Origin of the sequence: Catelliglobosispora koreensis DSM 44566, from assembly GCF_000379685.1 — a bacterium.
Classification (GTDB): Bacteria; Actinomycetota; Actinomycetes; order Mycobacteriales; family Micromonosporaceae; genus Catelliglobosispora; species Catelliglobosispora koreensis.
In genome coordinates, this window is the sequence record NZ_KB903289.1 from 1 (window position 1) to 57671 (window position 57671).

Annotated in this window: 42 protein-coding genes and 2 riboswitches (1 of these 44 running past the window's edge); of the genes, 26 read left to right on the top strand and 16 right to left on the bottom strand. The window is 64.6% G+C overall.

The window, feature by feature from the left end; translation table 11 throughout:
* On the bottom strand, positions 1 to 1700 hold a 1700-nt coding region (locus A3E1_RS0127965), incomplete at its 3' end, for a ThuA domain-containing protein (RefSeq protein ID WP_026208909.1).
* Positions 1701 to 2163: 463 nt separating this feature from the next.
* On the opposite strand from A3E1_RS0127965, the gene A3E1_RS0127975 reads away from it, so the two are divergent.
* Positions 2164 to 3336, top strand: a complete 1173-nt coding sequence (locus tag A3E1_RS0127975; RefSeq protein WP_245571423.1) for an ROK family transcriptional regulator — start codon at positions 2164 to 2166, stop codon at positions 3334 to 3336.
* A gap of 46 nt (positions 3337 to 3382) precedes the next feature.
* Here the strand turns inward: A3E1_RS0127975 and A3E1_RS0127980 are convergent, their stop codons facing one another.
* Together A3E1_RS0127980 and A3E1_RS0127985 are read right to left on the bottom strand one after the other, a co-directional pair.
* Positions 3383 to 4774, bottom strand: a complete 1392-nt coding sequence (locus tag A3E1_RS0127980) for an endo-1,4-beta-xylanase (RefSeq protein WP_020524106.1) — start codon at positions 4772 to 4774, stop codon at positions 3383 to 3385.
* A gap of 60 nt (positions 4775 to 4834) precedes the next feature.
* Positions 4835 to 5521 (bottom strand): FadR/GntR family transcriptional regulator, encoded by a 687-nt coding sequence (locus tag A3E1_RS0127985; RefSeq protein ID WP_020524107.1) that lies wholly within the window; start codon positions 5519 to 5521, stop codon positions 4835 to 4837.
* A 408-nt stretch (positions 5522 to 5929) separates the two neighbouring features.
* Here A3E1_RS0127985 and A3E1_RS0127990 point away from each other — a divergent pair, with 408 nt between their 5' ends.
* On the top strand, positions 5930 to 7276 hold the full coding sequence (locus tag A3E1_RS0127990) for an RICIN domain-containing protein (protein WP_020524108.1): 1347 nt from the start codon (positions 5930 to 5932) through the stop codon (positions 7274 to 7276).
* Positions 7273 to 8613, top strand: a complete 1341-nt coding sequence (locus tag A3E1_RS42450) for an extracellular catalytic domain type 1 short-chain-length polyhydroxyalkanoate depolymerase (RefSeq protein WP_245571424.1) — start codon at positions 7273 to 7275, stop codon at positions 8611 to 8613. Before A3E1_RS0127990 ends, A3E1_RS42450 begins: the two co-directional genes overlap by 4 nt.
* Before the next feature lie 57 nt (positions 8614 to 8670).
* On the opposite strand, the gene A3E1_RS0128000 is transcribed toward A3E1_RS42450, so the two are convergent.
* Both A3E1_RS0128000 and A3E1_RS0128005 read right to left on the bottom strand, forming a co-directional pair.
* Positions 8671 to 11064: a ricin-type beta-trefoil lectin domain protein gene (locus A3E1_RS0128000; protein ID WP_020524110.1), complete on the bottom strand. Its 2394-nt coding sequence runs from the start codon at positions 11062 to 11064 to the stop codon at positions 8671 to 8673.
* 110 nt (positions 11065 to 11174) lie between these two features.
* On the bottom strand, positions 11175 to 11918 hold the full coding sequence (locus A3E1_RS0128005) for a FadR/GntR family transcriptional regulator (protein WP_020524111.1): 744 nt from the start codon (positions 11916 to 11918) through the stop codon (positions 11175 to 11177).
* Between the two features lie 312 nt (positions 11919 to 12230).
* On the opposite strand from A3E1_RS0128005, the gene A3E1_RS42455 reads away from it, so the two are divergent.
* Positions 12231 to 14444, top strand: coding sequence for a glycoside hydrolase family 31 protein (locus A3E1_RS42455; protein WP_020524112.1), 2214 nt, complete (start codon positions 12231 to 12233; stop codon positions 14442 to 14444).
* A gap of 39 nt (positions 14445 to 14483) precedes the next feature.
* Here A3E1_RS42455 and A3E1_RS0128015 read toward each other — a convergent pair whose 3' ends face one another.
* From A3E1_RS0128015 to A3E1_RS0128030, 4 genes are all read right to left on the bottom strand, one after another.
* Positions 14484 to 15596: an RICIN domain-containing protein gene (locus tag A3E1_RS0128015; RefSeq protein WP_020524113.1), complete on the bottom strand. Its 1113-nt coding sequence runs from the start codon at positions 15594 to 15596 to the stop codon at positions 14484 to 14486.
* 111 nt (positions 15597 to 15707) lie between these two features.
* Positions 15708 to 18560, bottom strand: a complete 2853-nt coding sequence (locus tag A3E1_RS0128020; RefSeq protein ID WP_040392098.1) for a glycosyl hydrolase family 95 catalytic domain-containing protein — start codon at positions 18558 to 18560, stop codon at positions 15708 to 15710.
* Between the two features lie 9 nt (positions 18561 to 18569).
* Positions 18570 to 20219 carry a glycoside hydrolase family 27 protein gene (locus A3E1_RS0128025; RefSeq protein WP_020524115.1) on the bottom strand — a complete coding sequence of 550 codons (1650 nt, stop codon included), beginning with the start codon at positions 20217 to 20219 and terminating at the stop codon, positions 18570 to 18572.
* A 386-nt stretch (positions 20220 to 20605) separates the two neighbouring features.
* Positions 20606 to 21598, bottom strand: a complete 993-nt coding sequence (locus tag A3E1_RS0128030; protein ID WP_020524116.1) for a LacI family DNA-binding transcriptional regulator — start codon at positions 21596 to 21598, stop codon at positions 20606 to 20608.
* A gap of 284 nt (positions 21599 to 21882) precedes the next feature.
* Here A3E1_RS0128030 and araB point away from each other — a divergent pair, with 284 nt between their 5' ends.
* The 8 genes from araB to A3E1_RS0128070 all read left to right on the top strand — a co-directional run bounded on the left by araB (position 21883) and on the right by A3E1_RS0128070 (position 31493).
* Positions 21883 to 23517, top strand: coding sequence for a ribulokinase (gene araB, locus A3E1_RS0128035; RefSeq protein WP_020524117.1), 1635 nt, complete (start codon positions 21883 to 21885; stop codon positions 23515 to 23517).
* The gene (locus A3E1_RS0128040) at positions 23514 to 24185 is read left to right on the top strand and encodes an L-ribulose-5-phosphate 4-epimerase (protein WP_020524118.1); all 672 of its coding nucleotides are present in this window, start codon (positions 23514 to 23516) and stop codon (positions 24183 to 24185) included. Before araB ends, A3E1_RS0128040 begins: the two co-directional genes overlap by 4 nt.
* Positions 24186 to 24275: 90 nt before the next feature.
* A complete protein-coding gene (locus tag A3E1_RS0128045; RefSeq protein ID WP_020524119.1) occupies positions 24276 to 25277 on the top strand; it encodes an ABC transporter substrate-binding protein in 1002 nt (333 codons plus the stop codon).
* A 64-nt stretch (positions 25278 to 25341) separates the two neighbouring features.
* The gene (locus A3E1_RS0128050; RefSeq protein WP_020524120.1) at positions 25342 to 26868 is read left to right on the top strand and encodes a sugar ABC transporter ATP-binding protein; all 1527 of its coding nucleotides are present in this window, start codon (positions 25342 to 25344) and stop codon (positions 26866 to 26868) included.
* A complete protein-coding gene (locus tag A3E1_RS0128055; RefSeq protein ID WP_020524121.1) occupies positions 26865 to 27893 on the top strand; it encodes an ABC transporter permease in 1029 nt (342 codons plus the stop codon). The genes A3E1_RS0128050 and A3E1_RS0128055 overlap by 4 nt, the downstream gene beginning before the upstream one ends.
* On the top strand, positions 27890 to 28879 hold the full coding sequence (gene yjfF / locus A3E1_RS0128060; protein ID WP_020524122.1) for a galactofuranose ABC transporter, permease protein YjfF: 990 nt from the start codon (positions 27890 to 27892) through the stop codon (positions 28877 to 28879). The genes A3E1_RS0128055 and yjfF overlap by 4 nt, the downstream gene beginning before the upstream one ends.
* A 28-nt stretch (positions 28880 to 28907) precedes the next feature.
* Entirely contained in the window at positions 28908 to 30410 is a 1503-nt protein-coding gene (gene araA / locus A3E1_RS0128065) for an L-arabinose isomerase (protein WP_020524123.1), read from the top strand.
* A 66-nt stretch (positions 30411 to 30476) separates the two neighbouring features.
* Positions 30477 to 31493: a LacI family DNA-binding transcriptional regulator gene (locus tag A3E1_RS0128070; protein WP_020524124.1), complete on the top strand. Its 1017-nt coding sequence runs from the start codon at positions 30477 to 30479 to the stop codon at positions 31491 to 31493.
* A gap of 49 nt (positions 31494 to 31542) precedes the next feature.
* Here the strand turns inward: A3E1_RS0128070 and A3E1_RS0128075 are convergent, their stop codons facing one another.
* The 3 genes from A3E1_RS0128075 to A3E1_RS0128085 all read right to left on the bottom strand — a co-directional run bounded on the left by A3E1_RS0128075 (position 31543) and on the right by A3E1_RS0128085 (position 37120).
* A complete protein-coding gene (locus A3E1_RS0128075) occupies positions 31543 to 34272 on the bottom strand; it encodes a beta-L-arabinofuranosidase domain-containing protein (protein ID WP_020524125.1) in 2730 nt (909 codons plus the stop codon).
* A gap of 63 nt (positions 34273 to 34335) precedes the next feature.
* Positions 34336 to 35799: a non-reducing end alpha-L-arabinofuranosidase family hydrolase gene (locus A3E1_RS0128080; RefSeq protein ID WP_026208913.1), complete on the bottom strand. Its 1464-nt coding sequence runs from the start codon at positions 35797 to 35799 to the stop codon at positions 34336 to 34338.
* A gap of 283 nt (positions 35800 to 36082) precedes the next feature.
* Entirely contained in the window at positions 36083 to 37120 is a 1038-nt protein-coding gene (locus A3E1_RS0128085; protein ID WP_020524127.1) for a LacI family DNA-binding transcriptional regulator, read from the bottom strand.
* A gap of 148 nt (positions 37121 to 37268) precedes the next feature.
* Between A3E1_RS0128085 and A3E1_RS42460 the strand changes: the two genes are divergently transcribed.
* The 6 genes from A3E1_RS42460 (at position 37269) to A3E1_RS0128115 (ending at position 43712) form a co-directional block, all read left to right on the top strand.
* Positions 37269 to 38276, top strand: coding sequence for a LacI family DNA-binding transcriptional regulator (locus A3E1_RS42460; protein ID WP_020524128.1), 1008 nt, complete (start codon positions 37269 to 37271; stop codon positions 38274 to 38276).
* Positions 38277 to 38348: 72 nt separating this feature from the next.
* The gene (locus A3E1_RS42465; protein WP_020524129.1) at positions 38349 to 39302 is read left to right on the top strand and encodes a hypothetical protein; all 954 of its coding nucleotides are present in this window, start codon (positions 38349 to 38351) and stop codon (positions 39300 to 39302) included.
* A gap of 85 nt (positions 39303 to 39387) precedes the next feature.
* The gene (locus A3E1_RS47405) at positions 39388 to 39558 is read left to right on the top strand and encodes a hypothetical protein (RefSeq protein ID WP_020524130.1); all 171 of its coding nucleotides are present in this window, start codon (positions 39388 to 39390) and stop codon (positions 39556 to 39558) included.
* A gap of 247 nt (positions 39559 to 39805) precedes the next feature.
* A complete protein-coding gene (locus tag A3E1_RS42470) occupies positions 39806 to 41926 on the top strand; it encodes a transglycosylase domain-containing protein (protein WP_051105176.1) in 2121 nt (706 codons plus the stop codon).
* A gap of 65 nt (positions 41927 to 41991) precedes the next feature.
* Complete coding sequence (locus tag A3E1_RS0128110; RefSeq protein ID WP_157631783.1) at positions 41992 to 42597, top strand: hypothetical protein; 606 nt, start codon at positions 41992 to 41994, stop codon at positions 42595 to 42597.
* Between the two features lie 488 nt (positions 42598 to 43085).
* Complete coding sequence (locus A3E1_RS0128115; RefSeq protein ID WP_026208914.1) at positions 43086 to 43712, top strand: VOC family protein; 627 nt, start codon at positions 43086 to 43088, stop codon at positions 43710 to 43712.
* A 59-nt stretch (positions 43713 to 43771) separates the two neighbouring features.
* Here the strand turns inward: A3E1_RS0128115 and A3E1_RS0128120 are convergent, their stop codons facing one another.
* Positions 43772 to 44323, bottom strand: coding sequence for a DoxX family protein (locus tag A3E1_RS0128120; RefSeq protein WP_020524134.1), 552 nt, complete (start codon positions 44321 to 44323; stop codon positions 43772 to 43774).
* Positions 44320 to 44775: a carboxymuconolactone decarboxylase family protein gene (locus tag A3E1_RS0128125; protein ID WP_020524135.1), complete on the bottom strand. Its 456-nt coding sequence runs from the start codon at positions 44773 to 44775 to the stop codon at positions 44320 to 44322. The genes A3E1_RS0128120 and A3E1_RS0128125 overlap by 4 nt, the downstream gene beginning before the upstream one ends.
* A gap of 171 nt (positions 44776 to 44946) precedes the next feature.
* On the opposite strand from A3E1_RS0128125, the gene A3E1_RS42475 reads away from it, so the two are divergent.
* A complete protein-coding gene (locus tag A3E1_RS42475; protein WP_157631784.1) occupies positions 44947 to 45522 on the top strand; it encodes a GrpB family protein in 576 nt (191 codons plus the stop codon).
* Here the strand turns inward: A3E1_RS42475 and A3E1_RS0128135 are convergent.
* Positions 45446 to 46438 carry a hypothetical protein gene (locus tag A3E1_RS0128135; protein ID WP_020524137.1) on the bottom strand — a complete coding sequence of 331 codons (993 nt, stop codon included), beginning with the start codon at positions 46436 to 46438 and terminating at the stop codon, positions 45446 to 45448. The two genes, A3E1_RS42475 and A3E1_RS0128135, sit on opposite strands and share 77 nt — an antisense overlap.
* Positions 46435 to 46770 carry a PadR family transcriptional regulator gene (locus A3E1_RS0128140; protein WP_020524138.1) on the bottom strand — a complete coding sequence of 112 codons (336 nt, stop codon included), beginning with the start codon at positions 46768 to 46770 and terminating at the stop codon, positions 46435 to 46437. Before A3E1_RS0128140 ends, A3E1_RS0128135 begins: the two co-directional genes overlap by 4 nt.
* 97 nt (positions 46771 to 46867) lie before the next feature.
* Positions 46868 to 46989: riboswitch (cobalamin riboswitch) on the top strand.
* A gap of 39 nt (positions 46990 to 47028) precedes the next feature.
* Here A3E1_RS0128140 and A3E1_RS0128145 point away from each other — a divergent pair.
* From A3E1_RS0128145 to A3E1_RS0128175, 7 genes are all read left to right on the top strand, one after another.
* Positions 47029 to 50556 (top strand): cobaltochelatase subunit CobN, encoded by a 3528-nt coding sequence (locus A3E1_RS0128145; protein WP_020524139.1) that lies wholly within the window; start codon positions 47029 to 47031, stop codon positions 50554 to 50556.
* A gap of 28 nt (positions 50557 to 50584) precedes the next feature.
* Positions 50585 to 50715: riboswitch (cobalamin riboswitch) on the top strand.
* Positions 50716 to 50773: 58 nt separating this feature from the next.
* Positions 50774 to 52732: a putative cobaltochelatase gene (locus A3E1_RS0128150; RefSeq protein WP_020524140.1), complete on the top strand. Its 1959-nt coding sequence runs from the start codon at positions 50774 to 50776 to the stop codon at positions 52730 to 52732.
* A gap of 415 nt (positions 52733 to 53147) precedes the next feature.
* A complete protein-coding gene (cobO, locus tag A3E1_RS0128155; protein WP_020524141.1) occupies positions 53148 to 53750 on the top strand; it encodes a cob(I)yrinic acid a,c-diamide adenosyltransferase in 603 nt (200 codons plus the stop codon).
* Positions 53744 to 55072 carry a cobyrinate a,c-diamide synthase gene (locus A3E1_RS0128160; protein ID WP_020524142.1) on the top strand — a complete coding sequence of 443 codons (1329 nt, stop codon included), beginning with the start codon at positions 53744 to 53746 and terminating at the stop codon, positions 55070 to 55072. Before cobO ends, A3E1_RS0128160 begins: the two co-directional genes overlap by 7 nt.
* Entirely contained in the window at positions 55063 to 55788 is a 726-nt protein-coding gene (gene cobI, locus A3E1_RS0128165; RefSeq protein WP_020524143.1) for a precorrin-2 C(20)-methyltransferase, read from the top strand. Before A3E1_RS0128160 ends, cobI begins: the two co-directional genes overlap by 10 nt.
* Entirely contained in the window at positions 55785 to 56576 is a 792-nt protein-coding gene (cobM, locus tag A3E1_RS0128170; protein ID WP_020524144.1) for a precorrin-4 C(11)-methyltransferase, read from the top strand. The genes cobI and cobM overlap by 4 nt, the downstream gene beginning before the upstream one ends.
* Positions 56573 to 57671, top strand: partial view of a cobalt-precorrin-5B (C(1))-methyltransferase gene (locus tag A3E1_RS0128175; RefSeq protein ID WP_020524145.1) — the 5' portion only. Its footprint extends 35 nt past the window's final position; the window shows 1099 of its 1134 coding nt (coding positions 1-1099); its start codon is at positions 56573 to 56575; its stop codon lies beyond the right edge, outside the window. The genes cobM and A3E1_RS0128175 overlap by 4 nt, the downstream gene beginning before the upstream one ends.

A 57671-nucleotide genomic window follows, 5' to 3' on the forward strand; every position in this document is an offset into this window, starting at 1 on the left:
GGGGCGTTGCAGTTGAACTTCGCGCCCACCACACCGGTGTCGGGGTTGTACGGTGCGTACGGCTGGTTGTTGCCGTGGCAGAACGGCCAGCCGAAGTTGCCGGCTTGTTTGATGACGTTGAGCTCGACTAGGCCTTCGGGGCCGCGGTTGGTGGTGCAGCAGCCGCGGTCGGGGCCGTAGTCGGCGACGTTGAGCCATCCGGTCTGCTGGTCGACATCGAAGCGGAATGGGTTGCGGAAGCCCATCGCGTAGATCTCGGGCTTAGTCTGCGCGGTGCCCTGGGGGAACAGGTTCCCGGCCGGAATCGTGTAGGTGCCATTGGTTTCCGGGTGGATACGCAGGATCTTGCCACGCAGATCGTTGGTGTTACCGGCTGTTCTGGCGGAGTCGAGCATGCTCTGCCCTGGGCGCCAGTCCAGTGGCGCGTAGCCTTGCCAGTGCGTGGACAGGTTCGGCGGGACATCATCACCGGTCCCGAGATACAGATTCCCGCCTGGGCCGAACGCGAGATAACCGCCGGTGTGCCCGGGCTCGGGATAGGTGCGGTCCCGGTAAGCCGGAACGCTGAGCAGCGCCACTTCGCTGGCGAGGTTGAGGGTATCGCCGTTCATCGTGAACCGGGACAGCCGGTTGACATCGGTCGCTGAGTTACTAGGCGACCAGTAGAGGTACACCCAGTTGTTGGTGGCGAACCCTGGGTCTAAAGCAATACCGGTCAGGCCGTCCTCACCACCGGTGTAGACGCTGAGCTGGCCCGCTGTGACCGTGGATCCGTTGCTGGGCTTGTAGATTTTGACCGCCCCACCGCGCTGGACGTAGAACACGCGGCCGTCAGGAGCGATATCCAGCGCCATCGGGTCGACGGTGTTGGTGTCCAGACTGACCTTGTCGAAATTGCTCCACACGGTCCCGCCGCAGTCGCCGGGGACGCTGCCAGCGGCCCATTTCACGCCACCGAGGATATGGTTGCGGAAGTTCGTTTCGCTGTAGGACGCGGCTTCGTGTCCCATCGCGGTGGCCCATACGCGGCCGCCTTCGGCCTCGCGGCACCACGAGATCGGGTGATCGGACCCCATCGCGGAGCCACCCGGGGTGTAGGTGCGCTCGTCGACAGTCACTAGGACGTGTGCGTCGCCGCGAGGGTTCTTGTCGAAGTTGTACCACTCCTCGCCACGCACCCAGTTGTCCGGCAGTCCCGTGGTCGACGGATGCGTCTTGTCGGCAACCTTCGCCGTGGCTTGCTGGATGCCTGCCGAGTGGGCGGGCATATGCGCGCCACCGTTAATAGTGTTGTCCCACCACGGAAACTCGGTATCGATACCCATGTCCGTGGCGTTGTGGATGGCGACGATTCCCTTGCCGCTGTTGAGGAATCCCTGCACGGCTTGCCGTTCAGCGTTGTTGTTGAACACCATGCCGGAGGTCTGGAACATCACCAGGACGTCAAATGTCGCCAGGTTGGCCGGGGTGAATACGGCCGAGTCTTCCGAGGCGACAACTTCAAAGTTGTTGGCTGCGGCCAGCTGACTGAACATCGTCAGCCCCGCGGGTATCGAGTCATGGCGGTAGCCGGCTGTCTCGCTGAACACCAGCGCACGAAACGCTGGCGCCGCTTTTGCCGCAGACGTAGTAATGACAAAGCTGCTAACGAGCGCCAAGCACGCGCAAAGTCCACTTAGGACGGAACTGCGGCGGCCCATCGGTTGTCCTCCAACGGAAAAGGGACGGATCGGATTGGTGCGCCCGCCGCAGCGCGGCCAATCTTGTTTCCGAGCTTGGGCGTCTTCGTGACCGATGTCAATGGAACTTTTGAAGATTGTCACGAAAACTTTCGGAGTTTATCGACAAAACTGGAGTCGGCAGCCGCTGACCTACTCCAATGTGGATCATTAGAAACCGTGGTAGAAGCGTTTTATGAAAGTATCGGTCTTGTTAAACAGGTGCACCGTTGCTAACGTCTCCGCTCAGAAGTTTCTTCTCAAATATCAAAAGTGACCGCCTTCCGGACAACGTAGGAATCATGCCCGACAGCGACGACCCGAACATGGAACATGCCGGCGAGCTGACCGCCCTCGACGGGCGGGCCCAGCTGCGGCCGGCGCTGATCGCCCCTTGGCCAGCAGCGTGACACCACCCAGCAGGGCGCGGCGAGAGTCCATCGCGGTGCACGTGTTGAAGCTGTTGCGTGACAACGGCCCGCTGTCCCAAGTGGAACTAGGCGACCGGCTGGCGCTGCCCCGTGCCCGGCTCCTGCCGGAACTCGAAGACCTCCGTGCCTCTGGCTTGGTACAAGATGGGGGACGGGCACCATCTCGCGGAGGCCGCCCCTCGACCCTAATCGGCCTCGCTCCGGATATCCGTTACGGCGCCGTCCATGTGGGGGCGACCTCTTTGGATATCGAGATCACTGATGGGTACCTAGAACCGGTGGCCAGGATCAGCGACGAGGTCGACGTCAAAGCCGGCCCTTCGGTGGTCCTGAGCCAGATCGGCCTACTGTTCGGCAAATTGCGCAGCGGCCAGTCCTTCGACCGCCTCAGCGCGATGGGCGTCGGCGTGCCGGGCCCGGTGAGCGTTGGCGAGGGAATACCGGTTTCGCCGCCCAACATGCCAGGCTGGGACCGGTTCCCGCTGCGGGCGACACTCGGCATGGAATACGGCTGTCCCACCACAGTGGACACCGATGTCAACGTGATGTGCGCGGGCGAGGGACACCGTGGCATCGCCCGCGACGTCAAGGACTTCCTGTTCGTCAAGGTGGGCACCGGCGTCGGCTGTGGAATCCGCCTCGACGGCAGGACTTACCGAGGCGTCAAAGGATGCGCTGGCGACATCGGTCATATCCAGGTCAGCAGCCGTGGGCCCGAATGCGCGTGCGGGAAAACCGGATGCCTGGAGGCGGCCTTCAGCGGTGCCGCGCTAGCCCGTGACGCCGAAGCGGCCGCCGAGTCGGGTGCCTCACCCTTCCTCGCGGCACGGCTTGCCGCCTCGGGCACCGTGACCGCGAAAGACGTTGGCAGGGGAGCGATCCAGCGTGACCCGGTGTGCCTTCGCCTTGTTCGTGAAGGCGGCGCACGGCTGGGAGAGGTCCTCGCCACTATCGTCAGCTTCATCAACCCGGCGATGATCGTCGTCGGCGGTGGGCTTGCCGGGCTGGGAAATCAGCTGCTGGCCGAAATCCGGGTGGTTATCTACCAACGGTCACTGCCGCTGGCGACCGGCGACCTGCCCATCGTGCTTTCCGAACTCGGTCCGCGCGCCGGTGTGACAGGAGCGGCATTGCTCGCCAGCGAGCAACTCAGCTGGCAATTCCCGCCGGTGAGCCAACCTCGCTGACAGGTGCGGCACCGGTGTTCGCGTGCCGCACCCACGATCGCGCGAATCAGGGCCGGCGGGTCCAGATTTGGTTGGAACCGCCGTGGCAACTCCAGACAATGACGGCGGTGTTGTCGGCAGTGCCACCGCCATTCACGTCTAGGCACCGTCCTGATTGGGTGCTCGTGACCGTGCCGTTGCTGTTGAACACCCACTTCTGGCTGTTGCTCCCGTTACACGAGTTGATGGTGACTCGTGTTCCATCCTGGCTTGCGCCGGCATCCATACACTTGGAGTCGCTGTAGATGCGCAACTCGGCCGCAGTGGTCAGGGTCCAGCGCTGATTGGCGTTGGCGTGGCAACTCCAGATGATGAGCCCGGCACCGTTGGATTGCGACGCGCCAGATACGTCGACGCACTTACCTGAGCCGCTGCCGACCAGGTTGAAGGTCGAGCCGCCGCCCGGCCCATTCAACGTGGACAGCACGGCGTCGTAGGCCGCCTTCTTGTTGCCCGAGCGATCGAACAGCAAGGGATTCTCACTAGAGCGCCACGAGTCACTGTCCCGGATGCCCCACACCGTGATGCCCGTGCAACGCGGAACGTTCAGGCACGCGCGAGTGCTGTTCGCGTAAGCTGTGGCTGGTGCCTGGGCTATGTCGAGCTCGGTGATTTGCACGTCGACGCCCAGGGCGGCGAAGTTCGCCAGGGTGGTCTGGAAGGTGCTTGGCGGGCCGCCGGAGCCAAAGTGCGCCTGGAATCCGACGCAGTCGATGGGGACGTTGCGCGCCTTGAAGTCCAGCACCATCCGGTACACGCCCTGGGTCTTGGCGGCGTTCCAGTCCTCGATGCTGTAGTCGTTGTAGCAAAGCTTCGCGGCAGGGTCGGCAACGCGCGCCGTGCGGAACGCCTCTTCGATGAAGCCGGTGCCCAACACGTTGCGGAACACCGAACTGCGTAGCTGCCCGCTGCCGCCATCGGCGAACGCCTCGTTGACCACATCCCAGGCGTAGATCTTTCCCTTGAAGTGCGTCATGACGGTGGTGATGTGGTTGTTCATGACGCCGCGCAAGGTGTTGGCATCGCCGATGCCTGACACCCAGCCGGGCAACTGTGAGTGCCACACCAGGGTATGTCCCCGCAGGCGCTGGTTTCGTGCCAGCGAACGGTTGACGATCTGGTCGGAGGAGCCGAAGGTGAAATTGTTGCGGGACGGTTCCGTGGCGTCCCACTTCATCTCGTTCTCGGGAGTCACCATGTTGAACTCCCGATCCAGGATGGACGTGTAGGCCTGGTCGCCAAGCTTGAACGCCGCCACGGCCGCGCCATAATAACGGCCCGACTGTGCGGCCGCCGCGGCGCCAAGTGTGGTAGCGGCAGAGGCGGGTTGCGGTGCGAGCACCGCGATTCCAGCCGTGCCGAGTGCGATCGCGGTCAGCAACCGTAGATGATTGCGCATGTAAATCCTTTCCCTGTTTTAGGAATGGTTCACATGCCCCTGCCCGGAAGAGGCATTGTGCTACTGAGTGCCCTGGAGGTGGTTACGCAGCCACGTTTCCGTAGTCGTGACGTGAAGCAGTGTCGCGGCGTGAGCGCGGAAAGCGTCGCCGGCCACCAGCGCCAGATAAATCGCTTCGTGTTCGCGTAACGTCTGGCCGGCCGCGTCGGTGTCGACGAGACCGCGCCAAACGCGGGCCCTGACGGTCCGGCTCGCGATGCCTTCCAGCATCGTGGCCAGCGTCTGGTTTCCCGTTGCGCTTATGACAGCCTGGTGGAAAGCGGCATCGTGTTTGTTGAGCAACTCAACGTCGTCGGCCGCCGCACGCATCGCCTCAAGGTGCCGGCTGACTTCGGCCAGCTCGCGCGGTGAAATGCGGGTGGCCGACAGTGCGGCGGCGGCTGGCTCAAACAGGCGGCGCACTTCGGTTAGTTCCAGGATCGTGTCGCCCTGCAACAGCTCCACTGCCTGGCCGATACCTTCCAGAAGCAGCTGAGGCCGCAGGCTCGTGACGAAGGTTCCGTTGCCACGGCGCACTTCAAGCACGCGTGCGGCGACGAGAGCCCGAACCGCTTCGCGCATGATGTTTCGCCCCACGCCCAGTTCGGCGGCGAGCTGGGGCTCTGGCGGCAGTCTTGACCCTGGCAGAAGCTCTCCAGATTGGATGAGTTCCCGGATACGGGTCATTGCCTTGTCAGTCAGCGACATCTGCGTCCTCGCTCATTTCTTTTGCGGCCGAAGTCTAACAGCGTGATCCCATGTCTAGGAACCATGAGCGTAAATATTCTGAAACCTGCCGTTCACGGCAGGCGGTTTCGTCCTAATTGGTGGGCAGCCCTAGACGTGAAGGGTGTTACAGAGTTATAAAGACATCCCATGGCGGGTTTCGGGCTGTGTCCGATGTGGACACACTTCCTGTCAGGCAGCACCGCTGGGTGATCGGGCCACCCGCGGTGCCTTGGGCGCCGGCACGCTGATGCACCACGTCCCTTGCCCGCAATATGCCTGTGTCCGCTGCTTCCACCGGGCTGTCCCGCGGTGGGCTGCTTAGCGTGCCCTGGCAACAAATTCTGGACTCTCACCGCGGTTTAGTTCACCCCGAACGAAGGAGTAACTGTGATACCAAGACGACGGGCCTACGCCAGGTGGCTGGCGGCGGCGGTCGGTGCCAGTACCGCTTTCGCGATCGGCGCGCTGGCCCTGGTGACTAGCACGCCAGCTTCGGCCGCGAACACCGCTGGATGCGGCAAGAATCCCGGCCTGGCCAGTGGCACGCATACGATTCAGAGCAGTGGCAAGAGCCGCAGCTTCGTCCTGCGGATTCCGGCCAACTACAACAACAACCACGCCTACCGGCTCATCATTGGGTACCACTGGCGCGGCGGAACTATGAACGATGTGGCCACAGGCGGCTCCAGCGGGGCGGCCTGGGCCTACTACGGCATGCAGGAACAGTCGAACAACTCCGCGATCCTCGTCGCCCCACAGGGCCTGGGCAACGGCTGGGCCAATTCCGGTGGCGAGGACATTACGTTCACCGACAACATCCTGAGCCGGCTCGACAGCGAGTTGTGCATCGATACCACGCAACGTTTCGCCATGGGATTTAGCTATGGCGGCGGCATGAGCTACTCGATCGCGTGTTCTCGCGCCAACGTGTTCAGGGCCGTTGTCGTGTACGCCGGCGCGCAACTGTCCGGATGCAGCGGCGGCACCCAGCCGATCGCCTACTTCGGCATCCACGGCATCTCCGACAACGTGCTCAACATTTCGCAAGGCCGGTCGTTGCGGGACACCTTCGTTCGCAACAACGGTTGCGCGGCACAGAATCCCGCCGAGCCGGGGCCTGGCAGCGGCAGGCACATCACCACGACGTACTCCTGCCGGGCCGGGTATCCGGTGCAGTGGGCCGCGTTCGACGGCGGGCACGGGCCCGCACCGGTCGAGGGCTGCTCCGGCTGTGAAGACGGCGTTCGCACGTGGACGAAGGGGGAGGCCTGGCGATTCATCTCACAGTTCCAAACCGGACAACCGCCGAGCAGCAGCCCACCCCCGAGCAGCCCGCCGCCAGGTCCCGTGAGCGGAAGCATCGTGGGCCAGCCCTCGGGCCGTTGTGTCGACGTGGCGGCTGCCAGCACCGCCAATGGTGCACAGGTGCAGCTGTGGGATTGCCATGGTGGCACCAACCAGCGGTGGACCCACACCGCGACCAGGCAGTTGATGGTCTACGGCAACAAGTGCCTGGACGCCTATAACCAAGGCACGGCCAACGGCACCAGAGTCGTTATCTGGGACTGCAACGGCCAGGCCAACCAGCAATGGAACCTCAACGCCAACGGCACCATCACTGCCGCCAACTCCGGGCTGTGCCTGGACGCCAGCGGCTACGGCACCGCCAACGGCACACTGATCCACCTATGGTCCTGCCACGGTGGCACCAACCAGCAGTGGAAGCTTCAGTGACACGTTCAATGCGCGGACTCGCCGCCCTAGCGTTGCTGTTGTTAACGTTCGCCTTCGCACCAGCGCGGCCGGCTTCGGCCGCCGCGCTGGTGCAAGTCGGCGACTTCGGCAACAATCCCACGAACCTGCGGATGTACGTCTATGCGCCCGACGTTTTGCCAGCGCGCCCGGCACTGCTCGTCCTGGTGCACTACTGCGGCGGTTCAGCTGGCGCGGTATTTGGCGGCAACGGGCGTGATTTCGTGACCGCAGCCGACCGGCACGGATACGTCATCGTCTTGCCAGAGGCGACCCGCAGCGAAAAGTGCTTCGACGTGTCCACTGCGGCCGCACTGCGCCGTGACGGCGGCGGCGACTCGACGGGGATCGCCTCGATGGTGGGCTGGGCAAAACAGCGCTACAACGTGGATCCAGCGCGCGTCGTGGTCAGCGGGTTTTCTTCCGGGGCCATGATGACCAACGTGCTCGCGGCCCAATATCCCGACATCTTCGCGGCCGGGGCGGCGTTTTCCGGCGTACCCGCAGGATGCTTCGCCACCTCGAACGGCTCCCTGTGGAACAGCCAGTGCGCCGGCGGCAATCTGATCAAGAGTTCGCAACAGTGGGCAGATCAGGCACGCGGCATGTATCCCGGCTACACCGGCCGGTACCCACGAATGCAGTTCTGGCATGGCACCACTGACACCACCTTGGCGTATCCCAACTTCGCCGAGGAAATCAAGCAGTGGACCGGACTTCATGGCCTAACCCAGTCACCGTCGTTTACGGACTATCCGCAGCAGAGCTGGACGCGCACCCGATATGGTGACCCTGCCATGGTCGAGGGCGTCAGCGTCGCGGGCACCGGGCACACCCTGCCGCAGACCGGGATGCTGGCCTATGCCATCGCTTTCCTCGGCCTTGACGGGACAACGGTTCCGCCACCCACCTGGATGAAACTCACGAACGCGGCCACCGGCCTGGCACTGGACAGTGGTGGCAATGTCGGCCCAGGGTCAAACCTGAAACAGTGGCCCTACAACGGTTCGGCGAACTTGCAGTGGCAGCTGGTGGACCTCGGCGGCGGATGGTTGCGAATGGTCAACCGCACCAACGCGATGGTGGCCGACAGCTGGGGCAATAACACCAACGGCGCGCCAGCTCGCCAGGGCCCATGGAACGGTGGCAACAACCAGCAGTGGCGGCTCAACAGTATCGGCAACGGCCGCTATCAAATCATCAACCGCGGCACCGGCAAGGCGCTAGACGGCATGGGCAACTCCACCGCTGGCTCCACGGTGGGCATGTGGACTCCCAACAGCCACACCAACAATCAGTGGACGATCAGCCCGGCCTGACGCGGCTCGGTAAAACGGCCCGGTACCCCATGTGCGGGGTACCGGGCCCGTCCCTTGCTAGTTACGGGTTGTCCACTGCTGGTTCGTACCACCGTGGCACGCCCACAGATGAATCAACGTTCCATTGGCGGTGCCGTAGCCACTGGCGTCAAAACACAGCCCCGACTGAACACCGGTGATGGTGCCGTTGGCGTTGAGGTTCCACTGCTGGTTGGCCTGCCCGTTGCAGTCCCAGATAACAACACGGGTTCCGTTGCTGGTTCCCTGACCCGACGCGTCGAGGCACTTGTTGCCGTACACCATCAGCTGTTTGCTGGCTGTGTAGGTGAAGCGCTGGTTCGTGCCGCTGTGGCAGTCCCACAGCTGAATCCCACTGCCGTTGGCGGTATTGGCTCCGGCAACGTCGACACAGCGGCCGGATGGCGTGCCGACGATCTGGACGTTCTGCCGTGGGGGAGTAGTGGTGGACTGGATCCCGGCGTTCGCCTTGACGGTTTGCGCACCGCTGGGCCAGTTGCCGCCGGTGACCACGACAGTGCCGGTGTTGGTGTTGCCCCGTGAACCGGACGTGACGTTGGTGGCCGAACTAGTCGTCCAGTTGTTGGTCAGCGTGAGGTTGCCGGTGTTGTTGTTGGCCCAGTGCTGGCCGTATGCCCACGTGCCAACGTTTTCGAAGACGTTGTTGGTCGCCGACTGGTAGCGGGCACCTTCGTCGAAGTACAAGCCGAGCCAGCCGTTGGTGTTGCGGAAGTAGTTGCGGTCGATGGTCGTGCCCGGCAGGGACGAAAGGCTGTAGAAGCCGCCCGCGTCGGTCATCTGCTGGATGATGTCGTGCACGTAGTTGGCCTGCACCGTGTAGTTCTTCGCGATAGTGGCCGTCGTGTACTTCGGCTGGTAGTTGTACAGCCCGCGGTCGGTGTAGTCCTGGCTGCCACCCGCGTCGTTGGCACCCCAGCCGTACCCGATGTTGATACCCGAGTAGGGCAGGTTGTACAGCTCGTTGTTGGAGATGGCCGAGTCGGCGGTGTAGGTCATCAGGATTCCGGCGTGGCTGCGGTATTCGATGGCCACGTCGTGGATGAGGTTGTTGGTCAAACTGATGTTCTTGTTAATCATGCGGGTGTCGCCCGGGTGGTGGGAATCGGCCTGAACGCCCCCGACGATGATGGCACCGGCGGACAGCTGCTCGAAGACATTGCGGTCCACGCTGATGTTGCTGGTGCCCAGTCCCACACCGGTCGCGTGCGCGTTGGCGTCATTGCCGACGCCGATGCCGACCTGGCCGAGGCTGATGAACTTGTTGTCGCTAAACGTGATGTTGTTGGCCGCGGACACCTGGACCGCTCCTGGCATCTGCCGCCAATGCGGCCGCGCGGCTTCGAACGCCGGGCAACCTGACTGGCACGTCGACAGCCAGTCACCGGGCCGGTTCCAGGTCCCGTAGATGTACGCGCCGGTCTGCTGGTCGGCGTAACCCTGGTTGGTGTTGGGCAGGAGCCAGCTGGTGTGGGAGAACTGCAGTCCCTTGAACGTGATGTGGTGGGCCGGTGACGCCAGCGTCCCGCCGATGCGCAGCAGTGACTCGTGCCGGGGCAGCTGGATGTCCACGGTGGACATGTTTTCCCCGCTCAGCGGTTTGTAGTAAAGGACACCGGTGCCGGTGTTGAGGTACCACTCGCCTGCGGCGTCCAGGAATTCGCGCGCGTTGACCAGATAGAGCGGGCCGGCACGGAATGGTGCGGACAGGGTGTCGTAGCCGAAGGTGTTGTTATTCCAGGCGGGCTGGTCCATCGTCAGCTGGTTGTTGCTGATCGACGTCACACCGGCGTACCGGTCGGTGAAGGAGTTCACCGACTCAAGCTCGATGCGGTCTTCGGCCGCCAGATTGTTCAAATAGGACAGTGCGCCATTGGTGAAAGACATGCCGTTGGTGTTGAACGAGAAGTCACCGCGGTTGACCTGGGTCCTGGCCCGGGTGGCGATGCGGCCGTTGACGTAGAGCTGCCGGGTGTCAAAGCCGGTGCCGACACTGGCCTGCCAGATGTTTTGGCCGGAGTCGGCCACCGTCCAGCCGGTGACCTTCTGGCCGCCGGAGATAACGGGCCGGGTGCCTGCCGCCGCCTGCCATGAAACGGTGTAGCCGTTGCTGCCGGAGTCTTGAGCACCGAAAGTCAGCGGCGCGCTCAAGACATAGGTTCCGGCTGCGAGCTCGACGATGATGTCGCCAGTCATCGCCGGGGCGATCGCCCGTACCGAGGTTTGGGCCTGGGTCAGCGAACACGGCTGCGCCTGCGAGCAGGCGGTGCCGGATCCGTTCGTTGCCACGTATAGATTCGTGACAGCCGCGGCGGCGGGGGAAGCCTGGGCGAGAACCGCCGCGGCAGCCACTGCCGCCACCGCGAGGCCGGCGGCCGCCGACGATCGCTGGGCGCGTAGCGATAACGCTTTCACTAGATCTCCTAGGGATGAGCGGAAATCTATATCGACGGGCATCGATATAGTGAGACATGGCTAGGCCACCTGAGACCGCCATGTTGCCGGTGAGCTGTCCCCGCCGTGGATCAGCCGGCCCGGAAGAATATGCGCTGCTGGATTTCCTTGCGGTAGTCATCCAGGGTGTTGTCGATGTGTATGCCGGCGGCATGTGCCGCCGCGTCGGGCTCGCCTGCTCTGATCGCCTGGTAGATGGCGTCGTGTTCCTCGACCGCCTTGGCGCCGTGGCCACCGATGGACCCACCCAGGCCGATCAGGCTTGACTGAGCCTGTAGCCGCCGCGCCTCACGGACGGCGATTTCCAGGAACATGTTTTGGGATGCCGCGGCGATGCTCGCGTGAAAAGCATCGTCGCCCTCGTTGAACAGATCCCCGCGTTCGCTTTCAAAACCGTGCCGGCATAACTCGGCAGCCTGCTGGATGGCTTTGAGCTGTGCGGGGGTCGCGCGGCTAGCGGCCAGGCGGCTGGTTTCCATTTCCTGCGCCCGCCGGAATTCAAACAGCTTGTAGACGTGGTCGAGATCGGTGGGCAGGAAGAAGGCCGCCAACCGGCTGGTGCCCAGCATTCCCTCGTCGTCGGCGACGTAAAGCCCACGGCCCTTCTGCGCGCGCACGCGGCCGAGCGCGGAAAGTATTTTGACTGCCTCGCGAACGACAGTGCGGCTGGTTCCGAGCCGCTGAGCCAAGTCGATCTCGGTTGGCATCCGGTCGCCGGGGCGCAGCCGCATCTCGGCAATCAACTCAAGGACCTGTTCGGCGGCGACTTCGTAGCCCGGCCGGTACCCACTTGTGCCACGCTCGCTGTCGGCCACCTTCGGCCCCTTTCGCTGTTAAGAGTCTGACTTATTTAGCGCGATCATCAGACGTAGTCCCGCGTATCGCTATGGGTACCATCCAATGTGCCCGGAGGCAAGAGTTTGTTTGGCCCAATACTTGCCGTGCTGCGCTGACATCAGTTGCGTAGTAACGCCTGGCCAGGAACAGGCAGGGGAAGGTTCGAAAAATAAGCATGCTTATAAGTCTTGACTGGGCCTGACTGTGCCGGGATAACTAATACCTAGTTCTGCCGCCATCCTGAATCTCCCTGAGGAGAGACACATGTGCAATGCCGCGGCTTACCGCCGATGAGTTCGCTGGCATGGCAGCGCCGGCCAGACGGTCTGGTGTTGCGCGACAGCAAGTTTTGCGTTCGCCTGGCCTGGCAGGCACCGGGGATAGTGCGCGTTGCCGCCGTGCCGGTGAACGCTGGTGAACCGGGCTGTGCCTACGGGCCCATGCTGGATCCTCTGCGCCGCCCGCAGCGGGCGAACTTTGACATACGCGAGGCAGCCGGGGAGATCGTCACCACCGACGGTGTGCTCAGCGTGCACATCGACACCGGGACAGGCGTCCTGTCCTATCGCGACCGCAATGGTGAAGTGCTCCTGCGCGAAGGCGAACGAGTGCTTGAGCCGCGGCCCCTTGCTGGGGAAGGATTCCGGGCGAAACTGCCGCTTCGCTTCGGTGCGGGGGAGGCGCTCTACGGACTAGGGCAACACGAAGACGGCCGGCTCAACTACCGCGGCCGGACGCAAGAGCTGTACCAGCACAACCTCAAGGTGCCCGTGCCGCTGCTGGTTTCCTCACGGGGCTGGGGATTGCTGTGGCACGGCTATTCCGCGATGACTTTCGACGACAGAGCCGAAGTGGACTCTTACCTCGCGGCCGACTGCGTCGCGGAGATGGACTACTTCGTCATCGCCGGAGAAGACCTTGATGGTGTCATCTGTGGCTATCGCGACCTGACCGGTGGCGCGCCGTTGCCGCCTCGGTGGGCATTCGGTTACCTGCAGTCCAAAGAGCGGTACCAGACCCAGGAAGAGCTCCTGGAAACGGCTCATCGCTACGCGGAGCTAGGTCTGCCACTTGAGGCCATCGTCCTGGACTGGCAATACTGGCCCGACGATCTGTGGGGCCAGAAGTCCCTGGACCCCAAGCGTTTTCCCGATCCAGAGCAAATGTGCCAAGAGCTACACGACCTTGGTACCAGGCTCATCGTTTCGGTCTGGCCGGAGTTCGACAACGATGGCCCAGACCAGACCGAGTTCAGAGCCGGCCACAAGCTACTTGGCAACGGCCGCACCTATGACGCCTTCGACCCCGAAGCGCGTGCCATGTTCTGGCGGCAGGCACACGACGGCCTGTTTACCCACGGCGTCGACGGATGGTGGTCAGACTCGGCCGAGCCATTCCAGCCGGACTGGCACGGAGAACTGCCACCCGATCCCGACTCCCGCCGGCAGCTCAATGTCGCCACGGCCGAGCGTTACCTCGGGCCAGCGGTGTCCAACGCCTATCCACTCATGCACAACAGTGGATTCTGGGACGGCCAGCGCGCCTCGGGAAGCTCCAAACGTGTCTTCGTCCTAACGCGCTCGGCGTGGGCGGGACAGCAACGCTACGGAACCTGCGTCTGGTCAGGAGATATCACCGCGTCATGGGAAACTCTGCGCCGCCAGATCCCAGAAGGCCTTAACTTCTGCGCCTCCGGAATGCCCTACTGGAACTGCGACATCGGCGGGTTCTTCGTCGCGTCACGCGAGCAATGGTTCTGGCGAGGCGAATTCGATGATGGCGTCAGCGATCCCGCGTACCGCGAACTGTTCCTGCGCTGGTTCCAGTACGCGACGTTCCTTCCGGCGATGCGCGCTCACGGCACCGATACGCCGCGCGAGATCTGGCACTACGGCCGGCCGGGCACGCCCGTCTACGATGCGCTGGTTCGCCACATCAAGCTCCGCAAGGACTTGCTGCCCTACCTCTACTCGCTGGCCGCATCAGTCCACTTTGATGGGTACACGATGATGCGCGCACTGGCCTTCGACTTCCCCGGCGACGCCAACGTCCTCGACATCGAGGATCAGTTCATGCTGGGTCCGGCGCTGCTCGTCTGCCCCGTGACGCGACCGGGTAGCACCCACCGTGCGGTGTATCTGCCGGCGGGAACCGGGTGGGTCAACGTCTGGGACGGCTCTATCCACAAGGGAGGAAGGTGGATTGATGCCCCGGCGCCAGCCGAGACGATTCCGGTGTTCGCCCGGGCCGGCTCGATCGTCCCCATGAAAAGCGGCGTGCGTGTCTTCCCAGGCGCGGACGGCGCCTTCAAGCTCTACGAGGACGCTGGCGATGGCTGGGGTTACGAGTCAGGTGACTATGAACGCTTCACTCTTGAGTGGCGTGACGCCCAGCGGACCCTGGTGACCGGTGCCCGTTCCGGCAAGGTGCGTGCCGGGCTTGTCATTCCTGGTACCGGATGGCAGTCCCCGCTAACCGGCAAGGTGACCGTGCGATCTCAATGATGTTCCGGAGGCGCTGGCCTCCGGAACAGCTTGATGCCGCTAGTTTCTCAGCGCCCACTGCTGATTGGTGCCACCGTGACACGCCCACAGGTGGATCAGCGTTCCGTTAGCGGTGCCGTATCCGGCGGCGTCAACGCAGAGTCCAGATTGGACGCTGGAGACGGTGCCGTTAGCGTTGAGGTTCCACTGCTGGTTGGCCTGTCCGTTGCAGTCCCAGATGATGACTCTGGTGCCGTTGGCCGTGCCCTGGCCGTAGGCGTCCAGGCACTTGTTGCCGTAGACCGTCAACTGCTTGCTAGCGGTGTAGGTCCACCGCTGATTGGTGCCGCCGTGGCAGTCCCACAGCTGGATCTGCGTGCCGTTGGCGGTCGCCGCCCCGGCGACGTCGAGGCAACGGCCAGACTGGGCGCCAGCGATCAGCACGTTCTGCCGGCCGTTAGAGGGGCTGCCAATACTCCCCGGAACGGACTGCAGCGCGGAATACCACGTGGCGGCCATCTTGTCGTATCCCGTCGCGGTGGGGTGGACGCCATCGATGAGGTCGGCTGTGGTGAGCGCGTCGTGCATGTTGACCAGATGCACCTTCTTACCCGCGTTCACTTTGCTTTGCACGATGCCCGGAATCGCGGCGTTGAACGTGCGGACGGCCGCCTCCTGCCCGGAGTTGGATAGCGGGGTTATCTGGGCGACGAAGACGTCAGCGCCGGGGGAGGTGCTCGTGATCCGGTCGATCAGCGCCGACAGCCGGCTAGGTGCAGTGCTCACCGAATAGTTCTGCAGAATGTCGTTGGTGCCGATGTGAAGCAGAACCGTGCGTGGCTGATAGCTGTTGAGCCAGTTGATAACGCTGTTGTGGATCTGGTCGATGCGCCAGCCGGGATGACCTTCATGGTCATGGTCGCCGAGGCTGCCAGGCCCGTTGAATTGCGACCCGGTGAAATCCACAGTGTAGCGCCCGGCGGCGGCCCGCTGCCACAGGCCAATGCGGTAACCGCCGGGAACCTGCGTGCCCTCGGTGATGGAATCGCCTAGCGGCATCACCCGGGTGCCGCCATTGGACTCCGCGTGTGCCGTCCCGCCGCCGGCCACGAGACCAGCGGTGAGCACGGTGAGGGCGGCAAGCCAGGCAGGCCAGTGTTTTTTGCGGTACATGCGTAGCCTCCGATATAGACGGTAAGAGAGATGGGCTGCCGCCCCCGTAACGGCGGTTAAGGGGCGGCAGCCGGCTTTAAGGATCCGGGCCAAGGGCCAGGACGCGTTGTTTTAGATGGCCGTGATAGTCCAGTGATTGTTGGAGTTCGCGTTGGGAGTCCACATCGCCACCGTGGAGCCGGCTGTCGCGTTGCCCATGCCGTCCAAGGCGGTGCCGGTGCCGCGGTTGATGATCTGATAGCGGCCGTTGCCCACGCTGTTGAGCCGCCACTGCTGGTTGTTGCCACCGTTCCATGCTGTCTGCCGGGCCGGTGCGCCGTTGGCGGCATTGCCCCAGCTGTCGGCCACCATGCCGTTGGTGCGGTTGACAATGCGGTAGTAGCCACCGCCGGCGTCGACGAACTGCCACTGCAGATTCGTGCTCGTGCCGGCGGTCCACTGCTTCACGTTGGAACCGGAGGCGACGTTCCCTCCGCTGTCGAGCACCAAACCGGTGGTGGCGTTGGCGATGCGGGCCCAGCCTGCCGGAACCGGTGAAGTGCTCACCGAGCCCTGCACCCGGTAGGTGTGCCCGGCTTTGACCGTGACCTGGATGGCATCCGGCTCAAGCCGGACACTCACCGGCGTGGTGCCGTCGGTGATATCGGTCAAGGTAAAGGTTCCGGCGAATAACGGCGAACGCAGGTTGACCGTGCCATCGCGATCGGGCGTGATGAGAGCTTCGCGTGCCTGAGCGCTCCAGCTCAGTCCCACGGTGTAGCCGCCCCGCCCGCGAAGGCCGGTCACGCTACCGGTGGGCCAGGCCGCCGGCAGCGCGGGCAGCAGATGCAGTTCGCCATGGTGGCTGTGCAGCAACATTTCGGCGATGCCCGAGGTCGCCCCAAAGTTCCCGTCGATCTGGAACGGCGGATGCAGGTCAAACATGTTGGGCGCCAGCCGGGCCGGCGTGACGAGGTCACGAATCAGCTTGTGCGCGCGGTTGCCGTCTTCCAGGCGTGCCCAGTAGTTGATTTTCCAGGCAAGCGACCAGCCGGTCCCGGCATCGCCGCGAAGCTCAAGGGTGCGCCGGGCGGCATCGAACAGCTGAGGCGTGCCGCGCTTGGTGATCTGGTTGCTGGGATGCAGACCGTACAGGTGCGACACGTGCCGGTGGCCGGGCTCGGTCTCTACCCAGTCATAGAGCCACTCCATGATGTTCCCGCGCGAGCCGGTACGCGTTGGGGCAAGCCGTTGCCGTGCGGCCTGGACCTGCCCGCGGAAATCGGTGTCCACGCCCAGGACTTCGCTCGCCCGCGCACACCCGTCGAACAGATCGCGCAGGATCTGCATGTCCATCGTTGGGCCAGCGCACACGCTGGCGCCGGAGTGATGGGGAAGTTCCGGTGAGTTGGACGGATTGGTCACGAGCCAGCCGAGGCTTGGCTCGGGCACCAGTGTGTCGAGGAAGAACTGGGCGGCGCCTTTCATCGCTGGATAGTTCGTGCGCAGGAAGTCGACGTTTCCGGTGAACCGGTAGTGGTCCCAAACGAGCGTCGCCAGCCACGCGCCGCCGGTCTGCCACATCCCCCAAAGCGCCCCATCTACCACTGAAGAGCCACGCCACCCGTCAGTGTTGTGGTGCGTGACCCAGCCACGGGCGCCATATTGGACGCTCGCCGTGCGGGCGCCCGTGATCGTCAGGTCGTTCATCATCCGGAAGACCGGCTCGTGGCACTCGGCGAGGTTGGTCGAATCGGCGGGCCAGTAGTTCATCGGCAGATTCGCGTTGATGGTGTATTTCGAATCCCACGACGGGCTCATCTGGTCATTCCAGATGCCTTGCAGATTGGCTGGCTGAGTTCCCGGGCGCGACGAAGAGATCAGCAGGTACCGTCCAAATTGGAACAACAGAGCGGAAAACTGCGGATCGCTGACAGAGTTGTGCTGAGAGATCCGGACGTCGGTGGGCTGGTCTGCCGCTGGGGTCCGGCCGAGGTCAATGGTGGCGCGTCCATAGAGTTGCTGATAGTCGGCGGTGTGCCGGCTCAGCAGAGTGCTGTAGGCGGTGCCTTGTGCCGCGGTCAGGTGCCTGCGGGCGATGCCCTGGTAGTCGCCATTGACGGTGCGGAAGTCGACGTAACTGGTGCCGATGGAAATCAGCAGCGTCACACTGTCGGCATTGGACACCCGCAGCGTGCCACCGGAGCTGGTCGTGGTTCCACCCGTCGCGATCGCCTTGGCAAGCGTGAGAAAGCGGACCGCTCCAGCGATTCCCCGATGGTCACCTGACCGGCCGTCCAGCGAGATCGTGGTGCTATCTGGACTGCCCGCAGTCGCACGTTGCGGGGTTGAAAACGTGGCGGTAAAAGAGATCGCACCTGGCGCGCTCGCGGTCAGCCGGACCGCCATCACCTGGTCGGGAGCGCTGGCGATCACCTCCCGCCGGTACTGGATCCCGTTGGCGGTATAGGTGACAACTGTCGTTGCTGTGGTGAGATCAAGCCACCTTTGGTACCCGGAAACGGTTCCCGCGGCAGGCAGAGTAAGCCTGACTTCACCGATGGGCTGGTAGGCAAGTTGTCCGGCAGGGTTGCCGAGCATCGTCTGATTGATGCGGTCCTGTGCCTGGGTCCACTGGTTCTGAAACACCATCTGGCGGATCTGGGCTAGCGCCGCGGCGCCTTGCGGATTGCTGTAGTCGTGCGGGCCGCCCGCCCACAGCGTGTCCTCGTTGAGCTGTAGCCGTTCGGTGTCGGTATTGCCGAACACCATGGCCCCTAGCCGGCCGTTTCCCACGGGCAGCGCCCGCAGCCAGTCCGATCCGGCCGGCTCGTCATACCACAGGGCGAAGTCATTGATGGCACGCACTTCTGGCGGAGCGGCCGAGTTCGCGCGCGCGGGCGCGGACCACGGCGTGGCCAGCATCGCGGCACCGGTTCCGGTTACCCCGGCTTTGAGCACTTGCCTTCGCGACAGATCTGGCATCTGGTCCTCCTACGACCTTGTCCAGCGCTGGTTGGCGCCGGTGTGGCAGTTCCAGACAATGACCGCCGTGCCGTTGGCGGTCGCCGCGCCATTCACGTCCAGGCACAGGCCGGGGAAACGCACGCTGCTGACAGTTCCGTTGCCGTTGAGGGCCCATTGCTGGTTCGTCCCACCGTTGCAGTCCCAGATCTGCACGCGTGTGCCCGCGGTAGCGCTGGCCGGCACGTCAAGGCATTTGCCTAGCACCCGCAACGCTTGCCCGGCTTGGGTGAACTGCTGGTTGGAACCGGAATGACAGTCCCAGATCAGCATCTGGGTCCCGTTGGCACTGCCGCCATTGCTGACGTCCAGGCACCTTCCTGACGCCTCACCCCGGAGCCTGAAAGTGGGTGGCGGTGAAGTGGTTCCGCCGCCGCTGACCCGGTAGACGACCGTGCCGTGACCGGCAACCGAGGCTGTGATGGCACCGCTGGTTGTTGAGGTTGTGCCCGTCCACGCGTCTTGCAGCGTGAAGGAGTTTCCGGTCTTGCCGATCGCCAGTGCGGTGGTCGAGACAGTGGTGGTGGACGAGCCCTGATTGAACAGGGCTACCGCGACGTCCCCATTGGACAATCGCTTGGCGAGAACCCGGCGCGTGCCGTCATGGGAGATCTGCACCGCCTGTAGGCCAAGGGGATCCTGGTTGATGGCGATCAGGTGCTGGTTGCGCAGGATCGTCAGCGTGGCCGTGGATGCCGAGCGCAGGTCGTTGCCGGCGATCAGCGGCGAGGCCATCACGGCCCACAACGCGAAGTGCGAACGCATCTCCGTGTCGGTCATTCCGCCGTTGCCGACCTCCATCATGTCCGGGTCGGTGAAGCCACCGGGCCGGGTGTGCGACGCCAGCGGCACGTTGACGTTGACGATGTTCTGGATTCCCATCGGGTACCCATTGGTCTGCCCGGTGTCCCACGCGTTGGTGATGTCTTCGGTGGTGCGCCACATGTTGGCCACGTCGCCCCAGTTGCGCAGCGGCCCGGTCTTCTCGTGGATGCTGTTGGGGTTGATGCTGTAGACGATCGGGCGGCCGGTCGCCGCTAGCGCGTCGCGCATCCGGGCGAAGGCGGTGACCTGATCGTTGATGGTCCCGCTCGGTGAGCACCAGTCGTACTTGAGGAAATCAACGCCCCAGGCGGCGAATTGCCGTGCGTCTTGCGCTTCGTGGCCCATGCTGCCGGTCGCACCGGGATAGGCGTTGAAGTACTGCGCACAGGTTTCCGCCGCGGGCACTTGATAGATGCCGAACAGCAGGCCCCGGGCGTGGAGGTAATCGCCTAGCGCACGCATCCCAGACGGGAAACGTCCCGGGTCGCCTTGCAGATTGCCTTGCGCGTCGCGGTTGGGGTTGAACCAGCAATCGTCAACGACGACGTACTTGTAGCCGAGGTCGCGCATTCCATTGGCGACAATGGCATCGGCCATCTGCCGGATCAGCGCCTCATTGATGTTGCAGCCGAAGGTGTTCCACGTGTTCCACCCCATCGGCGGGGTTCGGGCGACACCATTTTCGAGGGCGTGCGCGGGCTGGGCGGTCCGCAACGTGGCGACCACTCCCAACGCGACAGTCAAAAGCATCGCCATGACGGTCGCTACCCACCGTGTGCGCAGCGTTCGTTGCATCCGGTCCTCCTCCGAACGGGCGTGCAGCGCACCTTCGGCGCGGGAGCTTTTGTGGCGCCGGTTTCGACGGCATGGCGGAGCCTGACGCCGGCTCGTGTGCATGCGTCCCTATTGGATTGCTGCGCGTTCGCGATGACACGCTCTGGGCGAGCGTGCGCATGTAGTTATCCACCCGGCTGGCGTGCCCGGAATCGTGCCGGGTGTCGTGATGCGCCCTTCGGTCATCGACTGTGAACGATAACATCGCCGTCGTCAAGACGTAACGAACGGGTTCGCGGAAGCGTCCACTGTGGAATATCGCTGCCGCATCACGGTTTAGCTGGGGTGGCGCAGATCTGCGCGACCGTCTGCCCGCCCGGAAACTCGCTAGAAATTGTTAACGTTAACTAGCGTCGCTTGCGTGGTGCGGACACGCTCTGGCGCGTGATGAGCGTGGGGGCGATAACGCGGCGCTGGCCCTCAGTGGTGCCCGAGACGATCTGGTCATGGAGTAGTTCCAGCGTGGCTGCCGCCACCGCCTCGAAATCTGGCCGGACTGTCGTGAGTGGAGGAATGTAGAACTCAGCTTCAGGAACGTCGTCGAAGCCCACGATGCTGATGTCTTCGGGCACGCGGCGGCCGTGTTCGTGAAAGGCGCGCAGGGCGCCCAGGGCCAGGTGGTCGTTAGCGGCGAAAACGGCGGTGATCTCCTTCATCCGCGCTATCACCTGGCCGGCGTGATAGCCGGCCGCGGCTGACCAATCTGCCGCCATCACCGGCGGGATCTCGGCGCCGGCCTCAGCGAGCGCGCGCTTCCAGCCGGCGACGCGGCCCCGGCTATCGAACCAGTCCTCCGGGCCTGACACGTGCCAAACCGTCTTGTGCCCCTTGTCGAGCAGGTGCCTGGTGGCCGCGTATCCGCCGGCTTCCTGGTCAACCGTGACCAGTTCAGTGGAGCGCTGCGGGTCGCCGTCGATGCAGACCAGCGGTATGTCGCTGGGGATCTGGTCGAGCACTTCGTTGGCCGAGTCCACTGGCGCGATGACGACCAGCCCGGCGACACGCTGATCGAGATGCCGGCTGACCGCCGCATGCATCGGCGCCCGTTCCAGCGTTCGCACGCTTTCGACGCTGATGGTGAATCCGCTTCCCGTTGCCGCCTGCGCGAGAGCCGCCAGCGTCGAGGCCGGGCCATACAAAGTGGAGTTTTGCGCGACTACACCGATCACTTGTGACTTCCCTGTCGCCAGAGCGCGGGCGGCACGGTTCGGGCGATAGCCGAGTTCGGCGATGGCCGCTCGCACCCGAAGCCGGGTCTGCTCCGTCACGTTTGGATGGTCATTAAGAACCCTCGATACGGTTTGGTGTGAGACGCCGGCGAGTTTCGCCACGTCCATCATTCCCGGATCGCCAGTGCCTCTGGCCAACGGATGCCCTCACTCCCGCGAAGAACGCTTTCCCCGAGTGTAGGCACCGGTGCTCTGGGCACGGACAGGGGCGCGACTCTCACCGCAAGTCATGCGCGCGCCCCTGCCGGCTAGCGGTCAGTGTTAACGCACACATCCGCCTCCGTCAAGCCTGCTCGCAAAGACCTGTGGTTTCCCCGATGTTGCCGGAACGTGTCTTGACGGGACGCAATGTGAACGCTAACACTATGGGCCAGCAGTCAGCAGGAGGTAAATCGATGGGCGAGCGGTACGTGATCGGCGTCGACTTTGGCACCCTCACCGGCAGGGCCCTTGTCGTCCGCGTGAGCGACGGTGCCGAGGTGGGTACGGCAGTCCACGAGTACAAGCACGGTGTCATGGACTCTGTGCTGGTCGCGACGGGACAGCAGCTGCCGCCAGACTGGGCGCTACAGGATCCGGATGACTACCGCGACGTGCTGCGGCACGCGGTTCCTGCCGCGGTCGCCGCCGCTGGCATCAACCCGGCCGACGTCATCGGCATCGGCACCGACTTCACGGCGTGCACGGTCCTTCCCGTGCTCGCCGATGGCACACCGCTGTGCGAGGTCGCTGACTTGCGCCACCGGCCGCACGCCTGGGTGAAACTGTGGAAGCACCACGCGGCCCAGCCGCACGCCGACCGGATCAACGCCGTCGCCCACGAGCGCGGCGAACCATGGATCGGCAGGTACGGCGGGAAGATCTCAGCCGAATGGCAGTTCGCCAAAGGGCTTCAGCTCGCCGAAGAAGATCCCGAGGTCTACCAGCGGGCCGACCGGTTCATCGAAGCGGCCGACTGGATCGTCTGGCAGCTGTGCGGGGCCGAAACCCGTAACGTTTGCACCGCTGGGTATAAGGGGATCCGGCAGGACGGCCAGTTCCCGTCGCCGGAATACCTCGCCGCGCTGAATCCAGCTTTCGCCGGATTCGTGTCCAAAGTGGACGGACCAGTGCACCCGCTAGGCGGCCGCGCCGGGAGCTTGACCGCACAAGCCGCCGCATGGACGGGCCTTCCCGAAGGCATCGCGGTCGCGGTCGGAAATGTAGACGCGCACGTGACCGCCGCGTCCGCGCAGGCGCTCAAGCCCGGCCGTCTTGTCGCCATCATGGGAACTTCCACCTGTCACGTCCTCAACGGCAGCTCTGTCGCGGAGGTGCCCGGGATGTGCGGTGTCGTCGACGGGGGCATCAGCGCCGGAGCCTGGGGCTACGAGGCAGGCCAGAGTGGGGTCGGCGACATCTTCGGCTGGTTCGTCGAGCACGCGGCCCCGGCCGGTTATGACTCGCACGCCACCCTGTCGGAGCTCGCCGCCGCTCAACCTGTTGGCGCACACGGGCTTGTGGCCCTCGACTGGTGGAACGGCAACCGTTCGCTGCTGGTCAACCACGACCTCAGCGGCCTGATCGTCGGGATGACCCTCGCCACGCGCCCGGCCGACATCTACCGGGCGTTACTTGAAGCGACCGCCTACGGCACCCGGATGATCATCGAGGCGTTCGCTGACGCCGGTGTCGATGTGCAAGACCTGGTGATCGCGGGCGGCCTGACGGGCAATGCGTTGCTGATGCAGATATACGCCGACGTGACGAACCGCCCACTGCACCTCATCCGGTCGGCGCAAGGGCCGGCGCTGGGTTCGGCGATCCATGCGGCCGTCGCGGCCGGTGCCTACACCGATGTATACGCCGCGTCGGAGGTCATGGGCCGCATCGACGAAGGTGTGTACCAGCCGGATCCGGTCCGTGCCAAGGCATATGACGCCCTGTACGGCCACTATCGCCGCTTGCATGACCACTTCGGGCGCGGGGGAGACGACATCATGCTGGAGCTGCGGTCGATCCGCAACGCGGCCCGGGCGGTGGCACTGTGAACACCGTCATCGCCCAGCTTCGCCAAGACGTCGCCACGCTTCATGCCGAACTAACCCGCTACGGACTGGTCGCCTGGACCGCAGGCAATATTTCGGCGCGCGTTCCCGGGTACCAGCTGATGGTTATCAAACCCAGTGGGGTCGGCTACGGCGAGCTGACCGCGGACCGCATGGTGGTCTGTGATCTGTATGGGAAAGTCGTCGAGGGCGACCTATCGCCGTCGAGTGACACCGAGGCACACGCCTACGTTTACCGGGCCATGCCGGAGGTCGGCGGTGTCGTGCACACCCACAGTCCCTACGCCACGGCGTGGGCGGCACGCGGTGAGGCGATCGCCTGTCACCTGACCGCTCAGGCCGACGAATTCGGCGGCGAGATTCCCGTCGGGCCGTTCGCATTGATCGGCGGCGACGACATCGGAAAGGCAATCGTGGCAACGCTCAGCGGCCACCGCTCGCCGGCGGTGCTGATGCGAAACCATGGCGTTTTCACCATAGGCAAGGACGCGAAAGCCGCGGTGAAAGCCGCCGTCATGTGCGAGGACGTCGCACGCACCGCACACCTGGCCCGCGCACTCGGGGACCCGGTGCCCATGGCCCCGGCCGATATCGACGCGCTGTATCAGCGTTATCAAAACGTATACGGGCAGGCGACCCCGGCCCGCTAACTCTCACCGCAACGCACCACCACTATGACCGCGCGCCACCGTCCCAAGGGCGTGCGCGGCGGGAAATTGCCACACATCCAAGGAGAATGCATGCTCACCACTGGCAAGGCCCTCACGCGGCGGCACGCCGTCGCGGTGCTGACAGCCACCCTTCTTACCGCGGGTTTGGCTGCGTGCGGCAACAGTGACACCGGCGACAAGCCGGCCGACGATGGAAAGCTCACGCTCGGCTTCTCACAGGTTGGCGCGGAAAGTGGCTGGCGCACCGCGAACACCAACTCGATCAAGGAAGCCGCCGCGGCGGCTGGCATCGAGCTGAAGTTCGATGACGCGCAGCAGAAGCAGGAAAACCAGATCAAGGCGATCCGCAACTACATCCAGCAGAAGGTTGATGTCATCGCCTTCTCGCCGGTCGTGGAGTCGGGATGGGACACCGTCCTGAAGGAAGCCAAGGACGCCGGGATCCCGGTCATCCTGACCGACCGTGCCGTTGACTCGCAGGACAAGACGCTCTACAAGACGTTCATCGGTTCCGACTTCGTCAAGGAAGGCAAGCTTTCTGGCGAGTGGCTCGTCAACGAAAGCAAGTCCGCGACCGGCACGGTGAACATCGTTGAGCTGCAAGGCACCACGGGCTCGGCGCCGGCCAACGACCGCAAGAAGGGTTTCGCCGCCGCCATCGCCGCCAACCCGAACCTGAAGGTCATCGCCTCGCAGACCGGTGATTTCACCCGCGCCGGTGGCAAGGCCGTCATGGAGCAGTTCCTCAAGGCTCACCCGAAGATTGACGTGCTGTTCGCCCACAACGACGACATGGGCCTGGGCGCGCTTGAGGCGATCACCGCGGCGGGCAAAGTGCCCGGCAAAGACATCAAGATCATCACGATCGACGCGGTGAAGGACGGCATGCAGGCACTCGCCGACGGCAAGTTCAACTTCATCGCCGAGTGCAGCCCGCTGCTTGGCCCTCAGCTGATGGAACTGGTCAAGAAGGTCAAGGCGGGCGAGACGGTGCCCGCACGTATCGAAACCCAGGAAACGACGTTCACGCCGGAACAGGCGAAGGCCGCGCTTCCGACCCGCAAGTACTGATCCATTCCGGGGACCGTCGTAATCGCCGACGGCGGTCCCCGCGTCCCTAGGAAGGCCCGGCCGCATGACGCACCCGGTCTTGACGATGACCTCAATAAGCAAAACCTTTCCCGGCGTGCGGGCACTCGATGGCGTCCAGTTCCGCCTGTTCCCGGGCGAGATCCACGCCCTCATGGGCGAGAACGGCGCTGGAAAATCCACGCTGATCAAAGTTCTGACCGGGGTGTACAGCCCGGACGAAGGCGCCATAGACCTTGCGGGGACACCGGTGTCGTTCGGCGGGCCGATGCAGGCCGCCGCAGCCGGAGTCAGCACGGTTTACCAGGAAGTCAACCTGTGCGCCAACCTTTCGGTCGCGGAGAACATCTTCATCGGCCGCGAACCCCGCCGACTCGGGTCCATTCACTGGGGCGAAATGCGGCGCAGAGCGCGGGCACTGCTGGCCCGCCTGGACCTCGACATCGACGTGACCGCACTATTGGGAACGTATTCCCTTGCGGTGCAGCAAATGGTCGCCATCGCCCGCGCCATCGATATCAAGGCCAGGATCCTCATCCTGGATGAGCCAACGTCCAGTCTGGACGCCCGCGAAGTCGAGCAGCTTTTTCGCATCATGCGCCAGCTGCGGGACACAGGCATCGCCATCCTTTTCGTCACACACTTTCTGGACCAGGTCTACAGCGTGGCCGACCGGATCACGGTGTTGCGCAACGGAAAGCTCGTCGGCGAATACCCGATCGCCGAGCTGCCCCAGCTCGCGCTGGTCGAAAAGATGATTGGCAAAGAGCTTGACGTGCTTGAGCGCCTTGAGGAACAGCCCAAGCGGGACCTGGCGGCGCTGGAAGCGAGCACTCCCTTCATTCAAGCCGATGGCGTTGGCCGAAAAGGGGTCGTGGCACCGTTTAGCCTGACCATCCACGGCGGAGAAGTCGTTGGGCTCGCCGGATTGCTTGGCTCAGGCCGCACCGAAGTGGCCCGGCTGCTCTTCGGCGCGGACCGGGCCGATAGCGGCCGCTTCGTCGTTAACGGCGCACAGACACCGATGCGCAACCCGGTCGCGGCCATCGGCCACGACATCGCGTTCTGTTCGGAAAACCGCCGCACCGAAGGGCTCGTCGGCGACCTCACCGTCCGCGAGAACATCATCCTCGCGATGCAGGCCGCACGCGGCTGGCTGCGGCCCCTGCCGCGCCGCCGGCAAGACGAGCTGGTAGCCAAATACGTCGAGGCGCTCAGCATCAGGCCTTCCGATCCAGAGATCCCGGTGCGCAACCTTTCCGGCGGAAACCAGCAAAAGGTGCTGCTGGCGCGCTGGCTCATCACAGAGCCACGGCTGCTGATCCTGGACGAGCCCACGCGCGGCATTGACATCGGCGCGAAGGCGGAGATCCAGAAGTTGGTCGTTCAGCTTTCCGACGGGGGAATGGCGGTGCTGTTCATCTCCGCCGAACTTGAAGAGGTTCTGCGGCTGAGCCACAAGATCGCCGTTATGCGCGACCGGAATCTCGTCAGCCAGCTGGCAAATGACGACACTGTCAGCGCTGAGCACATCATGCAAGCGATTGCCAGCGCTGGAGGGACAGGGCAATGAGCGCGTTAAAGAATCATCGCCTGTTCTGGCCGGTGCTGGTATTAGTAGCCCTGCTGACGGCCAACGCCATCTACCGGCCAAGCTTTCTGGCCGTCCAAATGCGAGACGGCCACCTTTACGGCAGCGTCATCGACATCGTGCGCTTGAGCGCGCCGCTGATTCTCGTGGCGCTGGGCATGACGCTCGTCATCGCGACCGGGGGCATCGACCTGTCGGTCGGCTCAATCTGCGCCATCAGCGGTGCGGTGGCTTGCTTTTACATCAGCCAGCAGCCCGATCAGAACAGCCTGGCTTCAGTGCTGACCGCACTGGTTCTTGGCCTCGGGCTGGCGCTCGTGCTCGGGGCGTGGAACGGCGTTCTCGTTGCCATCATTGGCATTCAGCCCATCATAGCCACGCTGATTCTCATGGTCGCGGGACGGGGCCTGGCGCAGCTGATCACCGAGGGCCAGATCATCACCATCAACTCCAGCCCTTATAAGACCATCGGCGTGGGGCACCTGCTCACCCTGCCGTTCGCGATCTTCGTCGCGCTCGCGGTCACCGTGTTGCTGGCGGCGCTGACCCGGCGTACCGCGCTGGGCATGATTATCGAATCGGTGGGCGGAAACGCCGAAGCCAGCCGGCTGGCCGGAATCCGGTCACGCCGGATCATCTTCCTCGCCTACGTGATCAGCGCCGTGTGCGCCGCTATCGCCGGCTTCATGCTGACCGCCAACGTGTCCAGTGCCGACGGCAACAGCGCGGGACTGTGGATCGAACTCGACGCGATCCTGGCTGTCGTGATTGGAGGGACGTCGCTCGCCGGGGGCCGGTTCTTCTTCAGCGGCACCATCCTCGGAGCGCTGATCATCCAAACCCTCACCACGACGGTGTACGCGATGGACATCTCACCGCAGACATCACTGCTATTCAAGGCAGTCGTGGTCATCGCCGTGTGCCTGATCCAAGCGCCAGCGTTCCGGGACAAATTCACCCGCCGTAAACCCACCGCCGTCAGCCAAAAGGAGCAGGTCCCGGCATGACTACGAACATCTTCACCGGGCGCACCTGGCCGCGTCTGTTACAGCAACGCCATCTGCCGCTGTTAGCGACGCTCGCTCTGCTGCTTGTCATGTATGGCGTTGGCGTGTCACAGTACCGGGCTTTCTCCAACGTTCAGGTCATCTTCAACGTCTTTATTGACAACGGGTTCCTGCTCGTGGTCGCGGTTGGCATGACCTTCGTCATCCTGACGGGTGGCATTGACCTGTCCGTTGGCTCCGTGGTCGCGATGACCGCGATGGTGTCCGCGTCGCTGTTACAGGACGGCAAACCGGCGCCGCTGGTGCTGCTGATCGCGTTGCTCATCGGGCCAGCCCTAGGTTTCGTCATGGGCTGCGTTATCCACTACTTCGAGATCCAGCCGTTCATCGTGACACTGGCGGGGATGTTCTTCGCCCGGGGGATGTGCACCTGGATCAGCGAAACGTCGATACCCATCACCGACCCGTTCTGGACAGCCGCGGCACAGGAACGCATCGGCGATCCGCGAGGCAACTTCGTTTCGGTCAGCGTGCTGATCGCCTTCGCCGTTGTCGCGATCGCGGCGTACACGCTGGCGTACACCCCGCTGGGCCGCAACGTTTACGCCATCGGCGGCAATCCGCAGTCGGCTCTGCTGATGGGATTGCCCGTGGCGCGTACGCGCATCGCCGTGTACACCATCAGCGGGCTGTGCTCAGCGGTCGGCGGGATCCTGCTGTCGTTCTACACCCTTTCCGGGGCACCGCTGATCGCGGTCGGCATGGAGCTAGACGTGATCGCCGCGGTCGTGATTGGTGGCACCGTCCTCACCGGAGGGTCCGGATACGTGTTCGGCACGGTCCTGGGAGTGCTTGTCCTCGGCGTGATCCAGACGCTGATCACCTTCGACGGCACCCTGAGTTCCTGGTGGACCAAGATCGTCATCGGTGGGCTGCTGTTCGTCTTCATCCTGCTACAGCGCCTTATCGGCATCCGCAAGAAGTGACCCCGTAACCCCGTGGAAGGTATGCGCAATGACACCTGAGCCCCTGCCAGAGATCTGGTTTCTCACGGGCAGCCAGAGCATGTATGGCGAAGAGACCCTGCGCCAGGTCGCTGGCCAGTCTCGGGAAATCGCCCGCCTGCTCGATGAGTCGCCTGACATTCCCGCCCGTGTGGTGTGGAAGCCGGTCCTGACCTCCAGCACGGAGATCCTGAAGGTTTGCCGCGACGCGGCGGTCGAGGGTGCGGCCGGGGTGATCGCCTGGATGCACACCTTCTCACCGGCGAAAATGTGGATCTCCGGGCTGGACGCGCTGTCGACGCCGTTGCTGCATCTGCATACCCAAGCCAATCTGCTCCTGCCATGGGGCGATATCGACATGGACTTCATGAATCTCAACCAGGCCGCTCACGGCGACCGGGAGTTCGGGTTCATCCAGACTCGGCTGGGAGTGGCCCGCAAGACCGTCGCCGGGCACGTCAGCGACCCGAGGGTGGTCGCCCGCGTCGGCGCCTGGGCCCGCGCGGCGACCGGCTGGTCGGCGATGCGAACACTGCGCCTGGCCCGATTCGGCGACAACATGCGCGACGTGGCGGTGACCGAAGGCGACAAAGTCGAAGCGGAACTTCACTTTGGCGTGTCGGTCAACACCTATGGTGTCAACGACCTGGTGGCAGTGGTCGACGAGGTTGGCGATGCCCAAATCGATTCCCTCGTAAAGGAATACGACGACCTCTACCGCCTGGCTCCCGAACTGCGCCCCGGCGGGGACCGGCACCAATCGCTGCGCTACGCCGCGCAGATCGAGGCCGGCCTGCGCCATTTCCTTGACGCTGGCGGGTTCCGGGCCTTCACGACGAACTTCGAAGACCTGGGCGGCCTGCGGCAACTGCCGGGCATCGCGGTACAGCGGCTGATGGCCGACGGGTACGGCTTCGGCGGCGAAGGCGACTGGAAAACCTCCGTCCTCGTGCGGACCCTAAAGGCCATGTCGGCGGGAATGCCGGGCGGAACGTCCTTTATGGAGGACTACACCTACGACCTGAGCCCCGGGCAGGAACTGGTCCTCGGCGCGCACATGCTTGAGGTGTGCCCGACAATCGCCGCCGCACCTCCCAACGTTGAGATTCATCCGCTCAGCATCGGTGGCCGCGAAGACCCCGTCCGGCTCGTGTTCGACGCCGCGCCCGGCCCGGCTGTCGTGCTTGGACTGGCCGACATGGGGGACCGGTTTCGCTTGGTGGCCAACGAAGTGGACGTGGTCGCGCCGCCGCACCCGTTGCCGAAGCTTCCGGTCGCCCGTGCCGTGTGGGCGCCGAGGCCCAGTCTCGCCACGTCCGCGGAGGCCTGGATCACCGCTGGCGCACCACATCACACCGTGCTATCACAGGCGATCGGCGTCGAGGAGCTCCACGACCTCGCCGAAATGACGCGTACCGAACTCATCGTCATTGACGCGGACACCACGACCCGCCGGCTGGCCGACGAGATCCGATGGAACCAGGCCTACTACAGGCTGGCCCGTGGGTTCTGACGCGGCTTGAACCACCATGCGCGCCCCGCGCCGCGGGGCGCGCAACTGTCTGCAAGGGAGTAAGAAATGAATGAGCACCCGGCCCGCCCCGCGGTGATGAACGACGTCGCGCGGCTTGCCGGGGTTTCACACCAAACAGTCTCCCGGGTACTCAACAACCACCCCAGCGTGCGGGACGAGACCCGCGAACGGGTGCTGCGTGCGGTCAGCCAACTGAACTACCGGCCCAACGCGCTAGCGCGCGGTCTGGCAGCACGCCGCTCCAGGGTCATCGGCGTGGTCAGTTTCGACACGATCCTCTACGGGCCAGCCGCGACCCTGCTCGGGGTAGAACGGGCCGCGCGGCAAGCCGACCACGGCATCAGCATTGTCACGCTGGAGAAGCTCGACCGGGCAGGAGTGGTCGAAGCCGTCAGCCGGCTCACGGAACAGTCCGTCGCCGGTGTCGTCATCATCGCGCCGCTCATGACCGCCGCCTCAGCCGCGCACAGTCTGCCCACCGGTGTCCCGGCGGTGGTCGTGGAATCCGACGCCGCCGGAGACGTGCCCACGATCTCGGTGGACCAAGTCAAAGGCGCACGCATCGCCGTCGATCATTTACTGTCCCTCGGCCACGAAACCGTTTGGCACGTCAGCGGTCCACGGGACTGGCTGGAGGCACGCGACCGTGCCGATGGCTGGAGACAAGCTCTCGAATCAGCCGGGCGCCGCGTTCCGCCGATCATCCACGGCGACTGGAGCCCCCGGTCCGGTTACGAAGCAGGGCAGGCGATCGCACACCGGCCCGACGTTACAGCTGTCTTCTGCGCCAACGACCAGCAGGCGCTGGGCATGCTGCGGGCATTGCATGAGCGCGGGGTCAAAGTGCCTGAAGACGTGAGCCTCATTGGGTTTGACGACATCCCGGAAGCCGAATACCTCTCACCACCGCTGACCACCATCCGGCAAGACTTCGACGAAGTCGGCCGCCGCTGCCTCGCGGCGCTGCTGGACATGCTCGACAGCGACACACTCGTCACTGCCGCCCGTCATCCGCGTGTGGAGCCGACCTTGGTCGTCCGTGCTAGCACAGGATGCCCCTGATCGCGACGGCGGCAAGGATCGATGCCAGGCCGCCGTCGCGACTCGCCGCTTACACGAAGCGCCAGAGGTGATCGCCGGTGCCGTTGTCATCCCAAAGCAGCACCTGAGCTCCCTGCGCGGTGGAAGCGCCGCTTACCCCCAGAACCCGGCCGCCATTGGCGGACTGGATCCGGAAATAACCGTTGGCGCCGTGGCGAAGCCGCCAGCGGCGGTCGTTCGCGCCGGTGTCAGCGAGCTGGACCGCACGGGTGCCGTTGGCGGTGCCGCTGCCCTCGACTCCAAGGACTTTGCCGCTATTGCCGTTACGCAGCCGCAGGTAGCCGCCGTCGACGACAGCCGTCCACAGGTGGTCGGTGGTCCCGTTATCAGCCCACTGGATAACGAGGGCGTTGTCGGCTGTGGACATGTTCTGCACGCCGAGCACCAAGCCACTGCGCAGATTCTGAATGCGCCGCGCACCGTCGGGCACGAAGCGCCACAGGTTGTCGGCCGTGCCGTTGTCAGACTCCTGCACCGCCTGCGCGCCCTGGGCGGTCGAGCCGTTCTGGATCGCCAATAGCTTGCCGCTGTGAACGTTGCGCAGCTTGTGGGTGCCATCGCCGTTGTCGACCAGCGTCCAGCGGTGATCGGCGGTCCCGTTGTCAGCCCACTGGATGACGAGGGCGTTGTCGGCTGTGGACATGTTCTGCACGCCAAGAACCTTGCCGCTGTTGATGTTTCGCAGGCGAACCGCGGTGCCATCGGTGATGAGCTCCCACAAATGATCGGCGGTGCCGTTGTCGCCCCATTGCAGGGCCTGGCCTCCGTCGGCTGTGGACATGTCCCTGATGCCGAGCACCAGTCCGCTGGCAGCGTTGGCTAATCTGAAACTGGCCATGCTGGGGCTCGTGCTGGAACTCCAGTAGACCGTGTAGTTGAAGCCATGCGCGTCGTAGAACGGGCCCAGGTTGACGGCTGCCCCATTGGCGGTGGCCGTGAACGTGAGCGCGGTGGTGCTGGTGCGGGTCACCGACGATGGGTTGAGGCTTGGCAGTGCCGACAGGGCCGTATTGCCGTAGTTTCCGGACAGGACCGCTGGGCCGTAGGTTAGCGCGATGACGCCCGCGTTGTCGTTGGCCTGGCGCGTGACCAGTTGCATGGGCAGCCTGACGGTGACCGTGTCCCCGGACGCCCAGGTGCGGGTCAGCACGGCGTAGGTCCCCGGTGCGGTGGCGATGTTCTGCACGGTGCCGTTGACACTGACGGTGGCGCCGCTAGCCCAGGCTGGGATACGGATACGCATCGACCACGAGCTGCCGGCGTTGCCGGTCACGGTCAGCGTTGTGGTGTCACTGACCGGGTAGGTCGTCGTCTGGGTGACGGTGATGCCGCGCTGGGTCCAATTTAGAACCGACGGCAGGAAAAGGTTCACCGTCAGCGTCGTGCCGTTGTAGAAGTAGATCGAGTCCATGAGCTTGGTGTAGCTTTCCACCCCGGTGCCCTGACAGCACCAGAACGAGGCATAGTCGGTACTCCACGTGCCGCCGCCCCAAGCCGGTCCTACCCCGCGCCGCCCGCCGGGCCTCAGCGGCGTGAAATACGTGACGTGGCCGTGACCGTCGGCCGGGTTCTGCGCCCCGACAACATGGTTGAGCAGTGCCCGTTCGTAGAAGTCGAAGTAGGCCACCTGATCGGGGTTCAGAAGCCACAGCTCCCGGGTCAGCTTGAGCATGTTGAAGGTGTTGCACAACTCGCAGGTGTCCTGGGTCAGATAGCCCGCGATCGCATTGGGCGCACGGAAATGCTCAGCCTGGCTGTTGCCGCCAATGACATACGTGTGGGCGCCAGTGCAGATCGCCCACGCGTTCGCGGCGATGTCGCGGTAACGGCCCGTTCCGGTCGCTTTGAATTCCCGGGCCGCACCAATCCACTTGGGAACCTGCGTGTTGGCATGGCGGCCGTTGAGCTGATCCTGGTTGGCCGCAAGCGGATTGAACACCGCGGCGTGGTCAAAGCGCTGGGCGACGGTCAGCCAGCGGGCGTCGCCGGTCTGCTGATAGACGTCGGCCAGGATGGCGTTCATGCCACCGAACTCGGTGTTCAACACGGACTGCATCTGCGCCGAGGTCAGGCGGCCGGTACGCCAATCTACCCAGCCGGACAGGGAGAGCAGCACATCACGGGCCTGGGTGCTGCCGAGCAGCCGCCACACATCCAGCAACCCGGTCAGGGTTTTGTGGATGCAGTACCACGGCACGTTGCCGTTGGACAGGTTGCCGGCTTCCAGGGCGCTGAAGTCAGACTCGGGGAAACCCGAAAGGTATCCGGCGCTGAAACCCGCGGAGCCGTTGTTGGCCTGGCACTTGGCCAGCTCCGCGACCATGTAGAGGGCCTTGTCGCGGCAGGTGGTGTCGCCCAGGACGGCGTATGCCTGCGCCCATGCCGTGAGCAGGTGCCCCTGCATATGTGTCCGGAAGGGAAAGTTCGGTGCGTCCCAGCCGCCTGTCGCCGCGGCACCATTGGTGGACAGGCGATGGTTAGCGCGGAAGTTGTAGAGCATCCGGTCGACATCGACGAACCGCAAATAGGACAGCGTGCGGTTCTGATTGTCGAGCCAGCGGCTGCTCGTCAGGGTGACCTGGCCGAAGTCGAACCCATAGGCGGACACACCAATGTCGGGGCGGGCCGGAGCCAAAGCGGCATAAGCGGGCGGGTCGCCCAGCATCGGTGCCGTCGCGGCGGCGACCGCGGCTACGCCGGTGGCCTGCAGCAGTTGCCGGCGGCTGAATCGAGACAACATGAGTTGGTCCTTTCACGAGTATGGCGGGGCCTGGCATCTGGCCAGGCCCCGCCATACATGACGTCAGCGCTGAAGGGTTAGCAGACCCGGCCGGTAGGGCAGGAGTCCGTATTCGACGCCGTCGGAACTGGGCGAACGCCCCTGGTACAGCAGCTGCAAATTGCAAGGATCGATGGTCATGGTCTGATCCGCGCTGCTGCGGATCAGCTCGCCGTGGCTGATGTCGTTGGTCCATGTCGCGCCACTGTTGGCCTTGCCAGCAAAGGGATTGCTCTCGGTCGCGGCCTGCGGCGTCCACGAACCACTGAGGCTGGTCGCCGTGAACGAGCGGAAGTAGCGGCCTTGCGCGCCGATCGCTTCGACGATCATGAGGTACTGGTTCTGACCCTGGACCTTGTAGACCTGAACCGCTTCGAACAAGTTGTTCGTCGTGTCGCTCATGATGGTCGTGTAGCTGGAGCCAAAGTTGCCCGGGAAGTTCCCGATGGGCATGCTGGCCCGGTAGATCTTGCCGTTGTCACCGGCGAAGAACAGGTACATGTTCGTGCCGTCACCGATGATTGCCTGATCGATGGGGCCAGTGCCAGAGCCGGTGATGCTTCCGGTGAATAGTGGCTGCGGTGCTGACCAGCCGTTGGGGTTCGTGGGGTCACTTGAGGTGCGGTAGATGAACGGCCATTGGCCCCATTGGTAGGCGAGTACCCAGATGTTTTTAGGGGCGAAGTAGAACAGCGAGGGTGCGACCGCGCCCGATGACATCGTGTTCTGGCTGGCCGTGCTCATGCTTGACCAGTTCGAGAAAACGCTGAAGTTCATAGAACCCCATGACGTTCCAAAATCATGCGTGGTCGCATAAACCAGATGGCCGCCGTTGTATGGGGCGTGGGTGAAGTCCTTAAGCGACACCCAGCCCGCCTTCGGCTGCGCCAGCGGGCCAGTCGATGTCCAGCGGTAGCTCGACGGAAGCGCCGTGCACGGGCCTCCGCCCCCTACGGGAACGAGTTGCCATTGCTGGTTGTTTCCGCTCCAGTCGTCGTATTGGACGATGTTTGCGTTGTTGGCGGTGGAGGCTCCTTGGACTTCGAGGACTTTGTTGCTGTGGCGGCTGGTGATTTTGATGTAGCCGTTGGTGGTGTCGGTCAGGCGCCATTGCTGGTTGTTGGTGTTGTTGTCGGTCCATTGGTGGATGGCTGCTCCGTTGGCGGTGGAGTTGCCTGAGACGTCGAGGACTTTGCCGGAGTGGCGGGATTTGATGCGGTAGTAGCCGCCNCCGGAGTCGACGAATTGCCATTGCTGGTTGTTTTGGTTGTGGCGGTCCCATTGGGTGATGCGGCCGCCGTCGGCGGTGGAGTTGTTGTAGATGTCGATTGCTTTGCCGCTGTTGCGGTTGACGATGACGTACCAGGCGTTCGGGTCAACCGTGACCGCCGACGCGGAGTCGGCGGGGATGGCGACGAGTGAGATCGCGAGAATGGCGGTGAGCACGGCTGCCAAAATGATTCGTGCTCGTGCCCGTCGCGGCCACATAGGAACCTCGGCGAGGGGAGTGCCCGCAAGGTCGTCACGTCTATCCAATATGGATGTGCGGCCCGCGGGCAGGAAGGCTGACCAGGAGTGTGACGATGGCCGGTGCATAGCTACCTCCGTGGGGACGATGAGGTGCGGTAACACGATGTGGGCTTGGTGCGAGATGCTGGGCGAGCAAGTTGCTGGTGAAACGGCTGCCGGGGTGCATTCCCACCGATGTTAACGTTCACAATTGCTAGCTCGATATGTGTAACATCCGCGATGCGAACAAGTCAACGGGTGGTTACGCGGTGGCTGTACGGCCTACCGTCGGCGCGGTCGACTCGCGTACGACAAGGCGGCAAGGGTGGCGGATGACGCCGCTATGTGGCCTGCCAGCGATGGCGTCCAGGAGCCGGGTAACCGCTGCCGCGCCCAGATCTTGCAGATTCAAGTCCACTGTGGTCAGTGGGGGCTGGCAGTCGGCGGCGAGGTCCTCCCAGTTGTCGTATCCGACAACGGCCACGTCATGCGGGACCATCCGGCCCATCTCCCGCAGCGCCTGCGCGGCCCCAGCCGCGATCTGATCGTTGCCACAGAAAAGCGCGTCGATCTCAGGGTGTGCCATTACCAGATGACGTGCCGTGTGCCGTCCCCACCGCTGCGACCACTCGCCAAATAACGGCTCTCCGTTGGCCCACGACAAACCGTGTGCGGCCAGAGCCGCACTAGCACCCGCGACGCGAGATCGCGCCGCGCGAAAGGACTCGGGTCCAGTGATGTGCGCGATGTGCCGCCGCTGGTGCGACACGAGATGGTCAATCGCTAGCCGGGCGCCGCCTTCATCATCACTCAGTAATGAGATGTCCGCCGGGTCGGTGGACTCGCCGTAGACGTACACCACCGGTACCGGCACATCATGGGTAATCGATGGATGGATGTCGTTCCTGTCGCCAACGACGATGAACCCATCGACCTGTCGGGCCAGCAGCGTGCGGATGTAATGCTGCCTGCGGATCGCGTCTCCGCGAGCGTCGCAAAGCAGGACCGCCATGTTCTCACTGCCCAGCACGTTTTCTGCGCCGAGCAGCACCGGAATGGAGAACCTGCCACCAAGCTCATCGGTAAGCAGGCCAATGGTTCTCGTCCGCCCTGAGATGAGGCTGCGGGCGAGCACATTGGGCTGAAAGGAAAGCCGCTCTGCCGCGTTGATGACCCTCGCGCGGGTGCCAGGGGCCACCTCACCGCGGGCGTTGAGCGCTTTGGAGGCTGTGGCCACCGAGACGCCCGCCAGTTGCGCGACATCGGCAAGAGTTGCCTGCTGCCCTCGCGACCTGGCCATCGAAATCCTTTCACCTAGTTTCGGTGCCCTAGGATATCCCCTTGTTAATATGACAGCTTCTTGCCGAAAAGGATTTCGGCAAGCATCGTGACCACATACAGAAACGGCGAAGGACGTGGCCTTGGCGCATCGCACACGTGACCCCGGCATGATGGATGTGGCGCGGCTGGCTGGCGTCTCGCACCAGACCGTCTCGCGGGTGCTCAACGACCACCCCCATGTCACAGAACGCACCCGCATGGTGGTCCGGGCCGCGATCGCTGAGCTCGGCTACCGGCCCAACCGGGCCGCACGCGCCCTGGCGACCGGAAGAACACAGGTCATCGGGGTCGTCACCCAAAGCTCCACTTTGTACGGTCCCGCGGCCACGCTCAGCTCGTTCGCCGAAGCCGCGATCGACGCCGGCTTTACCGTCAGTGTCGAAAGTGTCCGCTCACTCGACCGCGAACCCATGCAGGAAGCTGTGAGCCGTCACCTTGACCAGCGGGTCGCGGGTCTCGTCATCATCGCCCCCGTGGAGTCCGCTGGCGACGTGATAGGAACCGTGCCCGCTGACATGCCGCTCGTGTGCATCGACGGTGACCCAATGCTGCCGACCGACTTGGTCACCGTCGACCAGGAAGCCGGCGGCTACGCGGCAACGTCGCATTTGCTCAGTGCAGGGCACAAAACCGTTTGGCACGTGGCCGGCCCCGCGGAGTGGTTCGATAGCCGCGGCCGCATCGAAGGATGGCGCCGTGCCCTGACCGAGGCCAACGCTGAGATTCCACCACCGATTCAAGCCGACTGGTCGGCAGCGTCGGGATATCAAGCAGGCCAGCTTCTGAGCCGGATGCGCGAGGTCACCGCCATCTTCGCCGCCAATGACCACCTCGCCCTAGGCCTGCTGCGGGCCTTGCACGAACAGGGAAGACGCGTGCCCGAAGACGTCAGCCTCGTTGGGTTCGACGACCTGCCCGAGGCGGGTTTTTTCACCCCGCCGCTGACCACCATTCGCCCCGACTTCGCCGCGGTCGCGGCCGCGTGCCTGGAAATGCTGCTGTCCCAATTCGAATCGGGCCAGCGCGGCGGCCGCCAGAAGACGATCGCACCAACGCTGATATCGCGTTCAAGCGTCGCCAAGCTCTCTCTACCTGGGCGGCTAGCGAACGGTTAGCGCACGGAAAGTGAGCCCGCGCAACCTGATGGGACACGGGGATGTCCCGGATCGTTGTGTAAAGGAGCTCCAATGAAAGGAAGACTCCGTGCGGCAGTCCTCGCCGCGACGGCACTTAGCATTCTCATCGCCTCCGCTGGCACCGCACAGGCACGTCAGCCCTCCCAGTCATTCCGTGACGCGCGCGCCGCGGCAGCGGCCTCAGGCGAAATTGGCGTGGCCGCCAACGGCGGCATTGGCATCGCCGCGACATGGTTCACCGGCACGATCGCGGCCGGCGGCACGCAGGGGTGGGCCTGGACCAACGCCCCGGCCGACGCCGCCTACGTGGTTGGCTACAACCCGGCCGGAGCCACCACTTCGGCCATGTGCCAGTTCGAGACGATCAGCACCCACTACGTCCAGCTGTGGGGCGGACAGCGGCAATTCCACTTCACCCTCAAGAACGTCGGCTCGATTGCTTGTGGGGCAACAGTTCTGCTCACCGCGGTTTCCAGCTCGGTCATCGGCTCCACCGGAGGCGTGAGCCCGGGCGGCACGCAGGTGCACCTGTGGAACATTGCCTGGCACACCAACTGGGTGGTCGGTCTAAACCCGACCGGCGCCACGAGTGCGGCCGGCTGCCAATTCCGGGTCACACGCACCTGGTATGTGCAGCCCGGTGAAGCCGGAGCGCTCCGCCAGTTTTGGTGGGAAATCAAGAACGTGGGCACCATCGCCTGTCAGGCGGACCTGCGGCTGGCTTCCACTAGCGTGAGCAACAGCTTCGCTGTCGGTTCCGTGGGCTCCGGCGGCACGTATTCCACGACGTGGAACAACGCCAACCCGGTCACCTCCGCCTACCTGGTCGGCGTATCACCTCAGGGCAGCTGGCCCATTCCCTGCCAGTTCGAGGTCACGCGGATGATCTACCGCCAGCACATCAACAGTGATGGATCATCTGAACGCGAGATCCGGCTGTCGTTCAAGAATGTCAGCGGAACCCAATGTGGTGGTCTGGCGGAACTGAAAACCATCGCCGCCTGATCCACACCGTGGCCATCGCGTGGCAGTGACATTTGCCGGGCGATGGCCACGTTTCAGCACCAAAGCCAGGGGGCATAACAGCTTTATGGCCACCGTCGCTGCCAGGGCAGATCAAGGAGAAAGCCTTGCCTATCAAGTGCTGCTCCTGCGCTGCAAGGCCCGCGAGCAGATGCGCCAGCTGCGTGCCACGATGTGGCAACTCAACGAACTGACCAAAGTGGTGCGTGAGCATCAGCGGTCGCTCGCCGGCCGCTAGCCTCGTCAGGCTCATAGCGCCGCGTGCGGTCAAATCATCACAGTCGATTTCCTGACCGGCCACCCATTGGAGTGACGGCCAAGCCCGCAGCCAGCCATCCCTCGGATGATCCTATGCCGGGCCTCGTCTTATGGCTGCCCGCACGGTGCCCCATGGCCCTAGGCAAGCAGGTCGACCTTGTGGCCCAATCCCATGTGGTCGATGCGTGTCGTTTGGGGGTCGAATGGCATCTATTCAGCGTGCGGGTGTGCCGCACGTGAAGCTGCGCCGCAAACGCGATCGCCGTCTCCGGTTGCTGGCATCCGGGGTACTCATCATCGCCCTGCTCCTCGGCGGCGCCGTGATAGCCGGGACGGCCTTCTACGACCAAGTGATCACGCCGGGCGAGATGATGCTGGAAAACGCGACCGAGGTGTGGTCCGTGGACGGCAAGACGCAGATCGCTCAGCTGGGGTCAACGAACCGCACGGAAGTGCCGATGACCAAACTGCCGGAGGCGGTGCGTCATGCACTGATCGCCGGTGAGGACAAGAACTTTTACTCCCACAAGGGTATTGATCTGTGGGGGATCGGCCGTGCGGCGTGGAACAACCTCACCGGCGGTGCGACTCAGGGCGCTTCGACTATCACGCAGCAGTATGCGCGGCATGCCGCCAGCGACATGAAAATGACTTACGCGCGTAAGTCCCGCGAGGCTGTCATGGCACGAAAACTGGAAAACGAGTACTCGAAGATTGACATCCTCGGCTTCTATCTGAACACCGTCTACTTTGGACGCGGCGCCTACGGCATCGGCGCGGCCGCGGAGATCTATTTCGGCATCCCGCCAGACAATATCGAAACCATGACGGTGGCTCAAGCGGCGGTGCTGGGTGCGGTTCTCAAACAACCCGAGCCCTATGGCGAGGCCAGAGGCTTCGACCCGCAGAACGACCCGGCCGCGGCGCGGGATCGCTGGGCCTATGTGCTCAACAATATGGTGGAGATGCGGTGGTTGAGCCAGCACGACCGAAGCGCCCTGACCTACCCACAGACCCTGCCCTTCGACGAGCGAACGCAAGCCGCATGGGGCTACACCAATGCTGGCACCGGTTACGTGATGCGCTACATCGAAAAGGAACTCTTCGAACGCGGCGTGATTCTGCACCTGAACGAGAATCGTCTGGGCAACTGGAAAAACGCGGGCCTGCGAATCACCACCACCATTGACCCGCGGGTCCAGTCGGCATTGGAGGCTCAACTGAATCGTGCCGTCGCCGGCTCCAGCCTTAGCCAGCAGCGCGAGAACGTCATTGGCGCGGGAGTGGCCATCGATCCCGCGAACGGCCGAGTCCTTGCCTACTACGGCGGGACCAATAGCGGCATCAACACCGACTGGGCAGGGATGGACGCGCCGCATCCTCCAGGGTCATCGTTCAAGATTTATACACTGGCCGCAGGAGTAGCTGAGGGGATTTCGGTTGAGTCATACCTGGACCCACGTGTCCCAGAGGCCGAAAGTGAGGACTCGCCGTTCTACCGGCTGACCGCGAGGATGGGGCCGCAGAAGGTGATGCAGATGGCGGCTAACGCCGGCATTCGCACCGCGTGGCGGATTGACCCTGAGAAACCCATCGACCTGACCAAGGCGGTCCCCGGTGGCCGTGACCCCTTTGATTACAACGCCGGCGTAGGTCAATATCCCGTCACCGTGCTCGACCATGCCAGCGCCACGGCGACCTTCGCCAATCACGGCAAGTATTTCGCCCCGCACTTTGTGATCAAAGTGGAGCGTAAGAACCGCAAGACCCGGGAGTGGGAGCCGCTGCCCGCTGGCGCAGAAAAGCGCTTTGGCGCACAGCGGGTAAGCCGTGCGGTGGCCGACGACGTTACCGGTGTGCTCAAGCAGATGACAGGCGACGACATCGTTGCCGGGTCGGGCCGCGAATCCGCCGGTCTGTCCGGCGCCTGGGAGAATGGGCTCAAGAAACCCGATGGCAGCCAGCGGTTCCCTGGCACCAACGCGCACGCGTGGTTTACCGGATTCACAAGCCAGATCTCGGCCACCATCTGGGTCGGCAGCAAGGACTACAACGCCACCCCGATCCGCCATCTAGACGGCACCAGCATGGGTTCCGCCTATCCTCGATCACTGTGGAAGGCGTTCATGGACCACGCGTGCGCGGACTTGAATCTTCCGCCAACCAAATTGCCCTCCGGCCGCTACACCGGCGGTCAAGGGCGCGGCACGCCGCCGCTGCCGAGCCCGAGTCAGTCGCCAGGCTGCGATCCACACTGTTTCGCCCCGGTCCCGGATCCGACGCCCACACCGGCTCAGGAGACGACTGAGGCACCGAGCACGCCGGACCCAAGTGGCTCGCCCACCTAGTTTCCACATGCGACACGTTGACAGATAAGGCATCTGAAGCTGTGCGTCACGTTGGATCAATCTTATTGGCATCGATATTCGCGCCAGCCATATTCGTGCTGATCGACACCGGGCTGGCCGGAATCGACTCAGCCCGCGCCGGTTCCTTTACCGACGATCCGTTCAGCGCTCTTGCGGCGCTTGGGGCGTTGTTCCTCGCGGGGATCATCTATGGCGTGCTGGTGATGGCGCGCTTGTCGCCCGTGGGGCCTGGGTTCGCTGGACTTGCCCTCATGGCGATAAGCGGCTGGGCCGTTCTGGACCCATCGAGTTATGGCGACACACTGGGGACCGTCAACGCTCACATGGGTGGCGCCATAGCCCAGTTGGGGCTGGGCATGCTGCTCGGCGCGCCCTTGATCGCGACGTTGACCAGCCCACGCCGATGGCGCGGCGAGGACAACGGGGATAGCGAGCACGACGAGCCGCCACCGTCCACTTCGGGCGACACCCTGGTGGCTCCCGTGCTGCCGGTGTCCAAGACGCTGCTCGATTTCGTGCGGGCTCGAGCCGCGGTGCCTGAGCCGCCGCCCGCACCCCTGGACACGGCAGCCGCAAACCCTTTGCCGAATCGGATTCCGATGGTGCCGCCTGCCGGGAGTGCGGGCCCAAGGACGGACGAGCGGTCGTAGACACTGCTCGCCGAACCTGGGACGCCGACGCCGAACAGGGATGGCTACCCTGAGTGGCATGATCCAGTCCCCGTTGCCGAAACCTGGAATCCTTCGCGCAGATGACGTTGTCGCGCTCATTGGCACGTCTGGCGCGGTTCGCGATTCTCGACGCTGGCGCAGGAAGGCTGACCGCCCAGCCGGCCGGCCAGTGACGTTAGGGGCGCGGAACCTGAGGGCAATCACCGAAGCTGCTGATCATGCTGAACGCCCTGGCTTCCTCTGTGCTCACATTTGTAACCGAATCCCCGCCGATGCGCTCTACCGGGAGAACGGGCCAATGAACGTGAATAAATCACGGGCGGGAAGGACTAGCCGCAACCGGAGATCTTAGCGATCTTGGCTGGCAGTGGCGGGAGCTCCTCACCGTTGATGTCACCGTCGTGGAAGTCGGCGCCGCTTGTCCAACGTGGAGCGTCGGTGGGGCGTTCGATGTTAGGTTCGCCGGCATGACTGGGCAGATCACGGCGAGGCAGTTTCATGAGGCTGACGGTGTCGAAGACTGGCGCTGTCTTTACCACTTAGTTTCCGCCTACTTCGGCACTGGCTCGCTGGCCAAGGGTGCCGCACTGGCTGATGAGATCAGCCGGGTCGCCGGGGAGGCGGAGCAATATGTCAGCGTTGACCTTCGTCATGCGGGGGTCACCGTTTCGCTGGGGCGGCGTGACGTGGAGCTAGCGCGGCGGATTTCGGCTGCTGCCAAGGAGCTTGGCATCGCCTCCGATCCGTCTGCGGTGCAGCTCATCAATGTCACGCTGGACGCGCTCGTCCGGGCCGACGTGCTGCCGTTTTGGCGCGCGATCCTCGGTTATGGACAGATCGGCGATGACTACTTGTTCGACCCGGCTCGGCGCGGTCCTGGTTTTGGGCTACACCACATGGATGCGCCACGCCCACAGCGCAACCGCATTCACCTTGACGTCGCCGTTCCACACGATCAGGCCGAAGCGCGCATCGCCGCCGCGCTAGCCGCGGGTGGCCGTCTTGTCTCCGACGAGCACGCTCCAAAGTGGTGGGTGCTGTCCGATGCTGAGGGCAATGAGGCTTGCGTCGCCACCTGGGTAGGGCGCGGCTAGTACCAGATAATGAAGGAATGGCCTTGGGGTATAGAACCCCAAGGCCTTCGCGACTGTAACTAGAACTGAGCGTTCGTCATCGTGTACCACGTCGGGGCGAAAACCAGCAGTGCCATCAGCACGATGACCGCCGCTGACTTGACGATGCCCGCGGTGGTTAGCGGTGCTGCTTCGATGGGCCTGCGGTTCCACCGTCCGAGGGCGATGAAGGCCGCGATGCCGCCGAGGATGATGTTGGCGGGGATCAGTGCCCACTCGCCACGCAGGGCGTGGAACCCAGCGGCGAGAACCATGGTCAGCGCTAGGCCGTAGCCCGCCAGTGGCGTCAGCTTCGGCATGACCCGGGTCATCGCTGGCAGGATCAGGCCGATGCCGCCGAGCACCTCGACGATGCCGATGAACACGATCAGAGACTGCGGCACAGCGGCATACCAAGCCACAGCCTTGGGAGCCGAGGCGTACAAAGCGTTGTCATACAACAGCACTTTGCCGAAACCGCTGCCGGCGAAGAAGAAGCCGCCGATGACTTGCAGGATCCAAAGCGTGGTGTTGAGGGTGAACCAGCGGCGCTTGGGCGTGGTGTGGGCGGCGTCGATCAGGTGAGTACTCATGGCATTGCCTTTCGTTGGCGTGTGGCGACGTTGAGACGGTTGAAAGCGTTGGTGACGGCGATGTTGAGGAGTAACGCGGCAAGTTCCTTTTGGTCGAAGTAGGTGGCGGCTCTGTCCCACACCTCGTCTGGCACGGGATCGGGGCTGTCGGCGAGCCGCGTGACGGCTTCAGTTAGGGCAAGCGCGGCACGCATCTCGTCGCTGAAGCACAGGACCTCACTCCACGCGGCGACGGAGTTGATCTGTTCGGTGCTGGCGCCGTGACGGCGAGCCGCTTCGGCGCCCCGGAACACGCAAGCGCCGCTGCCGTTGATCTGGCTGGCCCGCAGATCGCTTAGCGCGAGCATCACGCTGTCGAGCCCAGTGCGTGAAACGGCGGCATTGACATCGGCCAAACCCTGCATGGCCTCTGGAACGAGGAACGCGGGGTTTGGCAGGCGCTCTGTTGACATCGGTTCCTCCTCCGGCGGTATCTGGTGACGGGAGAAGCTGACCACGGGCGCGTCAAGGCGCGCGCCGGCCGTGGGACACCGTGGGACACCGGAAACACCGCTGACCTGGGCAAACGTGACTCGGAAACGGGCGGCCGGGCTGGGACAGAGACCTCACGTACGCTCGCAGGCATGATCAGTGTCGAGCCCTACGACCCGGCGTGGGCCCAGCGGTTCGAAGACGAACGTCAGCTGTTAACCGAAGTGCTCGCCCCGTGGCTGCACGGCGGAGTGCACCACATCGGGTCGACCGCGATTCCCGGTCTGGCCGCCAAGCCGATCCTGGACATGATGGCCGGCGTGCGGGATCTGGTGCAGGCACGCGCTGCGATCGAAGTGCTGCAAAGTCATGGCTACACGCACGCCGAGCACCGGCCGCATGAGGCGATCTGGTTTTTCAAGCCTCAGGTCGAGCAGTGGCACGACAGAACGCATCAGCTGCATTTGACCGTGCCCGGCAGCGCATTGTGGAAGGAAAGACTGACGTTTCGCGACGCGTTGCGCGCCGACGCGGGGCTGCTCGCCGAGTACCAGGAGCTGAAATTAGGGCTGGCACAGCAAAGCCCGGATCTGGCTGAGTACACAGCGCATAAGCGCGAGTTCGTGACACGGGTTCTTGCCAGTGCTGGCATCACGCTGGATGGTGCAGTCCCGTTCTCCGCACGTCCGGCGTGCGACGGGCAGGCAGCTCAGCGACGGCAACGGTGAAGAGGACGGCGGCGAGCCCAGCCAGAGTGAGGTCGCGCCACGTTTCCCAATAGAAGACCAAAAAGGGAGCGCGGGCAAAGGCATCGGGCGCGAGTTCAGGGGCGAGGTAGAACAGAATGCCCCATCTGAATTCGTAGTAAAGAGCGGGCAGGAGCAGCAAAAATCCAGCTGTCGCGAGGGCACCCAGCGCCCTTTTCTGCACCAGATTCCGGCGGGCTAATAGCCGTCCCACCCGAGCCGTCAGCATCCAGCCGCCATAGGCGCCCAACAGTGCGCCGGCGAGCATGAACCAGGGGACTGCTGGCGGCGTTGCGCGGCTGAAGTCAAGAACGGAATCAGTGACTATTACCCGCGTGCCGCCCTTGGTGGCGACGTGAATGGTCCCTGCGCAAGAGCGGCACGGCCAGATGGAGATAGCCCAGCCGTTGGCGCGCAAGAACTTTACCGCCCGCGCGTCGATGTGCTGCCCCTTCTCGTAGGTGTCATAGATGTACACGACACTGCCTGGCATTCCATGGCCAAGCGACATGTGGCTGCCGAAGAGGAAGTCATACCGGTCACGCGAGTGGGGCTCGTCGGCCAAAATGGACTGAGCGATCGCCTCGGTCTCCGCCTTAGACGGCAGGGGGCCGGCCGTCCAGTTCCAGGCTGCCCAGATCCCCAGTGTGGCACCAAAAATGACCCCGGCCAGTGTCGTCATCACGGCGGCGATCCGGCTGAATTTGCCTGGCCGCAGGCGGAGCCGGCAACGGATGCCGGACGAGACGACGCTCAGTGCCGTCCGCGCCGAGGGCCACTGCTGCCCTGGCTGTGCTCCATCTAGCAATGTCGTGAGCATCTCCGCACCACGGGCGCGCCGGTAATGGCGCGGGAAAGCTAGTAGCAGCAACGCGAATCGCTTCTCTATCCGGCTCATGCTGGGCTCCAAGCGGCATCACCGGTCTTGCGTGCTCGCAGCCTTGACTCGGCGAGCTCCACAGCTTGCCTCATCCGGGACAGCTCTGTGGCCAGAGCAGTCGCGCCCTGATCGGTGATTTCGTAGTAGCGGCGCAACCGTCCGCTCACGACTTCTTCCCGGTTCACCCGCACCAGCCCCTCGTCGGTTAGCCGGTCGAGTGCGCCATAAAGCGTGCCAATACTGAGTTTCAGCCGCCCGCTGGACAGCACATGCACCTCTTCGATCAGCCCATATCCATGCAGCGGCTTGCCGGCCAGGGCGGAAAGAATCAGGAAAGTAGGCTCCCTCATCGTCACAGCGAAGATATTAGGGTTGCGAAGATATTCGCGCAAGAGTCACGCGGACCGGCGGCCGGGCAGGGCAGTAGGATCGCCGATGGCGGCCACGGACTGGCCGCCACAGCGCGGTAGGGAGGAACCCGGTGTGAACCCGGGACGGTCCCGCCACTGTGACCGGAGCCGATGAGGTTCCGGGAGTCAGGAGACTCTCGCCGCGCTGTGTTATCCCTCATTACCGGGGCGCGGACCCCTGACAGGGAGGTAGCGGCCATGCAGGCTGCTCGTGGGCTGTTGTTGTCGACGGCCGATACGGAACTTCTGGCCGCCAGCGCTTCAGGCGCTCCCTGGCGGATCGCCAACCCCACCCGGCTCGATCCGCAACAGGCCGCAGCGCTCGCGCGGGAAAGCGCCTTCACCGTCGTGCGCCTGCTAGGCGGGCAGCAAGCCTGGCCCGAGGGTCTTTCCTCAATCCTTTCAGCTGGTACTCCGTGCGTCGTGCTCGGCGGAGAAGCCGCCCCTGACGCCGCCCTCCAAGCCTTGTCCACGGCACCGTCCGGAGTGGTCAGTGAAGCGCTGGCCTACCTGGCCGAGGGCGGTGTGGACAACCTGCGCGAGCTGCACCGCTTCCTGTCCGACACCCTGCTCATGACCGGTGACGGGTTCGAGCCGCCGCGACGGACGCTCGAGTTCGGCGTCCGCCCCGGCTATGAGCTTCAGCCGGGCCGCCCGACCGTGGGCGTCATCTACTACCGTGCGCACGAGCTGGCCGGCAACGCCGGATTCGTCGACACCCTGTGTGAAGCGCTGCAGGAGACCGGCGCCAACGCCCATCCCGTCTACTGTGCGTCACTGCGGTCTATGCCTGACGGGCTGCGCACGGAACTGTCCAAGTGCGACGCGCTGATCGTCACGGTGCTCGCCGCCGGTGGCACGAAGCCCGCTGATGCCGCCGCGGGCGGTGACGAGGAGGCGTGGTCGGTCGAAGCGCTTGCCGCGCTTGACGTTCCGATCGTGCAAGGGCTTTGCCTGACGTCATCACGGTCGGCCTGGGAAGAGTCTGATGCGGCACTGTCGCCTATGGATGCCGCGATGCAGGTCGCGATACCGGAGTTCGACGGTCGCCTGATCACGGTGCCGTTCTCGTTCAAGGAACCCGGCCCTGAGGCGATCCCGGTTTACGTCGCCGACCCGGAGCGGGCCAGGCGCGTGGCGGGCATCGCTTTTCGGTACGCCCGCTTGCGGTATGTGCCCAACGCCAGCAAACGGCTCGCGATCGTGCTGTCGAGCTATCCGACGAAGCACTCGCGGGTGGGTAACGCGGTCGGGCTCGACACCCCGGCCAGTGCCGTGATTCTGTTGCGTGCCCTGCGGGAAGCCGGGTATGACCTGGGCGACGGGTTCCCCGAAGACAGCGACGAGCTGATTCACACGCTGATCGCGGCCGGTGGCCACGACGTGGAATGGCTGACCGAGGAACAGCTCGCCAACGCGCCCGCGCGCGTGCCGCTCAAGGACTACAGGCAATGGCTGACGGGCGCGGTCGGGCAATCCATCGTGGACGCCTGGGGTGAACCGCCCGGATCACTGTACGTGGACGGCGACGACATCGTGCTCGCCAGTTTGCGCTTCGGCAACGTGATCCTGATGATTCAGCCGCCGCGTGGCTTCGGCGAGAACCCGATCGCCATTTATCACGACCCGGCACTCGCGCCGTCGCACCACTATTTGGCCGCCTACCGCTGGCTGGACCACACGTTTAAGGCTGACGCCGTCGTGCACCTGGGCAAGCACGGGACGCTGGAATGGCTACCCGGCAAGGGACTCGGGCTATCAGCAGACTGTGCACCCGATGCCGTGCTCGGTGACCTGCCGCTGGTTTACCCGTTCATCGTCAACGACCCGGGCGAAGGCACCCAAGCCAAACGCCGGGGCCATGCCACGATCATCGATCACCTCGTGCCACCGATGGCACGGGCCGAGACGTATGGCGAGATGGCGAAGCTGGAGCAACTGCTCGACGAGTACGCGACGGTGCAAGCCCTTGACCCGGCAAAGCTGCCGGCGGTCCGGGCGCAGATCTGGACCCTCGTGCAAGAGGCCAAACTGCACCACGACTTGCATCAGGCCGACATGCCCGAGGCCGACGAGTTCGACGACTTCATCATGCACATCGACGGCTACCTGTGCGAGGTCAAGGACTCACAGATCCGCGACGGCCTGCACATCCTAGGCGCCGCACCGCAAGGCGAAGCCCGCGTCAACCTGGTGCTGGCGATCCTGCGGGCGTCCCAAGTCTGGGGTGGTGTCCACGGTGCGCTGCCGGGGCTAAGAACCGTGCTGGGCCTGGAAAAGGACGCCGACCTGGCCACCACGGACCGCATTGACGCGCAAGCCCGCCTGCTGGTCGAGCAATGCGAACGGCACGCGTGGGACCTGTCGTTTGTGGACAGTGAGTTCGGCGGACAAGTAAAGGACATCCTGCGGTTCGCGGCAGCCGAAGTCGTGCCCCGCCTGGACGCGACGGCCGGCGAGGTGACCAATGTGCTGCGCGCACTGGACGGACGGTTCATCCCGCCCGGCCCGAGCGGCTCACCAACCCGGGGACTGGTCAACGTTTTGCCCACGGGACGCAACTTCTATTCTGTTGACCCCAAAGCGATCCCGTCGCGTAACGCCTGGGATGTCGGGGTCGCGCTCGCGGAATCGTTGCTGCGACGCCATCGCGAGGACACCGGCGAGTGGCCGCGCACGGTTGGCCTGACCGTGTGGGGCACGTCGGCGATGCGTACCCAAGGTGATGACATCGCCGAAGTCCTTGCCCTGCTTGGCTGCCGGCCCACCTGGGATGCCGCCTCGCGGCGGGTCACCGGCATCGAAGTCATCCCCGCCGCCGAACTCGGCCGGCCCCGAGTCGACGTCACCGTAAGGATTTCCGGGTTCTTCCGCGACGCCTTCCCGCACGCGGTCACGCTCATCGACGACGCGATCACCGCGGTGGCCGCTTTGGACGAAGGCGACAACTTCGTGCGCGAACACGCGCTAAGCGACGTTGCCGAGCACGGCGACTGGCGGCGCGCGACCACCCGGATCTTCGGCTCGAAACCGGGAGCCTATGGCGCTGGACTGCTGCCGCTCATTGACGCGCGAAACTGGCGCGATGACAAGGATCTCGCCGAGGTCTACGCCGTGTGGGGAGGGTACGCCTACGGCCGCCAGCTCGACGGCAAAGCCGCCCGCGCCGACCTCGAACGCGTCTACAAACGCGTGAGCGTCGCGGCCAAGAACATCGACACCCGCGAACACGACATCGTGGACTCCGACGACTACTTCCAATACCACGGCGGCATGGTCGCCATGGTCCGCGCGCTCACGGGTGAATCGCCTGCGGCCTTCATCGGCGACTCCCACGTGCCCGAGCACGTCAAGACTCGTACCCTCGCCGAGGAAACTAAAAGGGTCTTCCGCGCGCGTGTGGTCAATCCACGGTGGATCGCGGCGATGCAACGCCACGGCTACAAGGGCGCCTTCGAGCTCGCCGCCACCGTCGACTATCTGTTCGGCTACGACGCCACTGCCGGCGTCGTCGACGACTGGATGTATGAGAATTTGGCCACGTCCTATGTCTTCGATCCCGGCGTGCGCAAGTTCCTCGAAAAGTCGAACCCGTGGGCACTGCGTGGCATCACAGAACGCCTGCTAGAAGCCGCCGACCGCGGACTATGGGCCGAACCCGACCCGGACACGATCGAGGGGTTGCGCGAGGTATACCTGGCCACCGAAGGTGACCTTGAAGCCTGACGTGTCATGATGTGCGCGAGCGGCAGCGGAGGAACCGGGTGCGAATCCCGGGCGGTCCCGCCACTGTCACCGGGGAGCAACCTCTCAAGCTCCGTGGCCACGGCTGTCTAGGCAGCTGGAAGGCCGAGAGGAAGCGTCGATCCGGAAGCCAGGACACTCCAGCCGCTCACCGGTTCACTGCGTTCGCGGGCGAGGAAACCCGCGGAGAGGACTACCTATGGGCGTGCCCTATCCGTTTTCCGCCATCGTCGGCATGACCGAGATGCGGCTCGCACTGCTTCTCAACGCCGTTTCGCCCGCGATCGGCGGTGTCCTCGTGCGAGGCGAGAAAGGCACCGCGAAGTCCACGATGGTGCGTGCCCTGGCTGGCTTGCTGCCCCAGATCGACGTGACACCCGGGTGCCGGTTCAGCTGCGACCCTCTCTCGCCCTACGCGCACTGCCCAGATGGGCCACATTCAGAGGGTACTCAGAAGCGGCGCGCCCGCCTGGTGGAGTTGCCTGTCGGCGCCACTGAGGACCGCCTCGCCGGATCGCTAGACCTCGAACGCGTGCTCACGGCCGGGCAGTCTGTCTATGAACCCGGTCTGCTGGCACAGGCACACCGCGGCGTGCTTTACGTTGACGAAGTGAACCTGCTGCACGACCACCTCGTCGACCTGCTCCTGGACGCTGCGGCGATGGGGGAGTCGTATGTGGAGCGCGACGGCATTTCGGTCCGTCACGCGGCACGTTTCCTGCTCGTGGGCACCATGAACCCTGAAGAGGGCGAACTGCGCCCGCAACTGCTCGACCGGTTCGGCCTAACCGTTGATGCCAAAGCACCCCTAGAGCCAGCGCAGCGGGCACAAGTCGTGCGGCGGCGACTGGCCTACGAAGCCGATCCCGTGGCGTTCGCCGGAGACTGGGCAGCCGCAGACGAAGCTCTCGCGATCCGTATCGACCTGGCCAAGGCCCGCGTTTCCAAGGTGGACCTGCCGGATGCTGAGCTGAACCGCATCGCCCATGTCTGCGCGGCATTCGGCGTTGACGGGATGCGGGCCGACATCGTGGTCTCGCGCACGGCGATCGCCCTGGCGGCATGGGAGGGCAGAGACGTTGTCACGGCTGAAGATGTGCGCGTCGCGGCACGTCTAGCCTTGCCGCATCGCCGGCGCCGCAATCCTTTCGACCCACCGGACCTCGACGAATCGCTGCTGCAGCAAGCACTCGACTCCGCGCCGTCCGCTGACGACGATGACGACCCGCCACCTTCTGGTGGTCGGCCTCCCTCCAGTGACGACCGCGACGATAGCGGCGCGGGCACAGCAAGCGATCCAGGCGTGGCCGGCGAAGGCCGGCAAGACGAAGGCCCGGCCGGCGGTGAAGCGACACAGGAACCGGCTGCGGCGCCTAAGGCCCGGCTGTTCCTGGTGCCAGGCGTGGGCACGGGGGCGACGGGCCGCCGCTCTCCGGCGTACACGCGCACGGGACGGACCGTCGGATCCGCTAGCCCGTCGGGCCGGCTCAGTTCCCTGCACCTCGCGGCGACTGTCCGCGCGGCCGCTCCACATCAGAACGCCCGTGGACGGGTGGAGCGCTTGGTGCTGCTCAAGCACGATCTGCGCGAGCAAGTGCGCCAGGGCAAGGAATCCAACCTGGTGCTGTTCTGTGTCGACGCCTCCGGCTCGATGGCCGCCCGTCAGCGGATGAGCGCGGTCAAGGGAGCTGTTCTGTCGCTCTTGCTTGACGCGTATCAGCGGCGCGACAAAGTTGGCCTCATCACCTTCCGCGGTGACTCGGCCTCACTGGCGCTGCCGCCAACTTCTAGCGTGGAGGCTGGCGCGGCCCGCCTGCGGCACCTGCCCACAGGCGGCCGCACGCCGCTGTCGAGCGGACTGCTCAAGGCAGCGGAAACCCTTCGCGTGGAAAGGCTCCGCGATCCGGCCCGCCGCGCTTTGCTCGTCGTCGTCACCGACGGCCGCGCGACGTCCGGCACGCGTCCGGTCGCCGAGGCTCAGGCGGCCGCGCAAACCCTTGCCGCCCAAGGAGTCGCCGCCATCGTGGTCGACTGTGAGTCAGGCGTCGTGCGCCTCGGCCTCGCCGCCGAACTAGCCGCGCACCTGCGCGCCGAACTCGTCTCTCTCGACTCACTGACCGCCGATACCCTGTCCGCCCTCACCCGGCGCGCCGCATGACCGGCCGATCCCTCCCCGCCGCGTTCGCCCTTTCCCACCCGCGCCCGCGCCGTCGTCCCGCTGCCGACCCAACAGGTTCGCCTCTGCGCTCGCACCATCTGCCCGCTGCCGTGCCAGCCGGTTCGCGTGGGCGCCTATGTCGGCTGTCCACCGAGACTCCCGCCGTTTCGTGTTCGCGTTTGCGCCGCTCGCTCGTCGCCGCGCGAGCCGTTTCGGGTTCGCGCTCATGCCCGTTGCCGACCGCGAAACCTGCGGCTTCGCACCCGGGCTCGCGCCGGTTGTCCGCCAACCTGTGTGTGATTCACATCCGGCTAGACGTGATCGAACGGCCTGTTGATCACGTCTCAAGGGATGTGGATCACGTTTGGGGATGTGGATCACGATCACGTGACTTCGACGGAAGGCGGGACGGCTGATGCCGCAGGGGAAACCGGAGACGGTGCCCGATGACGGGCTGACGACACGGCAGCGGCGTAAGGCGCCGGTTCTGGCTGTGCACACGGGAGTGGGCAAAGGCAAGTCCACGGCCGCTTTCGGGATGGCTCTTAGGGCGTGGAACATGGGCTGGCCGATCGCCGTGTTCCAGTTCGTGAAGAGTCCGAAGTGGCGGGTCGGCGAGGAGCGGGCGTTTCGCGTCCTGGGCGACAGCGAGGCCGGTGCTCCGGTGACGTGGCACAAGATGGGCGAAGGCTGGTCGTGGCTGGCGCGCCCGGGTGACGAACGCGACCACGCTGCCGAGGCCGCCGAGGGCTGGGCGCAAATCAAGCGGGACTTGGCTTCCGAGCGTTACGGCTTCTATGTGCTCGACGAGTTCACGTATCCGATCCACTGGGGCTGGATCGACGTGAACGATGTCGTGACCACACTGAACGAGCGCCCCGGCACGCAGCATGTCGTGATCACGGGACGTTACGCGGCACCGGAACTGATTGAAGCCGCCGACCTGGTGACTGAAATGGGCAAAGTGAAACACCCCATGGACGCCGGACGCAAAGGCCAGCCGGGCATCGAATGGTGACCGCGCCCCGCGTCGTGATCGCCGCGCCCGCATCAGGGCACGGCAAGACCACGGTCGCGACCGGACTGCTTGCCGCGCTGGCGAAACGGGGAACACGGGTTGCCGGTTTCAAGGCGGGCCCGGACTACATCGACCCCTCCTATCACGCCCTCGCCTCAGGGCGACCAGGCCGCAACCTCGATCCCGTGCTCTGCCCGCCGGAGCTCATCGCCCCACTGTTCGCTCACGGGGCGGCTGGTGCGCAGGTGTCCATCGTGGAGGGAGTCATGGGACTCTACGACGGCCGCGCGGGCGCGGGAGACCACGGCTCGACCGCTGAAGTGGCTGGATTACTTGACGCACCGGTCATCATGGTCGCCGACGTCACCGCCCAAGGCCGCTCGGTTGCCGCGACGCTGCACGGCTTTCGCACCTTCGGCACCGTTCGTTTCGGCGGGGTCATCTTGAACCGTGCCGGATCACCGCGCCACGAGGAGATTGTGCGCGAGGCGTGCGCCGAGATCGGGCTCGAAGTGCTTGGCGTGCTTCCCCGCTCGGCTCCGGCTCAAGTCCCGTCACGTCATCTTGGCCTCATCCCGGCTGCGGAACATTCCGCCGGAGCACGCGCCGCCGTCGACGCGATGGCAGCCTTGGTTTCCGCCCACGTCGACCTCGATGCCGTCCTACGCGTAGCCCAGCTGGCGCCACCGCTCGCAGTCACGCCTTGGGAACCTCCCACTGCCGAGCCGCTGAGGAGACCAGTGATCGCGGTGGCGGGAGGGGCCGCGTTCACGTTTGGGTATGTGGAGCAGATCGAGCTGCTGCGCGCCGCCGGTGCCGAAGTCGTGACGGTGGATCCTTTGCGCGATGAGGAGCTTCCCCCTAGTACCAGCGGATTGGTTGTGGGTGGAGGGTTTCCCGAAGTGTATGGCGCGGAACTCGCGGCGAATGTCCCGTTGCGGCAAGCGGTCGCACGGCTGGCCGCCGAGAGCGCGCCGATCGCCGCTGAGTGCGCGGGACTATTGTGGCTCGGGCAATCGGTTGATGGGCATGAGATGTGCGGGGTCCTGCCCGGGCGGGCTGTCATGACAGGCAAGCTGACGATGGGGTACCGCGACGCCGTAGCCATGTCTGACAGCGTGCTCGCCGACGTGGGTAAAAGGGTTACCGGGCACGAGTTCCACCGCACGATTGTCGAGCCCGGCGCCAGTGCCGAACCGGCGTGGGCATGGCGCGGCGCCAGGGAAGGTTTCGTGCAAGGCGGCGTGCACGCGTCCTATTTGCACACTCACTGGGCGGCGCATCCGGAGTTCGCGGCGAGGATGGTGGCGGCATGCGGTTGATCGGTGTCGGAGTAGGACCCGGTGACCCCGAACTGCTGACGTTGCAAGCGATCCGGCTGCTGAATGAGGCTAAGCGAATCTTCGTGCCGGTGCTGAGCCTGGACGAGTGCGGCCGGGCTGAGGCGACCCTGACCGGTCACGTGGACGGCGAACGCATCGAGCGGCTGGTTTTCGCGCTGAACGAGCGCACCGACGCCAGCCGCCGCGAGCGGCACTGGGATGCGGCAGGGGAGCGCATCGCGGCATGGCTTGCCGAGACTGGTGGTACGGCAGCGTTCGCTACTATCGGTGACCCGAACATCTATTCGACGTTCAGCTATTTGGCGGCCACCGTGCGGGAGCTGCTCCCCGGCGTTACCGTCGAGACAGTGCCGGGAATCACGGCGATGCAAGCACTTTCGGTCGCTTCCGGGGTGCCGTTGGTGGAGGGTTCCGAACCGCTCGTGCTGGTGCCGTTGGCGCGCGGGGCGGGCGGGTTGCGTGAGGCCCTGGCGTACGCGGGTCACGGAACCGTTGTCGCGTACAAGGGCGGAAGGCACCTCGCCGAAGTTGTCACCGAGGTCTCGCGGGCGGAAAGGCTTGAGGACACGGTGCTCGGCAGCCACCTTGGGCTCCCGGACGAGAAAGTGACCGCACTGTCTGCTGTGGACGAAGCACCCTACCTATCAGCCGTTCTGATTCCGGCCCGGCGAGCACAGCGAGGTGGAGCGATATGAAGGTCATCTTTGTCGGTGCCGGGCCTGGAGCGGCCGATCTGCTGACACTGCGCGGGGCGGCCGCTATCGGCCGTGCCGACGTGGTGATCTGGGCGGCGAGCCTGGTGCACCCGGACGTGCTCGGTCACGCCAAGCCCGGTGCCCGCATCATCGACTCCTCCGCGCTGACCCTAGAGCAAACCCTTGCCCTGTATGAGGAAGCGGCACGCGACGGGCTGACCGTCGCCCGGATTCACTCAGGCGATCCGTCGCTGTGGGGAGCGTTGGCCGAGCAACTCGACGCGTGTCATGCGCTCGGCCTGGCGACCGAGGTCATTCCGGGAGTGTCGTCGTTTACCGCTGCCGCGGCAGCGGTGCAGCGTGAACTGACCGTCCCGGAAGTCGCTCAGTCGGTGATCCTGACCCGGCTCGAGGGCGGGAAGACGCCGATGCCGCCGGGGGAAACGATCCGTTCGTTCGCCGCGCATGGGACGACGATGGCGATCTTCCTGTCTGCGGCACGGTCAGGCCAGCTCGCGACTGAGTTGCTCGCCGGTGGTTATGCGGACAGCACCCCGGTGGTCATCGCCTATCAGGTCACCTGGCCCGACGAACTCATCCTGCACTGTGACGTGGCCACGTTGGCGGCCACGGTTCGTGAGCACAAGCTCTGGAAGCACACGCTTTTCCTCGTTGGGGCGGCGCTGGGTGAGGCGGGCACACGCAGCCATCTCTATCACCCGGGTCACTTCCACGAGCACCGCAAAGCCGATCCCCAAGCCAGGAAAGCACTTCGGGCCCGGTCATGACCGACGAGCCGGAGCTTCGGGAACCGGACCTGCCACGCACGGCTAAGGTCCGGCCCAAAGCGCTGCGCACCGGCTGGACCACAGGCACCTGCGCTTCGGCAGCCGCGAAAGCCGCCACCGAACTCCTCGCCACGGGGAAAGAGCCGCGCTGGGTGGAGGTCGCGTTGCCGTCGGGGCGGCGGGTCACGTTCGCCGTCGAATCGTCGCGTTTGGACGGTGAGGTCGCCACGGCCGTTGTCGTCAAGGACGCCGGCGATGACCCCGACGTGACCCATGGCGCACACCTCACGGCGACCGTGTGCTGGGACCCAGCACCGGGGGTCCATTTGTTTGGCGGCGAGGGCGTCGGCACGGTAACGAAACCGGGGCTCGGGCTTGAGGTCGGCGGACCAGCCATCAACCCCGTGCCGCGCGCGATGATTACCCAAGCGGTCACCGAAGTCGTAGGCGAGCGCGGCATCGACGTCACCATCTCAGTGCCCGACGGCGAACGGATCGCCCGCAAAACCACCAACCGCCGGCTGGGCATTCTGGGTGGCATTTCCATTCTTGGTACTACAGGGATCGTCCGCCCCTTCTCCACCGCCTCTTGGCGGGCCAGTGTGATGCAGGCCGTCCAAGTGGCTGCGGCGCAAGGGGAGACGACTATCGTCTTGTGCACCGGCGGCCGCACCGAGGCCGGGGCGATGGCTTTGCTGCCGGACCTGCCCGACGTGTGCTTCATCGAAGTCGGCGACTTCACCGGTGCCGCGTTACGGATGGCCGTCGAAAACGGTGTGTCCACAGTGGTTTTCGTGGGCATGGTGGGCAAACTGACCAAGCTGGCGGCCGGGGTGCTGATGACGCACTACACCCGCTCCCAAGTGGACACGTCGCTGCTCGGCCAGATCACCGTTCAGGTCGGCGCTGCGGACCGCCGGGAAGAGGTTGACGCGGCCAACACGGCCCGTCACGCGTACGAGATCTGGGACGACGCCGGGGTGCTACGAGCAGCCGGCGATGAGCTGTGCACACGAGTCCGCAACGTGCTGGTGCGGTTCACCAAAGGCAAGCTCGCGTGCGAAGTCGCGATGGTCGACTTCACGGGTAAGATCG

What these genes read in the sequence shown, in the direction of transcription:
- A3E1_RS0127980 (WP_020524106.1), bottom strand. Translation starts at nt 4,774, where the DNA reads ATGCGCAATCATCTACGGTTGCTGACCGCGATCGCACTCGGCACGGCT.
- A3E1_RS0127985 (WP_020524107.1), bottom strand. Translation starts at nt 5,521, where the DNA reads ATGTCGCTGACTGACAAGGCAATGACCCGTATCCGGGAACTCATCCAA.
- A3E1_RS42455 (WP_020524112.1), top strand. Translation starts at nt 12,231, where the DNA reads ATGAGTTCGCTGGCATGGCAGCGCCGGCCAGACGGTCTGGTGTTGCGC.
- A3E1_RS0128015 (WP_020524113.1), bottom strand. Translation starts at nt 15,596, where the DNA reads ATGTACCGCAAAAAACACTGGCCTGCCTGGCTTGCCGCCCTCACCGTG.
- A3E1_RS0128020 (WP_040392098.1), bottom strand. Translation starts at nt 18,560, where the DNA reads ATGCCAGATCTGTCGCGAAGGCAAGTGCTCAAAGCCGGGGTAACCGGA.
- A3E1_RS0128025 (WP_020524115.1), bottom strand. Translation starts at nt 20,219, where the DNA reads ATGCAACGAACGCTGCGCACACGGTGGGTAGCGACCGTCATGGCGATG.
- A3E1_RS0128030 (WP_020524116.1), bottom strand. Translation starts at nt 21,598, where the DNA reads ATGATGGACGTGGCGAAACTCGCCGGCGTCTCACACCAAACCGTATCG.
- araB (WP_020524117.1), top strand. Translation starts at nt 21,883, where the DNA reads ATGGGCGAGCGGTACGTGATCGGCGTCGACTTTGGCACCCTCACCGGC.
- A3E1_RS0128045 (WP_020524119.1), top strand. Translation starts at nt 24,276, where the DNA reads ATGCTCACCACTGGCAAGGCCCTCACGCGGCGGCACGCCGTCGCGGTG.
- A3E1_RS0128050 (WP_020524120.1), top strand. Translation starts at nt 25,342, where the DNA reads ATGACGCACCCGGTCTTGACGATGACCTCAATAAGCAAAACCTTTCCC.
- A3E1_RS0128055 (WP_020524121.1), top strand. Translation starts at nt 26,865, where the DNA reads ATGAGCGCGTTAAAGAATCATCGCCTGTTCTGGCCGGTGCTGGTATTA.
- yjfF (WP_020524122.1), top strand. Translation starts at nt 27,890, where the DNA reads ATGACTACGAACATCTTCACCGGGCGCACCTGGCCGCGTCTGTTACAG.
- araA (WP_020524123.1), top strand. Translation starts at nt 28,908, where the DNA reads ATGACACCTGAGCCCCTGCCAGAGATCTGGTTTCTCACGGGCAGCCAG.
- A3E1_RS0128070 (WP_020524124.1), top strand. Translation starts at nt 30,477, where the DNA reads ATGAATGAGCACCCGGCCCGCCCCGCGGTGATGAACGACGTCGCGCGG.
- A3E1_RS0128075 (WP_020524125.1), bottom strand. Translation starts at nt 34,272, where the DNA reads ATGTTGTCTCGATTCAGCCGCCGGCAACTGCTGCAGGCCACCGGCGTA.
- A3E1_RS0128085 (WP_020524127.1), bottom strand. Translation starts at nt 37,120, where the DNA reads ATGGCCAGGTCGCGAGGGCAGCAGGCAACTCTTGCCGATGTCGCGCAA.
- A3E1_RS42460 (WP_020524128.1), top strand. Translation starts at nt 37,269, where the DNA reads ATGATGGATGTGGCGCGGCTGGCTGGCGTCTCGCACCAGACCGTCTCG.
- A3E1_RS42465 (WP_020524129.1), top strand. Translation starts at nt 38,349, where the DNA reads ATGAAAGGAAGACTCCGTGCGGCAGTCCTCGCCGCGACGGCACTTAGC.
- A3E1_RS47405 (WP_020524130.1), top strand. Translation starts at nt 39,388, where the DNA reads ATGGCCACCGTCGCTGCCAGGGCAGATCAAGGAGAAAGCCTTGCCTAT.
- A3E1_RS0128115 (WP_026208914.1), top strand. Translation starts at nt 43,086, where the DNA reads ATGACTGGGCAGATCACGGCGAGGCAGTTTCATGAGGCTGACGGTGTC.
- A3E1_RS0128120 (WP_020524134.1), bottom strand. Translation starts at nt 44,323, where the DNA reads ATGAGTACTCACCTGATCGACGCCGCCCACACCACGCCCAAGCGCCGC.
- A3E1_RS0128125 (WP_020524135.1), bottom strand. Translation starts at nt 44,775, where the DNA reads ATGTCAACAGAGCGCCTGCCAAACCCCGCGTTCCTCGTTCCAGAGGCC.
- A3E1_RS42475 (WP_157631784.1), top strand. Translation starts at nt 44,947, where the DNA reads ATGATCAGTGTCGAGCCCTACGACCCGGCGTGGGCCCAGCGGTTCGAA.
- A3E1_RS0128135 (WP_020524137.1), bottom strand. Translation starts at nt 46,438, where the DNA reads ATGAGCCGGATAGAGAAGCGATTCGCGTTGCTGCTACTAGCTTTCCCG.
- A3E1_RS0128140 (WP_020524138.1), bottom strand. Translation starts at nt 46,770, where the DNA reads ATGAGGGAGCCTACTTTCCTGATTCTTTCCGCCCTGGCCGGCAAGCCG.
- A3E1_RS0128145 (WP_020524139.1), top strand. Translation starts at nt 47,029, where the DNA reads ATGCAGGCTGCTCGTGGGCTGTTGTTGTCGACGGCCGATACGGAACTT.
- A3E1_RS0128150 (WP_020524140.1), top strand. Translation starts at nt 50,774, where the DNA reads ATGGGCGTGCCCTATCCGTTTTCCGCCATCGTCGGCATGACCGAGATG.
- cobO (WP_020524141.1), top strand. Translation starts at nt 53,148, where the DNA reads ATGCCGCAGGGGAAACCGGAGACGGTGCCCGATGACGGGCTGACGACA.
- A3E1_RS0128160 (WP_020524142.1), top strand. Translation starts at nt 53,744, where the DNA reads ATGGTGACCGCGCCCCGCGTCGTGATCGCCGCGCCCGCATCAGGGCAC.
- cobI (WP_020524143.1), top strand. Translation starts at nt 55,063, where the DNA reads ATGCGGTTGATCGGTGTCGGAGTAGGACCCGGTGACCCCGAACTGCTG.
- cobM (WP_020524144.1), top strand. Translation starts at nt 55,785, where the DNA reads ATGAAGGTCATCTTTGTCGGTGCCGGGCCTGGAGCGGCCGATCTGCTG.